We start from the raw sequence: 57,671 nt of genomic DNA on the forward strand, positions 1-57,671 counted from the left end.
ACTTCCCACGGTGGCTGAGGCTCTCGAAGCCACACCCTCCGCCTCCGGGAACCTCAGGCATCGGACAACTTTCACAACCATAACCACAACTGCAACTTCCCGCGGTGGCTGAGGCTCTCGAAGCCACATCCTCCGCCTTCGGGAGCCTCAGGCATCGGACCTTTACAACCATAACACCAGCCACAACCCTACGGTGGCTGAGGCTCTCGAAGCCACATCCTCCGCCTCCGGGAACCTCAGGCATCGGACCTTTACAACAATAACCACAACTTCCCACGGTGGCTGAGGCTCTCGAAGCCACACCCTCCGCCTCCGGGAACCTCAGGCATCGGACAACTTTCACAACCATAACCACAACTGCAACTTCCCGCGGTGGCTGAGGCTCTCGAAGCCACCTGATCTGAGAATTTCCAGAAATCATCATTCCGGTTTGTGGTATTGCCGGTTTTGGATTAATTTAAGCCTTTCTAAAACGAGTGATCCGATATGAGCAGACTTTATGCTATTTTAAGTGTTTTTTTCCTGTGCGGGGGAGGATTTTTTTCTTTTGCCCAGCAGCCCGCCCGCCATACCTTTACCCTTGGCGAATCCGACTTCCTGCTGGACGGAAAGCCGCTGCAGATGATTTCCGGCGAAATGCATTATCCCCGCATTCCGCGGGAGTCGTGGCGCGAGCGGATGAAGATGGCCAAAGCCATGGGGCTGAATACCATCGGAACCTATGTATTCTGGAATGTGCACGAAGAAACCCCGCGGGTGTATGATTTCAGCGGGAACAACGATATTGCGGAATTTATAAGAACCGCTCATGAAGAGGGCCTGTGGGTGGTGTTGCGGCCCAGCCCTTACGTGTGTGCGGAATGGGAATTCGGCGGTTACCCGTGGTGGCTGCTGAAAGACCGGCAGATGCAGGTAAGAAGCACCGATCCGAAATTTATGTCCGTATACAGCCGCTACATCAAGGCCCTCGCCAAGCAGCTGATTCCGCTTCAGATCACCCACGGCGGCAATATCCTGATGATCCAGATCGAAAACGAATACGGATCCTACAGCAACGATAAAACGTATCTGGACCTCAACCGGAAAATCTTCAGGGAAGCCGGTTTCGACGGCATCCTTTTCACCTGCGACGGTGCCGACAGAATGCCGGACGGTTACCTGCCGGGTTACCTTCCGGCCGTCAACGGACTGGAAGACCCGGCACAGGTAAAAACCCTGATCAACAGATACCACAACGGCAAAGGCCCGTATTATGTAGCGGAATGGTATCCCGGATGGTTCGACGACTGGGGGAAAAAGCATGCGGACGTATCCGCCGAACAGTCGGCGAAAACCCTGGACCAGCTGCTGGCTGCCGGAATCTCCGTGAATATGTATATGTTTCACGGCGGGACGACCCGCGGATTCATGAACGGCGCCAATATGAATAAAGATAATCCTTATTCGCCCCAGGTTTCCAGCTACGACTACGATGCCCCGCTGGATGAAGCCGGCCACCCGACGGAGAAATTCTATGCATTCCGGAAAGTGATTGCCGCCCACCTTCCGGCAGGGGAAACTTTACCACCGGTTCCTGCGGCAAAGCCGGCCATAAAAATCCCGGATATTGCCCTGGAGCAGTACGCCGGTCTTTTCAGTCAGCTCCCGAAACCGGAAACGGCCGGACAACCATTACCCTTTGAGGATCTGGACCAGGCCTACGGTTTTGTTTTATACCGGACTACCATCAAAAAAGGAGGCATGCTGAAGCTGAAAGAGCTCAGGGATTACGCGCAGGTGTATGTCGACGGAAAATACCAGGGAAGCCTCGACCGCAGGCTGAAGCAGGACTCAATGAACCTGACCGGAATTTCCTCGGATGCCGTTCTCGATCTTTGGGTGGAAAACAACGGCCGGATCAATTACGGTCCGTTTCTGAACGACAACCGGCATGGCATTACCGGATCGGTTTCCGTTGACGGCCGGGAGATTTACGGTTGGAACATGTACCGTTTCCCTTTTAAAACGGCAGGAACATTTTCTTTCAGCAAAAATACGGATCAGAAAACCGGCCATCCGGCCTTGTACAAAGGCCGCTTTACCCTCCAGCAGCTGGGGGATACCTATCTGGATATGCGCACCTTCGGGAAAGGGTTTGTCTTCCTGAATGGCCATCACCTCGGCAAGTACTGGAACATCGGCCCGCAGCAGACCCTTTACGTACCGGCTTCCTGGCTAAGGAAAGGAAAAAATGAGATCGTGGTGTTTGATGAACTGGAAAGCAACCACCGGCAGCTTCCTTCTCTGGATCATCCGGTTCTGGACCAAAACAGCAAGAAATGAAAAATCGGATACTGACCTTCGGAATTGTTTTAACCGCGTTATTCAGCCATGCCCAACAGCCGCTGAAGCCTTACGGAGCCCTGCCTTCCGAAGCACAGCTGAAGTGGCATGAAATGGAAATGTACTGCATCATCCATTTCAGTACCGGAACATATACCGACAAGGAATGGGGCTACGGGGATGAAGACCCTGCGCTGATCAATCCGTCGGATTTCGATGCGGAGCAGATTGTTTCGGCAGCGAAAGCCGGCGGATTCAAGGGCATCATCGTGGTGGCCAAGCACCATGACGGGCTCTGCCTGTGGCCTACCAGGACCACGGATTACAGCGTCAGAAAAAGCCCGTGGAAAAACGGGAAAGGCGACATCGTAAAAGAATACCGGAAAGCCTGTGAAAAGCTGGGCATGAAAATGGGCATTTACTGTTCGCCGTGGGACCGCAACAGTCCGCTCTACGGTACTCCCGGGTATGTTGAGATGTACCGGAAACAGCTTCAGGAGCTGTATCGTGATTACGGGGACCTGTTTATCTCATGGCATGACGGGGCCAACGGCGGAGACGGCTATTACGGAAATGCCCGCGGGACCCGGAAAATCGACCGGGCAACGTATTACGACTGGCCTGCGACCTGGGCCATTACCCGAAAGATGCAGCCGGAAGCCGTGATTTTCGGAGATGCGGGGCCGGATGTCCGCTGGGTAGGCAACGAAGACGGCCATGCCGGGGAAACCTCCTGGGCCACTTATGAACCGCAGGCTCCTGAAGAAGGGAAGAAGCCGTCCAACGGTTTTACCCGATATGAACTGGGCATTGAAGGTACCCGGAACGGAAAATACTGGATGCCTGCGGAATGCGATGTTTCCCTCCGGCCGGGCTGGTTTTACCATGCCCGCGAAGACAGCCAGGTAAAAACACCGGCCGAACTGCTGGACCTCTACTATAAAAGCGTGGGCCGGGGGGCCAACCTGGATCTGGGCCTCTCCCCTAACCCTCACGGCCAGCTGAACCCCGAAGACGTAAGTTCGCTCCAGCAGTTCGGGAAACTGCTGAAACAGACTTTTGCCGTGAACCTTGCGGAAGGCGCCGTTTTAAAAGCCGGTAATGTCCGCGGGAACAACCTTTCCCAATACGGCCCGCAGCACCTGCTCGATCAGGACCGGTATACCTGTTGGGCCACCGATGATGAAATCACGACGCCTGAGCTGACCGTTACCCTTCCTGCTGAAAAGACCTTTAACATCATCCGTTTACGGGAAAATATAAAGCTGGGCCAGCGGATCGAAGCTTTTGAAGCGGAAGCCTTTCTCAACGGAAGATGGGAGAAGATCGCCTCGGCAACCAGCATCGGTCCGAACCGTCTCATCCGTCTCCCTGAAAGGATCACCACGGATCAGATACGCCTGACCATTACCCAGTCGCCGGCAGCCATAGCTTTAAGTGACTTCGGCCTGTACAACGAACCGGTGATCACAGAAAAGCCACGCATCCGGAGAAATCCGGGCGGAAAGATCACGATTTTTTCCGGATATTCCCCTTCCGCCATTTACTATACCCTTGACGGGAGCATGCCTACCCCGAACTCCTTAAGATACCATCAGCCTTTTATACTGCCTGATGGCGGAATGGTCAAAGCCATATCGGTGGATAACGGCCAGCAAAGCGAAGCCGCGGTCCTCCGGTTTGGCCCTGTAAAATCCGGGTGGAAAATCACCGGTCCCGAAGGTACGGATGCTGCCCATCCGGCAGCGTATGCCATCGATGACAACCCGGAAACGTTCTGGCAAAGCCCGACGATCACATCATCTTCTCCAACAGGATTTGTGATTGATACGGGAAAACGGCAAAACCTGAGCGGATGTACGTACCTGCCCCGCCAGGACGGAAAACCAGACGGCACCGTCAGCCATTACCGCATCGAAACCGGCACTGACGGTACCCATTGGCAGTCTGCTGCGGAAGGCGAATTTTCCAACATCAAAGCCAACCCGGTAGAACAGCAGGTTATTTTTAAGCAACCGGTCTCCGCACGGTACATCCGTTTTACTGCAGTAAAGCTGATCTCGGGAAATGCCTGTACCGTGGCTGAAATCGGGGTGATCCCGGGGCTTCGGCTCCGCTCAGCCACACCTCCGCCTTCGGGAACATCAGGTATCGTACCTTTACAACCCTGACAACAATTCAATCGACACCCGGTGGCTGAGGTTCTCGAAGCCACACCTCTGCCTTCGAGAGCCTCAGGCATCGGACCCTTACAACCATAACACCAGCTACAACCCTACGGTGGCTGAGGCTCTCGAAGCCACACCCTCCGCCTTCGGGAACCCCAAGCATCGGACCCTTACAACCATAACACCAGCTACAACCCTACGGTGGCTGAGGCTCTCGAAGCCACACCTCTGCCTTCGAGAGCCTCAGGCATCGGACCTTTACAACCCTGACAACAATTCAATCAACACCCGGTGGCTGAGCGGAGCTGAAGCCACACCTCCGCCTTCGAGAGCCTCAGGCATCGGACCCTTACAACCATAACACCAGCTACAACCCTACGGTGGCTGAGGCTCTCGAAGCCACACCTCCACCTTCGGGAACCTCAGGCATCGGAGTTTCTCAGGTCCCGGTATGCTATGGCCAGTGCGGGCAGAAGTTCCGGTGCACCATTAATCAACGCCTCCTTTTTTCTCCGGCTCCAGCCCTGGATCTGCTTTTCGCGGTAAAAAGCCAGATCAATGCGGTCATATTCTTCATAATAGACCAGCCGGACCGGAAGACGCTTCCGGGTATGGTTGGCTCCTTCCCCGGACTGATGCTGGGCCAGCCTCCGTTCGAGGTCGTTGGTACTCCCGGTGTAATAACTGCCGTCGGAGCAGAGGAGAATATAAAGATATCCTTTCGTCATAAATGTTTTTTTCAGCAATAAAAATAATGATTTTTCTGAAGCAAAATCCACCTTTCTCCACCTTCGAGAGCCTCAGGCATCGGACCTTCACCACACTGGCAACAACTCAATCAACACCCGGTGGCTGAGGCTCTCGAAGCCACACTCCTCCGCCTCCGGGAACCCCAGGCATCGCACTTTTACAACACCATAACACCTGCTACAACTCAACGGTGGCTGAGGCTCTCGAAGCCACACTCCTCCGCCTCCGGGAACCCCAGGCATCGTACCTTTACAACACCATAACACCTGCTACAACTCAACGGTGGCTGAGGCTCTCGAAGCCACACCTCCACCTCCGGGAGCTTCAGGCATCGGACAACTTTCACAACCTTAACCACAACTACAACTTCCCACGGTGGCTGAGGCTCTCGAAGCCACACTCCTCTGCCTTCGAGAGCCTCAGGCATCGGACCTTTACAACACCATAACACCTGCTACAACTCAACGGTGGCTGAGCGGAGTCGAAGCCACACCCTCTGCCTTCGAGAGCCTCAGGCATCGGACTTTTACAACCATAACACCAGCTACAACTTCCCACGGTGGCTGAGGCTCTCGAAGCCACATCCTCCGCCTCCGGGAATCCCAGGCATCGCATTGCTGCTGCGGTGAAAGGGCCCTGCCGTTTTATAACAAGCCACCTGATCCGAATACTTTCACCGGCTTCATCCCTGACGGGGAATGATCGATTTAACGGGCTCCGGCCGTCTGTAAATCCCATGCAAAAAACCCCTTCATGCGAAGGGGTTTACTGAGAATATGTATAACACCGGTTAAATGTTCAAATCCGTAAAAGACCGGTTATTTCCAGTAGCTCCACTGGGCACCGTCATAGACGGCCAGTGCGGAAGACACGGTATCGTACACCATGGTTCCTGCAATGGCTCCCCGGATGTTCAGGTGCGGGTTGGCGACCTTGGGAAGAACCATCGCTTTCGTGGCGGACTCCATGACCAGCACGCCCGGCTTTGCAGAGGAAGTGGCTCCGATGATGGTGCCTGCACCGGTTTCGGTTCCCGAATTGGTATAGGAGTGAACCACTCCCTGACTGCTGTCGGTAAGCAGCGTCCAGCCGGTATTCTGGAATACCTGGACGGACCGGTCTGCCGTATTGAATACGAATGTGCCTCCTGCGGCACCCGGTGCAGATGCTACCGACGGCAATATGATTCCTTTGGCTTCGTTGTTGAATTCCAGAAGGACACTTGAATTTGTAAGGGCCTGTTTTCCAATAGCCACCTGTGCACAGACAGCAGCCGGCAACAGAAAAACAGGCAGGGAAACTAGAGCTTTGATGATGATATTCATTTTTATTTTTTTTGTGATTTAACGGTTTTCATTACATCCCCTGCTGATGCAGTTCCATCCTGTCCGGGCAGCGTCGATGGCGGGCGCACTGCCCCTGTAAAGCTGCACGCACTTAAGATCGGTATTGTAAATCAGCATTCCTTCTACAGGGACGAGGGCATTCCTCTGGGCGGTGGTCATATGGCTGATCACCATTCCTTTGTCGGAGGCATCCAGCACGATGTGGCCGTTCGGTACGCTTTCCGGCCAGTTGGTTACGGTTTTGCTTCCTTTCGTCAGGATTCCCATTTTTGTAAAACCGGCAGGGGTGCCCGCTGCGCCCGGCTGTGTACAATGGCAGGGAACGGTATTTTTTCCGCTTCCGTAGCCGGAGATCCTTGTAGGCCCCACTACATTCTGGGTGACGGTTACCGAATTGTTTCCGGTGGTATTCCAGCTGATGGTATTGAAGGCATTCCCGTTGGTAAGAACCAGCGGTAAAAGGGGGCCGCCCGAGCTTTTGCTGCCGAACATGGTAATACCGCCCGTAGGGCTGATGACCACGCGTACCGCCGGTGTCGTGGAAGCGCTTCCGGAAATGCTCCATACGGCCGGCACATTGCCGTCCTGCCATTTTGCGCCGTCGGCAAACTGTATATTCTGGGTAAGCCCCGCACCGGTGGCAAACTCAATTTCCTGGGTAGCCAGCAGGGTACCGTTGATGTTCATGTTGAATGAATTATCAAGGCTGTAGATATCGAGCGTGAATCCGTAGTTGGTCGCGGGCTGGGTAAAGGTGTGCGGCGTTCCGGCCGGAATGGATGAGCCGTCCCCCATCGCAAAGGTCTGTCCGTTGACGTCCACCGTACAGACCTGCGACTTCAGGCTGAGGAGCAATCCCGGCAGCAGCAGGGATAAGGTCAGAAATAATTTCATGTGATTTCTCATTGGGTATTTTTTTAATTAAAAAATGATTGGATTAAGGGAAAATTTTGATCATTGTTTTTTAGAACCGTCTGAATGGAACGGTGGCAAAACTACGCTGAATTCTAACGGCATACACCTGTTTGCCCTATCAGATTCGCGAATCTGACAGATACACTCCGGGAATACCGCAGCCTGCGGCGCTGTGCCCTGATCCGGAGAACGGTATCCGGGAAGCATGTCGGCCCGCCGCATGCTAAAGGAGATTTTATATCCCGCAATCCCGGCAGGAACGGAGCTGCCCGATGCAGAAATAATGATGGAACAGGCGGAAAAGCACCAGATCCGAAATCCGGTACGGTGTTTTTTTAAATAAAAAATACAAAACAGGAAGATGATATTAAGCCGGGAAAACCTGCTTTAAAATAACGTGCACCCAAACAGAAATCGGGTTAAACAGGCCGGAAGTGTTTTTAACATCACAGAAGAACCTTTATAGGGAACACTGCCAGAATACACCGGATAAGGCAGCCTCCGGAGGAAGCAGCGTATTTCTGTAAACAGGAAAGGGGTATTTCATTTTCCCCCGGCTGCCTTACCCTTCACCGATGGCCAGTTCCCGGATATGCCTGATAAAAACGGAAGGCGGGACGTCGGTAACCTTTTTGAAAACCGTGGTAAATTTATTGGCGGACGAAAAGCCGGATTCCTCGGCCAGCGCTGCGATCTTGTATTTCCTGAATTCGGGGTTTTCCCGAAGCTGCCGGATGATATAATTGACTCTCAGCTCATTGATGTAATTGTTAAAATCCTTTTCCTTGTACCGGTTGATGATATGGGAAAGGTATTTGATGTTGGTTCCCAGGTGGGCGGCAAGAAAAGGCAGGGACATGTTCCGGTCTGTAAACAGCACCGATTCCTCAAACTCCCTGAGCTGCCGGAGGAGCTTCTGCTCGGTTTCCGATGTCATTACGGTACTTTCCCCGTTTTCGGCACCTGCCGCCTCCGGCCCTGGGGGTGCCGGTTCCGGCATTTCATCCGCCGGGGTTTTCCTGCTCTCATATTCCTGCAGCAGCCGGCTGATCCTGTCGGTATTCCTGATCTGGCGTTTCCGGTACCTGAAAAATGCAACGGAACAGCCCGTGAGCAGAAAAGTCCCGGCCAGAAGGAGGTGGTTTTTATGGCCGCTGTCCTTTTCAGCTTCCTCCGCCCGGTGTTCCATCTTCATATAAGAATCATCGATAAAGGCACTTTCCTTTTCGGCAAGGGCGGTGTTCAGGGTATCGGTTTTCTGCTGTATTTCGGCGGATTTTTTATTGTCGTCCAGTTTTGCGTAGTATTCCCGGGAAGTGGCATTCACTTCTATTTTCAGCCGGGGATAATTGGAGCTTTCCGCAATCTTCTGGGCCTTTTCGAGGTAAGCTTCGGTATTTTTAAGGTCGCCCTGCTTCAGGTAAACGGCCGCCATCCCGTTGCAGATAAGCCCGGTGAGGAAGTTTTCCGGGGACTTTCCTGCGAGCGCCAGGGCTTTCCGGTAATGGTCCATTGCTTTTTCATACGATCCGGCATAGAAATAATTGAGGCCCGTCAGCTGTTCGTTGTTGGCGGTAAAGAAATCCAGGTTTTCTTTGGTCCTGTTAAAGTGCGACTGGGCCGTTTCAATGTACCGGATGGATTTTTTATAATTCTTCCGCTCGCTTTCGTAATAGGCCATTTCCTGATACATCAGGCCCTGGATGCTGTTGCGGGCCGGTTCTTCCTTTATGGCCTGCCCCACTTCCAGTGCTTTGTCGATGTACTTTTTCGATTTTTTATACAGCTTCAGGATCCGGTATTGCGTGGCAAGGAACCCGTAGACCCGGGCTTCCCAGGCAGGGTTCCCTGCCTCCCCGATAATATCGGCTGACCGCCCGGCATATGCCACCGCCTTTTCCACGTCCCCCGCCTGCTGGTACAGCGACGCCGACAGCATCAGGCTCTTGGTTTTGAAATAAGGGGTCTCCGAGATTTCATACAGGGAATCGGCAACCTTCAAAGCCTGGCCGAAGTCCTTCTGAGAAGTCTCCAGATAGGTTTTTGCATAGACCGCCTGATAACGGGCCGGATCCTGTGCCCGAAGCGCAAGGAACATCAAAAAAAACGGAATCAGGAGAATTTTATGCATCATGGCCGCTGACCTAAACTAACAACCTGCAAAACTATCACTAATAATTGAATTGTTGAACGGATGAAACGGAATATTTCGGGGAACAGGGTGAAATTTGATACAAATTCCCTGATTTAACTTTTATGCAGATCATCTTTGGACTATTTCATTTGATTGTATCTTTGGGGTACAACACAACGGGTTCGAATCCCGTATTCTCCACAAGGTGGTTGTAAATTGCTTTCATTTATTCGTATCTTCGTGATACAACACAACCCAGAATTCGCCATTTACAAGCGCATGAGGGTTGTGAATTGCTTTCATTTATTCGTATCTTCGTGATACAACACAACAAAGAAAGAGCTCCGGCAATCATCCCTTCAGTTGTGAATTGCTTTCATTTATTCGTATCTTCGTGATACAACACAACAGGATGTTTATGGTGAATTGCAGCCAATGAGTTGTGAATTGCTTTCATTTATTCGTATCTTCGTGATACAACACAACCATCGTTTTCTTTTTTAATCTCCCCCGGCAGTTGTGAATTGCTTTCATTTATTCGTATCTTCGTGATACAACACAACGAACCTTGTCTTTGACACCGACGATTATTTGTTGTGAATTGCTTTCATTTATTCGTATCTTCGTGATACAACACAACTAACCCAAGAGAGGATATATTCCAGGTGGAGTTGTGAATTGCTTTCATTTATTCGTATCTTCGTGATACAACACAACCAATCTGTGGAAGAAAACACTATCCGGACGGTTGTGAATTGCTTTCATTTATTCGTATCTTCGTGATACAACACAACAAGCCGCTGCGCTATTTATACGGGCCTATTGTTGTGAATTGCTTTCATTTATTCGTATCTTCGTGATACAACACAACAAGTGGGGATTAATTCCGGCTGCCTTTAATGTTGTGAATTGCTTTCATTTATTCGTATCTTCGTGATACAACACAACGAAAAGACGCTATTCCGCTTTCATCCTAAAGTTGTGAATTGCTTTCATTTATTCGTATCTTCGTGATACAACACAACTGAGCCCGCAATGCTTCCGCTTCGCCCAAAGTTGTGAATTGCTTTCATTTATTCGTATCTTCGTGATACAACACAACTACGCGAATATTAACCCCTGGTTCGTCAACGTTGTGAATTGCTTTCATTTATTCGTATCTTCGTGATACAACACAACAGTAGTATTTCTTTCCATCTTTAAGGTATAGTTGTGAATTGCTTTTATTTATTCGTATCTTCGTGATACAACACAACAATCGGCATTTGGTACCGGTAATGTAAGTTGTTGTGAATTGCTTTCATTTATTCGTATCTTCGTGATACAACACAACGTTACGGCCACTACGCAAAACATCGACGGAGTTGTGAATTGCTTTCATTTATTCGTATCTTCGTGATACAACACAACAAATAATACCAACTTGATTTTCATAAAAGAGTTGTGAATTGCTTTCATTTATTCGTATCTTCGTGATACAACACAACCTGTTTTGTAATGTGAATATCGGGGTACGAGTTGTGAATTGCTTTCATTTATTCGTATCTTCGTGATACAACACAACGTCTTTGTATAATTCTTTCAGGTATGTTTTGTTGTGAATTGCTTTCATTTATTCGTATCTTCGTGATACAACACAACCTCAACATTTAACCCACTGAATTGCAGTGGGTTTATTTATTGATTAGGATTGAAAAAATCAGAAGAGTTCGAGCTGTTGGAAGGTTGGAGGCGGTTCTTCTTTATTCCTGGCAAAGAAAATCTCGATATCGCCGAACTGTTTGTCCGTAATGCACATAATCGCTACTTTTCCTGCTTTAGGCAGCATAAATTTTACACGCTTGATATGCACTTCCGCATTTTCACGGCTTGGGCAGTGGCGTACGTACATGGAAAACTGGAACAGCATAAAGCCGTCATCGATCAGCGCTTTTCGGAAACGGTTAGCATCCTTCATATTCGCTTTCGTTTCGGTTGGGAGATCATACAATACTATTACCCACATAATCCGGTATGCATTAAACCTTTCGGCGTTCATATTTTTATTTGTAAAATGTACAATGTAAAAAAGTAATTCAATTCATCAGATTAGTTCGGGATAAGAGATCAGCCGCTTTTCTCCCGTGTAACATTTATAAAGCGAAGAAGCAGTTGATTTTACAGCCACCAGCAAAGGTCTTGTTTTACCGTCAATCAGCACATCCCTGGTCGCAATCTGAAGAATATGCGCTTTGAATTCTTTCGTCAGTTCCTCAGATTCCGGGTAGGCTTTCAGCCACTGCATCACCAGCAAATCGATAAATGGACGGTAAGGTTCCATCAGATCATCCGCGAGACAGTAAGGATTGTATTTGTTTTTGTGAAAGATGCCGAGAACCGGAAGCAGTCCCGTTTCAACGATAGCCCGGGCAACAATGCTCCGGAGCACCGCATAGCCGAAATTGAAAAATGGGTTGGGCGAATCCCCGAAACGCTGTCTTAAGAAATCCAGGCTGATCAGGTATTTCCAGTAATGCTGGGCGGCAATTCCCTCCATATTAGTACTGTCACCTGACTTTACATTTCTTTGGTATTCAACCATAGGTTCATGATACTTGCCTAATTTTACAAGGACATTTTTCTGGTTTTCAATCTTGCACTCCACCGTCTGTTTCCACAGCTGCTTCTTTAGTGGCTCGCTGACTTCCAGCTGGTCTTTTACTCGGTCCGAATGCTCGGTATGTCCGTACAGCGGCAACATGATTCCATGCGGGAGGTGGTGCGCATCACAGCTGATCACTACCACATTGTTTCCCATCATTTTCTGGATCAGGTTATGGGAAATGGTGATTTGATAATGGTCCAGCATCAGCAATCCCAGATCTTCCACAGGGACACTCCCCTTTTCCGTCTTGGTTTCCGTACAAAGGATTTTCAGCTGCTCGTCTTTGAGTTTAAGGTATGCGGGGTTGCCGATGTAAATGGAGCGGGTGATCATATTAGAAATTCCATTTTATTGTTCCATCAATATACATCTCAAAATCTTTTCCTTCTATTGCAAAATTCCATTGTCCTTGACTTAATCTTAAGAAAACTTGTTTTTCCTCAAAACTAAACGACGAATACTCTTGGTTATCTTTTTTTAATTCAGTATCAATTCCTGCTACTAGATGATGACGAAATTTCATTCTATTTGAATCTCCTTCAAATTGATAAACCTTATACATCCGTTCTGAGAGTTCTTCAGTATTTAAATAAGTTAACTCATTAATTGAATCTTTGTAAAATAAAACCTTGTCTCCTTTTTTTAAAATTGAATATAATGGCAACTGAAATTTATTCTTACCTCTGCCCGTTTTTATAAAAGAAAACTCCGGCTCGGTAAAAAGGTTTTGAACATTTTTTAATTTAAGTTCCGCTAAGTCTACAATAGAAAGAATTCTCATTGCTTTACCGGCATCACTTTTATAAAACAGACAATACGTGTTCTCACCGTTGGTTGCTAATGTGGACTTTTTGTATTCTTTGTCTGAAACAAAACTGTGATGATGAACTTTAATTGCTGTTGCATATTTTAATCCATTTTCGAAACAGCGTATTGTTCTTATTTTATTTACTTTATTGCCACTTTTATCAAGCATATAAACACCTTCAGTCAGAGCTGTTTTAAAATCTGTTTCTTCAACTTGTCTTTTAATTATTTTAAACAAATCCTTATCAACAATTGCTTTCTCAACTTCTTCAAGGCTTTTGAATCCTTGAGAATTAGCATCCTTTTTATATAACAAGGGTTTTCTGACAGCTAAATAAATTTCATCTTTAAGAATCATTTTTCTGTTATCATCAAACAAAATCTTATTATCCTCGTCTCTTACAGGCTGTTTTATGGCTCCATAAAAAGTTTCTCCGTGCAACTGGCCACGAATTGTATCACCTTTTGATATCTTAGGAATTCTATTTCCGTTTTCATCTAATTTGTATACTTGTTCCCCTTTTTCATTTTTTATTTTAACAAAATCTATTTTTCCTCTTTTTCTTACTGTTTTAGATGTCTGTGTAATGGTTCGGCTATCTGTAAGATTATTAATCAAAACCTTATCTTTTAACTCCAAGATATAATTTTCAGAAAAATTATCCCAATCCATTGGAAGTTCATGATAGGTTTTGCCTGTCCTATTATCAATTTCGTTTTGATAAGCTTTAATAATCCTTTCTCTATGAAAAGCATTTGGAATCAACGTAAGAATTGCGGCATCCTGAGCGTGATGACTATGTACGCTTCTGTCTTTTTTAGAATCTTTTGACTGTACTTTATAAACTTTCTTAAAGATATCTGTAACTCCACCTTTTTCCACAGAAACTCTTTTGAATAGGGTTTTAAAATATGGCAAAGCATACTTGGTGATAATCTGAGTATCTCTCAACTGATTATTTCTCCATCCTGCTTTATATTCTGTAATGGTAAAAGTAGCTAATTTAGCTTTTAAATAATCCAAATCCATTTTTATGGTGTGATACTTTACAATACAAAAATCTTTGTACTCTTTTGTACTTGCATAAGAAGCTTTCTTTTTCCATTCATCAAATAGTTTTTCAAGCTCCTCAATCTTCTTCCAGGTAATTATTTTCTCTGTTTTACCTTTTAATTCCTTTTCTTTTATTTTTTTTTCTCCAAAAAGAAATTCTATGTTTCTGATTATTGGATTATAGAATTCACCATTAATAACCTGTTCATTATCATAATTGACTAATTGCGTTGGAAATTTCTTTCCTTTTTGTAAACGGTTATATCCCGAGTCGGCAATGGTGAGATTTTTCAATTCATTATCAAAACTTATACTTGCAGGAATTGTATGCTCAAAATCATATTTGTAACCACTAATTAAGTCAGAAAAGGAAATTGGTTTACCTGTATAAAGGCAAATTTTATTTTGTTCATGCCACAATCTGATTTTACGGACTAATGTATTTTCATCGATAAGCTTAACATTAGAAAACTGCTCCCGATAAACTGCCAGTTCTTTCCTGTAAGCTTCATTCTCTTTTTCCCTTTCTTTCTGCCAAATCTCAATTGCTTTCCTTTTATTCTTATCATTAAGCTCTCTTGCAATTTCAATCACCACTTTTGTTTCTTCATCTATCTTGCCTTCCTGTAAAAGATAGTTCACCAAATTTTTGAGTTTATGCAGAGACTTCAATGCCATAGGATTTTTAAATCCTTTACTTAATGGCTCAGGATTACCTAATAATTTAATTTCCCGACCTTCAAACTCTGCATCTGGATTTTTTGTTAGAAAACCGCTTCTGTTTTTTTCTTTAACGTAATATTTTTTCCTTCCTACCGAAAATTCTAAATAATTTTCAGCCTCAGCATAATTTTCCTGTTCAGACGGATGCCAAAGATATTTCTTCATATCTTCTGAAACGTGATAAGTATCTTTTAAAAAATTGAATATCTTTTCGTCAATTCTTTCGGACTGTACAAAAAGATTCTTCTTATCGAAAAATGATTTCTTTAAAAATTCAAGATATTTTGCTGAAACATAATCGATAATATTAGCTTTACTTTCTTCTTCAAGTTTATCCCAGCTTTCCTGTCCGTAATTGTCAATAACACTTTTTAAAACAAGTTTGTTTTCAGCACTATCCAAATCTCTGTCATCAGTAATATAATAACGGTTTTCATCATTGATCATTTCTGATATTAAGCTATTGACAATCGCTGCATTTTTTCTGTTTACTGAATCCCATTTTAAAATATTAGAAATCTCTTCAGAAAGATGATTAATCAATGTTTCGGAAATTTCATTTTCTCCAAGCATTTTATACAGATTAGCCATATATACAGCGTGGCTATATAAAAACCCTTTTTGTAAATAGGGAAGAATTTTCTTAATCGCAGAAAGGCTTAAAGTCGCAAAACCTTGTTGTAATTTGATTTTAGAAAATTTATTCGCTTTTTCTTCATCTAAATTTAGTTTTTCTAAAGCAAATTTCTTAAGATTTTCCTGTCCGTCAAAAGTCATTAGAATGTGCCAAACGTCTTCAAAAGTATATTCGGTGTGAGATTTTTTGACAGGCTGTGAGCTTCTTTCTCCATTAATATCCCATTTCAGTATGTCTTTCCAGTTTTCTCCAAAAACATCCTGAAATTGTTTAAGTAATTTTAGAGAAAGTACTTTTGTTTTTTCGTGATGCTTTGATGTTCTTTTGGCACCGTCCTTCCTTAGCTGTTTATCAATTTCGCTTAGTTCGAAATCAGGTTTTGATTTATAGAATAACGGATAAATTTTAGCTTGGATATATTCCTGTTTATTTTCATCTAAAGGTGGAATGATATTTAAGTTATTAATAAAAACCCAAGTTCTATATTCCTCATAGAGAGGATGACTTACAGCCACTCTCTTTTTCCCTTTTTCATAAATACAGTTTCCAATTAATCCTTTCTGTGTTCGTAAAGGACGTTGCCAAATGATGGCTTTCCATAGTTTAGAATAGTCATCCTTAGAAATATCGTGTAAATCACAAATCCATTTTAATTCTGCTTCACTGTCTTTTCTTAAGTTATATCTTTGCCTTATTCTGCCTCCGAAGTCTTTTTGATAATAATACAGTGCAGCGCCTAAAGTTTTATGTTTATCTAAGTATTCCTCAATATCATTTCTTCCTTTTGTTCCGTTCTTATCACTTCCGGTTAACATCGTCTTAGCTTCTTCCTCATCTCTTCCTTTGAAACCTCTTCTTTGAACAAGCTGATAAAAAACTCTTCCTAAAATTTGAGGATTATTTCCAAATACATCTTTATATTGTGGATTGCCTGTAAAGGCTCTAAAAATGTAATAACTCTCGTTTTTGTCTTTTCCAAACAAATGAAAGTCCGGTAAACCGTCACCATCAAAATCGAATCTTATCCAATTTAGAAATTCTTCGGATTGAGGATACTCTCTTCTCTTTCCTTTTCTGTAAGTTTTCCAATTATTAAAATCTTCAATAGACAGAGGACACATCTTTCTTTCGATAAGAAATTGCAAAATTCCAAACTTCCTGTATTTTTCAGCTTGGTAATTTCTTCTTTTACCTCTACTCTCTGTTCTTTTCTGAACTTTAGGGAATTCATTACCTTTTTCTGCAGCAACACCTTTCTCAAAAGTAATCACTCCAAAATCTTCTATCTGATTGCCTTCTAAATCTAAATTTCTAATTGCCCAACCAGTACTATTACTACCAAGATCGATTCCTAAAACTTTTTTCATTATTACTTAGTTTTTGATATCGTATAAAAATAAAGAGAAAAAAAAATATCACATTACGGTTTTCCATATTTGCAATAAAAAAATTGTTTTTATATTTGTAAAAAGCAATTCACAATAAGGCTAAAAGCCGAAGAAAATCTTTAATCCTGCGTACTCCGTGGGATTTTTTAGTTTTTAAACACAAAAAAAGCCACCCCTAAAAGAAGCAGCTCTACAAGATTAGATCTAACAATATTATTTTTTTGCTTTTACGTCGACTGCAATTTCGATGTCTTTGCTGATCATCCATTCTGCAGGATCGGTTTCGGAAGTTCCGAACTTGATGCCCCAGTCGGCTCTGTTTACGGTGAATTTAGCCTGTACGGAGGCGGCGTTTTCCATAACGTCTACTTTAGCCGGGAAGGTCACGTTCATTGTTTTTCCGGATAGGGTAAGGTTTCCGCTTACGGTTTTGTTGGCTCCGGCTACGGCGTCTTTAGACGGTTCTTTAAGATCGGTTACGCTGGTGATTTTGAAATCGGCTGTCGGGTTTTTAGCCGTATCGAAGAAATCAGGGTTCTTTAAGTGGGCTTCAAGATCCGTGTATTTTTTGTCTTTTTCGGTTACGGAAGCCGGATCTACTTTCAGGGAGTTCATGTCGATCACGAAGTTTCCGGCCGTTACGTTTCCGTTTTCAACGCTAAGATCTCCTGATTTTACCATTAAAGTTCCCCAACGCGGAGCCATCCCCCCTTTGTGGAAAGCTTTCCAGTTTACCACAGAACCTGCGGCATCTACCGGCAATACTTCGCCTTTGCTTTCCGCTACGGTTTTCTCGGTAGATGTCGCTGCATTTTCAGCGGATTTGTCCTTGTTACAAGATGCGGCAAGCATTCCTACAGCCACCAATGCAATAACACTAAGTTTTTTCATATTATTTATTTTATTAAAAAGTTTATAGGTTTAAATATAAGCAAAATGAAACATCCCACAAGAATTTTCATTGAAAAGCCAAAGATAAATACTTCCCTGCCCTGATTTCTTGACCTACATCAATAAATGAGGTATTCGTTAAAAAAATCCGGAATACGAATACACTTTATAAGGATGCCTGAATTTCTCCTGAATATAATCTCTGGCAGATTTTTATTAAAACTTTTGACCTCATCCGGAATAACGATTTAAGATCAATGATCACTTTGAAAGCATTACTGTTAATCCGATAATTTAATTGGTTATTGTTAAAAAGTTTAACTTATTGGTTAGGATTAGATGTAGCTTTATCCTTGACAAAGGAAGAAACCATACTTATTCGATGGTCAAAGTTTCCTGTTGTGATATTGCGACAAAACTTCCGGCTTTCAGCTCCCCTCTTCCAGCCTTTTGATTCCATTATTCATAAATGTTTAAACTCACCGGCTTGTAGCATAACAACAAATCATGTATTTTTACACCACAATTTAAAACACAAGTATTTCGATTTATGCTAAAAAAACTAATACCCGCGCTGTTGCTCATAGCAGCCTGCAGCAATCTCGCAGCCCAAAAGAAAGCCGAAGAGGCTATGGAAATATATACCGGCAAATACCCACAGGAAAAAGTACATCTGCTGTTCAATAAAAACAGCTATATCGCCGGGGAAAAGCTCTGGTTCAAAGCTTTTGTCTTCGAAGGCTACAATCCGTCCGATATTTCCACTTCCCTGTTCGTCGAACTCTACGACAGTAATAAGACATTGATCACAAAAAAGATGCTTCCGATTATCCAGGGGGAAGCCGACGGAAATTTTCTGCTTCCTGAAAGTTTAAAGGAGGGAATCTATTACGTCAGGGCTTATACGACGTGGATGGCGAATTTCAGTGAAGATTTTCAGTTGGTCAGACAGATTGCCGTATACAATCCTTCTTCCGCAGATAAAATCCAGCCCCTTACGGATGCGCCGTGGACTGCCGCTGTATTTCCCGAAAGCGGAAATCTGGTAGACGGCATCGAAACAAAAGTAGCCGTCCGGCTGCAGTCACCGGGTACATCACCTGCCGACTGGAGCGGATACATTGTGGACACCCGCAGTCCTGAAGTGAAACTCGCTTCCTTTAAAGGTTTTGACGGTAATGTAGGCTCATTTTCATTCATCCCGAAATACGGGGTTCAATATCGCCTGACGGCCGAAGATACCAAAGGTAACCGGCAAAACGTTGATCTTCCCCAGGTACAGGATTCTGGAGTCAGCCTGCAGGTAAAAACCGGTAACGATGCGGTAAGGTTTTCATTAAGATCAAAAAATACAGCTCCGGGAACCCTCTATAAAATCATAGGGACCGTCAGCAACCAGATTGTTTTCAAAGCCCGTTCTGCTAAAATGCCGGGACAGACTTACACCATTCCCGCTGAACAGCTGATCAACGGGATCCTCCAGCTTACGGTTTTCGATGAACAGGAAAACGTAGTGGCGCAGAGGCTCTGCTTCGTGCAGCCCGATCTCCTGAAAGTAAAGCAGCCGGTACTCTCCGGTCTGGCCCTGAATGAAAACCCGAGGGCTTCAAATACGTTCAATATCACCCAACCATCGGAAAGCAGCCCTTATACGGTTTTGGTGATGGATGGAAAAGCCGAAAGCTCGGAAGATCAGAACAGCCTGCTGAGTACGCTTTGGCTGACCGGTGATATTCCTTCAAAAATAGACCGCCCTTCACAGTATTTTACCAAAAACCACAATTCAGATGCATTGGATGCCCTTCTCATTTCCGAAAAATGGAAAAGATTCGACTGGAAAATGATCATGTCGGGGACCTATCCGATCATCCGTTACCAGCCACAGCCTTATATTTCTTACAAAGGAAAGGTTACCATCCAGGGAAAACCCGCTGCCGATACAGATATGAACCTCCTGTTCAATACGCCCGGCAACGGTATAAAATTCTACAGTATAAAAACGGATGCGGCGGGATTTTTTACCCTGAAAGGACTGTATTTTGAAGATGCCATTAAGTTTTCCTATCAGCTGAATGACCCGAAAATACCCAAGGAGCAGGTTCAGGTGATCTTTCAGCCCGATTATACATTTGTCCCTTTTAAAAACAGCCTTCCCAAAAGCAATTACATCCTGGTTCCGCGCACGGAAGACCATAAATCCGACCCGCAGATACAAAGATATGCTGCAGAGAAAAACATCTACAACTTCATGGGCGAAAAAGCAACCCTTATCGAGGAAGTAAAACTGAAAGCCGTAAAAAAGAACAGGACAAAAGAACTTAACGACAAACTCAGCAGTCCCATGTTCAGAAGCGCCAGCGAAACGGTATTTGATCTGGTAAACGACAACAACAGTGCAACAGGCTCTATGAATATTCTGCAATGGCTGCAGGGAAGAGTAGCCGGACTCACAATTGAATCCAGCATGGGCAATTATATTCCACGGTTAAGAGGACAAACCGCGAGTATTTACCTGGATGAAATGAGGGTAGACCCATCCACGATCAACTCTATCTCAACGGCAGACATTGCGATGGTAAAAGTAATGAAAGACGCGTATGCCATCGGATCCGGCAGTAGCGGTGCCATTGCCATCTATACCAAACGCGGCGGAATTACCGGTTCTCCATCGGATTCTACGGCTCCGAGCAAACTGAAACAGATTTCTTTAAAAGGATTTGACAAGCAGGAACCGTTTACCGTTCCCACTTACAGTGACGAAACCTTCAAAACCATTCCACAGGATTTCCGTTCCACCCTTTACTGGAGCACCAATTTGCAGGCCAAGCCCGATGAAGCGTCGACCGTACAGTTCTTCAATAATGATGATGCCAAAGACTTTAAGGTCATCATCATTGGATATGATGAAAAAAACGGCATGCCGGTTTATTACAACGAAGTGATTCACTAACGTATGCCGACATCTTCTGACTGTCTCGTTTATTCAGACGGCAAAAGCCTGAGCGGATTATACATTTGATTTTTCAGCTAAATGATCCTGATTTCTTAAAGAGAAACGCTAAATTCAAACGGACATTAAGAATATATTGAAAAAACAGGATCGCAGCATCCTGTTTTTTTTATTTGCCGGACTTATTTTTTAAAAAGAAATGTATTTTAGCCGTTTAAAATTTCAGATGAATACCACCAGCTATATCCGACAATCCCTCAATATACCCGAAAAAAGCATCAATGCCACGCTGAACCTGCTGGCCGAAGACTGCACGATTCCTTTTATTTCCCGTTACCGGAAAGACCGGACCGGCAATCTTGATGAAACGCAAATCGAACAGATTTCCAGGCTGAATAAGCAGTTTGAGGATATGGTAAAAAGAAAGGAAAGCATTCTCAAATCCATCGGCGAGCAGGATGCCCTGACCCCCGAACTGCATCAGCGGCTACAGGAAAGCTTCGATCTCCAGGAACTGGAAGACCTCTACCTGCCTTTTAAGAAAAGGAAAAAGACCAGGGCGGATTCGGCCAAGGAAAAAGGCCTGGAACCTTTGGCGAAAATCATCATGAGCCAGAAAGCGCAGGATCTAAAGTTTCTGGCTTCAAAATACCTGAACGACCGGGTTTCTTCGGAAGAGGAAGCCTTGCAGGGCGCGAGGGATATCATGGCAGAATGGATCAACGAAAATATGTACGTGCGGAAAAACCTCCGCCGCCTGTTCCAGCGCAAAGCAGTGATTACTTCCAAAGCCGTAAAAGCGAAAAAAGAGGAAGAAGAAGCCCAGAAATTCTCCCAGTATTTCGAATGGGAGGAAAACCTCAGCCGCGCGCCTTCCCACCGGCTTCTGGCCATGCTGAGGGCAGAGGCGGAAGGTTTCGTAAAAACCAATGTGGGAATCGACAAAGAGGAAGCCCTCGAATTTATTGAAAAAGCGGTGATCAAATCCAACAACGAATCTTCGGATCAGGTTGCCTCAGCGATTAAAGACAGTTACAAAAGGCTGCTGGAACCTGCCATTTCCAACGAAACCCTGCAGGAAGCCAAAGAAAAAGCGGATAAAAAAGCCATTGAGATTTTTTCTGAAAACCTGACCCAGCTCCTGCTGGCTCCGCCGTTGGGCGAAAAAAGGATCCTGGCCATCGATCCGGGATACCGAAGCGGCTGTAAAGTCGTCTGCCTGGATGAAAAGGGCGACCTTCTCCACAACGAGACCATCTATCCCCACGCTCCGCAGAACGAGAGCGGAATGGCGATGAAAAAGATCCGGTCGATGGTGAATGCCTATCAGATTGAAGCGATTTCCATCGGGAACGGAACGGCCAGCCGCGAGACCGAATTTTTCATTAAAAAGATTGCCTTCGACAAGCCTCTGCAGGTTTTCGTGGTTTCGGAAGCCGGGGCTTCGGTGTATTCGGCCAGTAAAATTGCCCGGGATGAGTTTCCGAGCTATGATGTAACGGTCCGCGGTGCGGTTTCCATCGGGAGAAGGCTGGCGGATCCGCTGGCGGAACTCGTAAAGATCGATCCGAAATCCATCGGCGTCGGGCAGTACCAGCACGATGTCGACCAGGCCCGGCTGAAAAACGAACTGGATTCTACGGTAATGAAATGCGTCAATGCGGTCGGGATCAACCTCAATACCGCCAGCAAATCCCTGCTGAGCTACGTTTCGGGAATCGGCGAAAAGATGGCGGAAAATATTGTAAACTACCGCACGGAAAACGGGGCTTTTGAAGACCGGAAGCAGCTGAAAAAGGTCCCGCGATTAGGCGAAAAGGCTTTCCAGCAGGCGGCGGCATTCGTGAGGATCCATCAGGCGAAAAACCCGCTGGACAATTCTGCCGTCCACCCGGAAGCCTACGGAATTGTGGAAAAAATGGCGAAAGGCCTCGGCATTAAAACCGATGAACTGATTGCCAATAAAGAAAAGATTGCTTTGATCCAGCCTGAAAAGTACATCACCGAAGACATCGGGATCTTAAGCATCAGAGATATTCTGAAAGAGCTGGAAAAACCCGGCCTCGACCCGAGGAAAGCGGCTAAAGTGTTCGAGTTTGACCCGAAGGTGAAAAGCATCAGAGACCTCAAAACAGGAATGATCCTTCCGGGGATCGTGAACAACATCACGGCTTTCGGATGCTTTGTGGACCTGGGCATCAAAGAAAGCGGGCTCGTACACATCTCCCAGCTGAAAGAAGGTTTTGTTTCGGATGTGAATGAAGTGGTGAAGCTGCACCAGCACGTACAGGTAAAGGTAACGGATGTGGATGAAGCGAGGAAAAGGGTCCAGCTGAGCATGATCCTTTAAAGTGAATGGTCATGAGAATTTCAGAGCTTAAGGAAAAGAAAATCACTCGCAGGGCTACCCGGGATTTTGATGCAGACGGAAACCGTATTTACGATTTTTTCGAATACGATTTGCCTTATAAAAACAGTTTGTCTGACCTCGATAAACAAAGGGAAGTGGCTAAAATAATCGACATGCTTATTTTTTTCCTGATTTTCCTTTTTCTGTTTAAAAAGGATCCCGCACTCTCGTTCCTTTATTCGATACCCGGTGTTATCATTACGGGCAGTATTACCGAAGTTATCTGGGGAAATACACTGGGCAAAAAATTATTCAGAATGAAGGTAATTGATGATTTTGGAAATTATCCCGATTTTTTTACATCGCTGAAAAGAAACTTTTTGTGTCTGGCCAATTTTTATCCTTCCTTTTCAGAACATACCTCCACAACGGTTGCGATGGGTACCCAAACCAGAATGAGAACAAACATGAGTATGTACATGAATAATGAAATCTGCAAAACCTATATCGTAAAAGAAAAGAAAATGATAGAAATCAGAAGCATGCTGGCTTTAAAATCTGCCGAAAACAACGGACGGCTAATCGGTAAATTATAAATGGTCAATCCGATGCGCTCGTCAATTAAAAGGGAAAGGACTAATGGCGAATGGTGAATTTTAAAATTCATCATTTACCGGCAAAGCAAAATTCACTGGCGGCAGGCAGGGAAGAATGGTTTCATAAGCTGCGCTTGTCAGTTTTATGGTGATTTTAAAATGGATGATGACCAATTTTTTAATTGGAAATTATTAATTTTCTGTTCATACATATAAATACGGACGGCTCAATCATCAAACCCGGACAATAGCCTTAATCTCAGTTCCCCTCCGGCGTTGGAGGGGTGTCGAAAATTCAAGGAATTTTTGACGGGGTGGTTTACAAAGTGAATGGTCCATGGTCAATCCGCTGCGCTTTCCAATTCTTTTAAATTCACTATTGACTTGGGTAAGCAAAATTCACCGTTCACAACTGACTATAAAAAAACCGGCTCAGAAAGCCGGTTTTTTCAGAACAACTATTTTTTTGCTTCTTCTACAGAAACTTTTCTGAAATCTTTGAACAGTTTGCTTAGTTCCAAAGCTGATTTACGAGCTCTTGTTCCCGCTGCCTTGTTTCCTTTTTCTACCTGTTGGTTGGCTTCCGTTGTGAAAGCTTCAAATTCCGCGTTGATTTTTTCAATTAGTTCTTTCATTATTTCAAAAATTTAGGCTGCAAATATAGGTTTTATGGTAATTCCAGCCTAATTGTGAAGAAAAAATTTATATGAATTCGTACAGAAAACAGGCTTTTATTGGAAATGTGCCCTATTTCGGGGCCTGTAAAAACCAATACCGCCAAAAAACCGGGCAAAACGGATCATTGTCTCAAAGGAAGGGTCTTACATCAGGGAAATCGTATTTCCGGCTTTAAATTTAAAACAGTTAACCCTAAAGGTAAGCAGGACCTTTATCCTAATCCGGTTAAAGAAACACGACCGCTCCGTTTATGACGGAATAAAAGAGATCATTAAATCCGCGACAGCCTGCTTCCGTCCGTCCCAGACTTTTCCCATCAGGCCGTACGAAATTAAACCGGTTTAATTTTTACCTCCTGCCACTGCCCTGCCCTTGCTAAAGAAATAAACAGGCGTAAAAGCTTTTTCCGAAACGGGTTTTACAGACGATCTGAAAGCGGTGGAGATCCCGGTGCCGGTCCTGCACGGCGAAGACGACCAGATCGTCCCTTACGGGAATCCCGGCCTGAATCGGCAAAACTGCTGACAAAGGGCAATCTGACCAGCTACCCGGGATTCCCTCGCGGAATGCTGGCCACGGGAAGCAGACACCATCAATAAAGACATCCTGGAATTTATGGAAGCATACATGCTTTTTTAGCATATCCAAAATGCGGATCCTGTGGATCGGCATTTTTTTATACCACGTTAATCACTTTCAGGCCTGTTCAGGCGGTTCTGTTCATTTTGTGGCTCTGTTTTTGTGTTGCTTTTTACAGGGCTGCCTGACAAGGGTCCATTGATTTTTAAACACCAAAAAAATAGAGATATGCAATTCATTGAATTTAAAAAAGAACATTTTACCCACGACGAAGAACAGAACAGCTACTTCCTTGAAATATCGAAAGATGAGGTGGGATTTGACAACATTAAAATACAGAAGAAAAGCGGTGATCATCTGTCGGATGACCTCGACTATGAGATTATGGACCATCCTACACGCATCCGGGTTGTAGTGAAAGAACCTGAAGACATCCGGGTAAATTTTTAGATCCGCTTGTAATGGCGCCAAATGCCGGTTTAACCCCATAAAGACTAATTAATGAATAAGAACCATCACTTTGCGGCCCTGATATACAGCATGCTGCTTCTCCCTTCGGCGTACAGAGGGCAGGAAAATAAGGAGCAGCATTATTCCCTTTTTCATCCTGTCCCGGAATCATTAATGCGGGAAATGGAGACCGACCGACCGGACGTAACCGAATCGGCCTATACGATAGATGCGGGACATTTTCAGTATGAAACCGACCTGTTAAGGCTGACTAAAGAAAGATCGGATTCCAAAGAGGTTTCCACGGTACTGGTTAACCACGGCAACCTGAAACTCGGCCTTACCGGTTCTACGGCCATCCAGATCGGCTTTGAAACGTACGGCGTACAGCGCGAAAGGGATCTGTCTTCAGGAAGCATCCTGAGAACCGGTGGTTTTGGAGACATCAATGTAAGGATTAAACAAAACCTGATCGGAAATGACCACGGGAATTTCGTAATGGCCGTTTTGCCGTATGTTAAATTTCCGACGTCCGGATATGATGAAGAGAGCCGTTTTGAAGGAGGACTGATTGTTCCGATGCTGTATAAGCTTCCCGGCGAATGGAAACTGGGTTTCCAGGTAGAAGTCGACCGCCTGAAAGATCTCGATCAGCCTGCCATGCATACGGAACTGCTGCAGACCCTGACGGTCAGCCATTCGATCACCAAAGGGATCGACGGGATTGCGGAAACCTATTACACCTATGATTTTAAAGCCCATCAGCTGGCCAATTACATTAATGCCGCGGTTGAAATCGATATAGCCAAAGATTTCAAGGTCGATGCAGGACTTAATTACGGGATCCAGCATCAGGCCCAGAAACATTATTTTATCGGTGCTTCTTACCGGCATTAATGAGCTAACTTAAGCAGATGGTAAGAAGAATGCTGGAAGTTATTCTAACTGTGTCAAACCAATACCGGATTACAGCAACTTTATAAATTTCTGAAATAAAAACAGGCAGTCTTACGGACTGCCTGTTTTTATTTCAGGTAATTAGAACTATTTCTTATTGTACGCTACCCTCCAGACGATACCGCTTACATCATCGGCTACCAATAAGGATCCGTCTGCAAGCTGAAGCACGCCGACCGGCCTGCCGTATACATCGCCTTTCGGTTCGTTGGCAATGAAACCGGTAAGGAACGGCTGATAGGAACCGGAAGCCTTTCCGTCTTTAAAAGGAACGAAAGCGACCTGATATCCGACCAGTGACGATCGGTTCCAAGACCCGTGCTGGCCGATAAATGCTCCGTTCTTATATTTTTCCGGAAACTGTGACCCGGTGTAAAAGGTTAATCCCAGTGATGCCGTGTGGCTACCCAGCGGAACATCCGGTACGATGGTTTTCGCTACCAGATCCGGCTTTTCGCCTTTTCTTCTCGGGTCTTCATTCTTTCCGAAATACGCATACGGCCAGCCGTAAAAAGCCCCCTGTTTCACACCCGTAAGGTAATCCGGCACCAGCTCGTCACCCAGTTCGTCCCTTTCGTTTACTACGGTCCAGAGTTCCCCGGTTACGGGGTTCCAGCTCATGCCTACAGGATTTCTGAGACCCGATGCATAAATCTTCTCCCCTCTTCCGTCCGGGCCTACTTCCAGGATATCCGCCCTTCTCAGTTCGTTTTCCATCCCGTTTTCACCCACGTTGCTGCCGGATCCTACGGAAATATATATTTTTGACTGGTCTTTATTGGCGATCAGGTTCCGGGTCCAGTGGTTGTTGTAGCCGCCTGCAGGAAGGCTTACAATCTTTTTACCCGGCTGGGTAATCTTCGTATCTCCGGGCTTATAAGGATAAACCCACACGCCGTCGGTGTTGGCTACATAGAACTGATTGCCGATGATCAGCATTCCGTACGGCTGGTTCAGGTTGCTCAGAAACACCGACGAAGATTCCGGAATGCCGTCTTTGTTGGCATCGCGGTACATCAGGATCCTGTTGGCCGATTTTCCGCCGACTTCCGCATCGCTTTTCCCGCTGATGTCGTTCTCGATTTTCTCGGAAACCGAACGTTCGGAATTGGACAGCACCACAAAGATGTCGCCGTTCTCAGCCTGGATCATGTTTCTCGGGCTTTTGATATTTTCCGCAAAACGGGTAACGGTGAACCCTTCAGGAGCCGTGGGTGTTTTGCCTGCAGGCCAGCCGATTACGTTGCTGAACTTATTTTTGGCGCTTTTTTCATCAGGCGGCGGAAGCTTTAAAGTATCGTTTTGGGTAACGGCAGTATCGGCCTGCCCGGTTCCGTTGGATTTGTTTTTTTCCTTGCAGCTGAACAACAATAAAGCAGTCACCGGTAGTAGATAGATTTTCATAATATTTCGATTGTATATGTTTCAATGATCTGCCAAAAAGTTACAAAAACCATTCCTTAAAATGTCGAAATCATTACTTCAAATAAAAAACGGTTAACTGACCGTTAACCGCTTTTGTTACTTCATGTATGTTTTCAACTCCTTTAAAAAATCAGCTTCCTGGGGTGTTGCCAAGTTAGGATGTACGACATTAAAATCTTTATCCAGTAAAATATACCGGGGAAGCTCGTTTAAATTAATTTTCCTGATTATATTTTTATTATTTTGAGTCTCAGCAAATAAATAAGAATTGAAAAGATCCATATTCCGGGCTTTTCCAGACCATTTTTCTTTATCCTTTGTCCTGTCCATACTAATATAAAAGATTTCAAGCTCTTTGGGTAAATCCATCTGATGCATCGCTTCTATATTTTGTAAGCACGGGATACACCAGGTTGCCCAGAAATCCAGCAGATAATATCCGGACTTATGTGCTGAAAGCACATTTTTTAATTTCACGACCCGATCTCCATCATGGACATCAAATGATAAGATTTGATTTTTTACAGACTCTGGTTTTTTATCGGTTTCCAGTAACTTCTTCAGTGAATCCTTATGATTTTTATAATACTCTGTATCCTCAAACCATTCTAAATTCCTGGCATAGTCCGGATATTTACCTTCTTTATACTGCACCAGATGATTGGCAATTCCGATTTCTATTAAGCCGTTATATACGCTGTTTTTACTTTTATTTAAATTCAGCAGATAAATGCTGTCTTTTTTTGCCTGCAGGTACTGATATATAACACCTAATAAATCCGTACTCCAAACCGGCTTTTCCAGACTTAACAAATAATTCTGTATTCTTTTATCTTCCGGCGATAGTAAAGATAACTGCTTATAAAAAACCAGATCATTCAGTGACAGGAGATTATTATCTGTAAAATTCTTCTTATTATCAGCATGTAAATTTTCTATCTGCCGTACTTTCTGTAAAGCGGTAATTTTATTGGTTTTCCTGGTTATTTCCTGATAAGCATTGGTGATGTTGTCATAGTTTATGACAGTTCCGTTATTATTCTCCAGTTTTATGTCACCGTTTTTTTCATTAAACACAAATTCTATCCGATCAACAGGCTGGCCAATGAAATAATTATGATAATGAGGAACAAACTTATTATCCGTCATGGTAAAAGTTCTGTACAAAAGAGTATAATCAGAATTTACCGGCTTCAAGATTTTTTGACTGACCGTTCGGGAAATACCGGATGTATTCTCAAAATAAATATTCTTACTGCTTAAATCGAAATCATTATACATTAAGGAAGCCGCAGTCTGAGGTGGTATGTTTTTGATTATTATTTCTAAAGAATCACCCGATACGGATTGCGGTAAAATATTTTCGCCGGCAGGAGCAGGAATAACTTTATTTTCCGATTTATTACTGCAATTAAATAGGATAAACAAAAAAAGCAGGCATAAAAACCTGCTTACATTAGCGTTTAAAAGCTTAATTGCCAAATCCGTCATATGCACAGTCGTATTTACATCTTGTAGCACCATGTCCGCCATTCAGTATTTCTACACATGCAGCATTTGCACCGGAAGATGCCTGTTGATTCGTACCTGCGAAATATTGAGTGTGAACTTCAGTGGTCCCATTAATTGAGATCGTAAGTTTACAGGCTGAACCTTTTCCGCCATTAACGCTTTTTAAAGCGTTTCTAGAAAGTTTTTCGAAATTTTTCATATGAATTAATATTTAATGTGGTGTAAATATATAAAATATAATTCAAAAAGAAGAGATAAATTAATTAAATAAAAAACATTGTTAATCAGTCAATTAAAATCCATTAAGGTTTATCATTTTTAAAATTCCCCACATACGACATCCGGCGCAAATATTAAACGGGCAGGCTGTCTAAATGTTTTGGTATAATATTATGTAGATAGTAAAAGATCCGGTACTAGAGGAATAGAATAACGGCGATCATAGGTTGTAAATTCGGATGGAGGCTGCCAATAATATCAGAAAAAAATGATCGGTCTTTAACTGCAAGATTAATTTATGAGAAAAATACTAACGGCATTCGCATTGGGAACTTCAGCAGCAGCAGCAGTCATCTGTCTTGCAGGATACGGCTATATTTTCAAAGCAGCCGCCCTGAATCTGAAAAAGGGAGCCGTTACCCCATCCATTGATGATGAAGGGAAATTTCCTTCCCGGCCGGTTCCGAATATGACCGCTGAACCCTGGGAAAAAGATCCCCTGTACAACCGCAATATGCTTTCAGAAGAGATTTTAGATGAACTGAAAAAAACCCGGGCTTCCTCTCTTTTGGTGGTACAGGACGGTAAGCTGCTTCACGAACAATACTGGAAGGACCATGATTTCTCCTCCCTGATGAATTCTTTTTCCATGGCCAAAGGAATTCTGTCTATCCTTGTCGGATGTGCTGTTGATGACGGTTACCTGGAATCCGAGGACCAACTGGTTTCAACCCTGTTTCCAAAATATGGGGAAAGTTTTTACGGAAGACACCTTACCGTCAGGCACCTGATGACCATGCAGGCCGGATTCGACTGGATCGAGGAATACCGCCACCCTTTTGCCGAAAATTCGAAACAGTATTTCGTGGAAGACCTGGCAGAACAGGTTTTTGATATTGATTTTATAGAAATGCCCGGTACGAGATATGAATACCAGAGCGTTGCCGCCCAGCTGCTGGGGCTGGTGCTTCGAAAAGCCGTTAACCGGGATCTCGCAACGTACCTTTCCGAGAAAATATGGAAACGTTTAAACATGGAATTTCCGGCAAAATGGAGCACCGATGAAAAAGGAACGGAAAAAGCTTTCTGCTGCATCCACGCTACCGCCAGGGATTTTGCAAGGCTCGGGCAACTGATCATGCAGAACGGCCGGTGGAAAGACCGGCAGCTGATCAGTGAAGATTACTGCCGACGGATGCTCACCCCGACTCCGGAAAACGATGCATTCTGCTTCACCATCTGGGCCGATGATGAGAACGAAATAAAATGCCGGTTCTTTTACGGTTTTCTCGGCCAGTTCATCATTATGATCCCGGACCAGAACATGGTGATTGTAAAAACCGGATTTTATAACCGGCTGGAGGTCGACAAAAAAATGAGACCGCTGCAGGTAAAATCACTCATCAGTGCCCTCTGCCCCGGTAAACAGCCAACAGCAATATAAACCGTAAACAACCGTAAATTATCCGTCCGGAAACCGTTTTATACGGTTCCGTAACTTTTAGGTACCACACGGCGAATTACAGGCATACTTATTGTAAATTATGACGGAGATCATAAAAGGATAAGCAGTAATTTTGTAATCATAGTGTTCCCGACCGATTTTTATAAAGATGTAAAACAACAGCAATACCGAAAAACATACTGCTGTTCGCTATTGCTGATTCCCGCTTTTATGATCTGAGAATAACCGCAAAATATCAGCATCATGAAAAAACCCGACCGCATTGCGATCATCGGAGGGGGACCTGCCGCTCTGTTCACCGTCAAACATCTTATCTCCGAACAGGTATTGCCCGACCAGTTATATATCTTTGAAAAGAGCAGCCGCCTTGGAGCAGGAATGCCTTACAGCGAACGCGGTGCCTGCCCCGAGCATATAGCCAACGTATCAGCCAATGAACTCCCCCATTTACCGGAAAGCCTCACCGGATACCTCATGCGTAAACCTTATCCTGAAGATCAGGATTTCAGTGATTACAGAAAGATTAATGAATATCAGGTAATCCCCAGGTTGCTGCTTGGTAATTATATGGAAGAGCAATTCAGGCTTCTTTTGAACCAGGCCCGGAAAACGGGCACCGAGGTAAATGTTCATAAAGAAACCGCAGTAACGGATATGTATAAAAAAGATGATGCGTTTCATATTAAGACGGACCAAGGCGATGAATTTATCTGTTCCCGTGTCATTCTCTGCACCGGACACCATTGGCCGAAAAAGAACGAGGGAAAAGTACAGGGATGGTATGACTCTCCTTACCCACCATCCAAATTTACAGGGATTACCAACCATGCGGTAGCTATCCGGGGAACTTCGCTTACTGCTGTGGATGCCGTAAAAACCCTGGCCCGCCTCAACGGTACGTTTACAAAAAAAGATAATGAATATACTTATACCCCGCATGAAGAGAGCCGGAATTTTTCGATGACCCTTTTTTCAAAAAGAGGCTATCTGCCGGCATTGCGGTTCCATTCCGAAGGCAGCCCGTATTCGGAAGGCTGGATCATGTCGCAGGAGGAAATTTATGAATACAAACAGAAAAACGGCGGTTTTGTAGGCCTGGATTATGTTTTTGAAAGGAATTTCAAAAAGCCGCTGCAAAAAAAGAATGAGAAATTCTATAACGAGATCAGAGATCTGAGCATTGAGGAATTTGTAGAAAAGATGCTGGGCCTGCGGGATGAGCTGGACAGCTTCGAGCTTTTTAAAGCAGAATACCGCGAAGCACAGAAATCCATCGAAAGACATCAGACGATTGCCTGGAAAGAAATGCTTGCGGCATTCAGCTATGCCATCAATTATCCGGCAAAACATTTTTCGGCAGAGGATATGATGCGGATGCGCAAGTCTCTCCTACCGCTGATTTCGGTAATTATCGCCTCTCTTCCACAGTCTTCCTATCAGGAAATTATCGCCCTGTACAACGCAGGGATTATCAACCTTATCAGCGTGGACGACAAAAGCCATGTGGAACCGGACGGAAATGAAGGTGCGGTTTACCATTACAGGGACGATGCAGGAAACCGGAAAGCGGAGCACTACCGATTGTATATCGATGCCATCGGCCAGCAGCCGGTACAGTTCAATGATATTCCTTTTGAGGGACTGCGTAACGGCGGAAGCATCAGTTCGGGCTATCTTAAATTTAAAGACAAAAACAATGGTGCGGAAGCTTTTGAAGAAGACCCTTCCCGCATCCTGAAAATAGAACCGGATTATTTTTACCTGCGGGTAGACGGACTGAATATCAATGATCATTTCCAGGCCCTGGACTATTACGGTGAAGCAACAGAAAATCTATACATCATGGCGGTGCCCTATATTGCGGGACTGAATCCGGACTACTCCGGACTCGATTTCTGTGATACCGCCGGAAAAAGAGTGGCCCGTGCTATTAAACAGATTTGTGGTACCAACCAACTGGTATCGTAAATTATATAATATTAAACCTATTGCAAAGGCAGGCAAATAATTTTTTGCCTGTTTTGTAGTTTAAAAAATAACATTCAAATCAGCTGTTTACAAATCTCAAAGCCCGTCTGCAACTGGAAAAAACAGAGAAAAAAAACAAAGGAACAACAATCTGCCATTCCTTTTAAATACACTCGAAATACAATTTATAAAATTTCAGGGATAAAAATAGAGGATATTTCAGTTGTATCATATGACTGAAATCATGAGCAGCTGTTAAAAAGATTCCTGTTGCTGATAACCAGGCTTTATGGCAGAAACATATCCTCCGGCTGGGGCAAATACAATTGCGGCCGTTATAATGGCCGAGGAAGGATTACCGGCCAGCATATTGCCGGACGCAGATCCGAAGGACAGGCCCGGATGAGCATGGGGATCAGAATCATCATGCTGATTGTCCCTTATAAATCTTTTGCTGTGTGGAATCGACGGGGAAGCATAGAATACGGCAGTACCATGATCGGGACTCGGCCGATGCCTGATGCCACAGTCGGCAGGAAAATAAGGCATGTGTCTTAAGAAACGGAACCGTCATCAATCCGGCCTGAGCTACGGCAACTTCAACCTGGTGGAAAATCGCTTTTGCCCGGGTGAGATCGGAAGCTGCAGCGGAAATGGCTTTAGTATTTCCGGTGATGCTGTTCGCTTTCATTTCATCGTCTTCGGAAGTCCCGTATAAGACCATCTAAGCATTGGTGACAAACTGCCCGCAGATAAAAAGGGCGCACCCTGAAAAAGGTAAACCCGGGCCAGCTGCCCAAAAATTTCAGGCATCCCCCGGATGGCCACGGCAATTCCTGTGAAATGGGTAAAGAAGAAATCCTAAAGTTCGGTCAAGCTTACTTTTTTTGACTCTCGGCTGATCATATTAACCGATAAACTTCCAGCCTCCAGCTTCCATTCTGTTAATATGCAGCCTGCTTCGGACCAGGTATTTTAACCTGCACCTAAAAAAATTAGCCTGGCAAATAAAGATTGGCTCTGTTTTTGCCAGCCAACCGTATATGAAAACAATTTTTATCGTTGAAGATGAGACAGGCATCAGAGATGCATTACAGCTGCTCCTGTCATTTGAGAATTATGATGTACGTTCCTTTTCCACTGCGGATGCATTTAATAAAAGAGACAAATCCGTAGTTCCTGATATTTTTATTCTTGATGTACGGTTACCGGACGGTTTAGGTACTGATCTATGCAATGAGCTGAAGCAGGATCCTTTAACTTCCAATACGCCGGTAATGATCATCAGCGCTCATGCAAAAGAAGCGACCGTCATCAATTCCTGTGAGGCGGATGTATTTGTATCGAAGCCTTTTGACATTGATGATGTGATCGTTAAAATTGAGCATCTGATCGGCAATTTACAGAAGAATTAATTCGCCTGAAAACCATATAAAACCTCCGGAACCCATTGATCCGGAGGTTATTTAATTACAGAAAGGGAAATACGAAAATATGATCTATTTCCAGTAGCTCCATTTATTTCCGTCGAACACGGCCACGGACCTGCTTACGGTATCAAAACACATCATTCCCGGATACGGACTTTTAACCGTTAAATGCGGGTTTTTGATATGCGGAAGGATCAGTGCCTTATTGGATGCCTCCAAGACCAGCGCTCCTTTGGCACTGCTTGACGACGCTCCGATAATAACGCCGCTGCCGATTTCGATTCCCGTAACAGGAATTGCAGCTGAAGAATTTCCCGAATCCGTCATATCGATCCAGTTTCCGTTTTCAAACATCCGTACTGTGGAGATCTGTTTATCAAACAGAAAGGTCCCGTTTTGCGGATGATTTGTAGAGGGGGTAACCGAAGTAAAAACAGGGGTAACGACCACTGCAGGAAGCATAATGCCCTTTACATTAGCCGTTTCCGTATCTTCAGGAGCAAAGGTCTGCGTCATGCCTGAAAATTCCAGGATCGAGCTGCTTCCCGAAAGCGACTTTTTACCGATGGAAACCTGGGCACTTACGAGATTTCCGGCCACTAAAAACAACAGTATATATTTTTTCATCATCAGTTTCATGTACATATTAGTCATTACAGCTTCTTTTAATACAGTTCCACACCGATCCGTTGTATAATTTTATACACTGGGCACTGCGGTCATAGACGATCATTCCTTTTACGGGAGCCGCGATCACGGAAGTATCGGCAACTCTGGTAATAACCATCCCCTTGTCCGATGATTCCAGAGCCAAAGCACCGTTGGGGATCCCTCCGCTGCTGATGCCCGGACCGGCAGGCCAGCTTTTGTACCGTAATGAAAGCGTAGATATTCCCAGATCCGTATATGCATCCGGCGTACCGGCTAATCCGGGTTTCGTACAGTAATCAACTGCTGTAGTAACGGTTGCCTGGTTGCTCGTTAAATCGGCCATATCTTTAATGGTATAGCCGAAAGGACTCGTGGTGCTGAAGAAATTGCTTACCGGAGAAAAAGTCAGTAATCCCGCATTATCCACCAGCCAGGTTCCCTGCCCGCTCATGGTAAAGCCTTTTACCAGCCCGTTGCTGTAGACAAGACTGCCTGCACCGGAAGGCGGTACGAGATTAATTGAAGAAGGCACCAGGGTCCCGGAGTTGGGGTCCGAATCATTGCCTGTGATCAGTAAACTTTTTGAACTGTTCTTTTCTACGGACAGATGATCGTTGTTTGCGACCGGCGGCTGATGAATCCCGAAATTATTACCGGTAGAGGTACTGTTGCTTAACTGTACCGCGAGGCTGGCAGACGTGGTGCCGACTCTGTTTCCGACTACCTGAAAACCGGATGGAGTAATGACATCGACCCGGTATGGCCCCTGATTGACATTGGTATTGATGTTATCGAAAAAATAGAATCCCAGGGAATTGGTAACCGCAGTGCGAATTTCAACATTATTGCTGAACAGCTTAAGCGTTACCCCTCCGGCCCCGTTGCCGTCAGGAGTTCCTGCGTTATTGTCATTAAAAACGCTTCCTGCAATGCTGGCTGCAAAAGTGATGGATTCTTTATTATAAGCCCCGATAAAAGCAAGATCCGAAGTGCCTGAAAAAGACTGGATCAGCTTTACGGCCTGCGGATAATTGGCAGAGGTAATCCCGAATTCCGACCAGTCGGCAGCCAGTACCCTGATATCCCTTTCGCAACCGGAGGAAGTACCGGCATTGTAAGCAGGCGGATTTACATTGGCGTTATAGAATTTCCAGCATGCCCTGCCGATACTCGGGACATTGCTGAAAGCAACCGAATAGGTAGTCCCAACAATATTTCCGTTAATGTCTTCAAAGTGATAGGTATCATTTGCAGAAGATGGATTTCCCATCTGGGTAAAAATGAGGTCCGGAACACCGTCTCCTATTGAAGCAGGCACAATGCCCATCGTGTTTAAGCTGATGCTTGAACCCTGGGGAATATTAAATATCGCTGAACCCAGACCGAGGCCGTTGGCGCCGTCGGAAAGATATTCCACCATATTGTTGTTTACCGGAACCGGTGAAACATTCCCGTTTCCTCCGTACATTTTTCCCACTCCGATAAATGTGCTGCTTCCCGGTGCAGGAATATTATAAATGGGCAGGGATATAAAGGTCCCGGCCTGGAAAGCCACCCCGCCCGTGGTAAGCGCAGCATCATTTACCCCGGTACTGTATGTCACCGGTGCGTAGGCGGTACCGCTTCCGTCTGCATCCCATCTGAAAGCAAGGAGGTTGTGGCTGTTGTCGGGCAACAGGGTACTGGAACTGTCCCAAAAGCCACCGAAATCTGAATAAATTCTGGAAACTGCCCGTTGGGCACCGAGAGATAAGGGCATAGAGAATACCCCTAATAGTATTAGTTTTTTTAAAGTCACTTAACAGTTTTATAAGGCCGCAAAGATATGAATCTTTAATGAGTTTTACGTTTAATCATCCCTGAATATTCATTTTTGTGGTATCTGTATTTTTTGATTATAAAAAAGTAAACTTCTGTGAACGTATCAGATAATGGATTTTTTTAATCTGCCGTACAAAGGATCAACCGTTCTGTAAATCCCGGAGAATCCCCTGTTCATAAGTATTGATCACTGAATTAAGCCGCTTCTCAGTTCAAGTCATTTAACCCCCTTTTTATTAAATAAAAAAAAGGAAATTTATATTTTTCAATTCATTGAGAAACCAGGAATTTTGAATTTTTGCAAGCTTATCCGGCCCGGCCGCTGGTAAAGCAATCATTATGACCTTGGCGAGCCTTCCATTTTTTCTGAATAAAAGCTGGGACGGGCTCAATATAAAAAATGATTTTTCCCTGAGAATTATTGCTGTTTTTTAAAAGCAGTACCAATGTCCGGAGGGATAATGGCTGATGTTTTGCATGACTGAAATCATGAATTGGATATCTGTACAATTGGATTTTAGAAAAATTTTCATTGGAGACCTGAGTTTCGATTTTGCTGCTGAAATTATGATCAGGACCCTGCTGATGTTCAGCATGGTGCTTCTGGTTTTGCGCCTTACAGGAAAAAAAGGGGTGCGGCAGCTTTCTATTTTCGAAGTGGCGATTATTATCGCCATGGGTTCTGCAGCCGGTGATCCTATGTTTACGCAAGATGCTTCCATTTTTGTTTCACTGATCGTTTTTGCGGCCATCATTATCCTCTACCGGCTGATTACTTTTTGGGCGAGCAAAAGCGAACAGTTCGAGAAAGTGATTGAAGGCGAACCGCTTTACGTTATCGAAGAAGGCCGGTTTACTCTGCTGGATGACCACAGCCATACTTTCGCCAAAGATGAGTTCTTCGCCGAAATGCGGCAGGCAAGCATCGAACATCTGGGACAGATCAAAACCGCCATCCTGGAAACCAACGGCAATATCAGCTTTTATTACTATACCGACGACGAAGTAAGATACGGCCTGCCCGTACAGCCGAAAGTCTACGGCAAAAAATCGGTACAGATCCCTTTACCCGGAATGTATGCCTGCACTTACTGCGGCCGGACGGAAAAACTGGAAAAGGGCCCGGCACACTGCCCGTCGTGCAAAAAAAACGAATGGGTAACAGCCATTAATCCGGTAAGAATTACCTGATCCATGATTCTGTGATTTTATTTACTTATAAAGAATAGCAGTGGAGTCCGTCTACCGTTGCGGCATCTAAATATGATTGGATAAGATTTAACATAAAAATTTGTAAATTTGCTGTGTTGATTGAATCATATAAAAACACCTTTCACTTAATGACTCATTTTTTTTATGCTTTGGGGATAGACCCGCTTCTTGAACTTTTACAACAATCCGGTGATGCAATGGCCATCTATACGGGTCCTGAACTTTCCATTCAGTTCGCTAATGATACCATGCTTACATTTTGGGGAAAGGATCAGTCGGTGATCGGCAAGAGATTCGAGGATGCGCTGCCTGAAATGGAAGGTCAACCTTTTACAGAAATCCTGAAGCAGGTATGGGAATCAAACGAAGCCTATACCGGAAAGGAAATGCCTGCAACATTGGAAATACAGGGTCAGCGGGTTACTTCTTATTTCGATTTCACCTTTAAACCTGTAGTGAACAACGAAGGAGCGGTCTACTGCATTCTTCATACAGCAAAAGATGTAGGGGAAATAATAAGAACACGGGAAGAATATACCATCAACAACGAGAAGCTTGGCGATTCGAATAGGATATTCCACGATCAGAACCAGCAGATCAGGAAGGAAAACAGCGAACTCTTGTCCGGCAATCAAAAGTTTCAGGCTGATATTACCCACTTGGGTTATCTTAACAAAAACCTGACCTCCAGAAACCAGGAACTGAAAGACCTGAACGATACGATTACCGAGCTTAACAATAAATTATCAGAAAGCGACATCAGTTTCAGCAACCTGATCGATCAGGCGCCCGTGGCCATCATGCTCTTAAAAGGAGATCGGTTTGTTATTACCATGATTAATGATGCCATGCTGAAACTCATTGAAAAAGATCATTCCGTTATCGGGAAACCTCTGTTTGAAGTGCTTCCTGAACTGGAAGGTCAACCGGCTGCAAAAATGCTGATCGAAACCTTTAAATCCGGAAAACCGAATTCCGACCATTCAAATCCGGTACTTTTAAACCGGAGCGGCCAGCTGGAACACGGATATTTTACCTTTAATTATACCCCCTTCACTGAAAACGGAAAAATAACGGGCGTTATTGATATGGCGGTGGAAGTTACCCCGCAGGTTATGGCCATCCGGGAGCGTGAAGAAATTATTATTGAAAAAAGCGTGCTGGAAGAGACTTTATTAAAGAGCGAACAGCGCCTCCAGGGAATTCTTGAAACCATGGCAGAGGGTGTGGGCGTGATTGACGCCAAAGGGCAACTGGTGTATGCCAATCCTATGGCCCAGCATATCCTGGGTCTTTCCGAAAGTAAGATAAAGGAAAGGACCTATGATGATCCCCAGTGGCAGAACTTAAGGCTGGACGGAACGCCACTGCCTTCAGAAGAGCATCCGATGACTATTATGATGTCTACCGGAAAACCGGTATATGACCATGAAATCGGCGTTCAGGCTCCGGAAGGGGAAATCAGGTATATTTCCATCAATGCCGCTCCCCTCTTCGATGCCGAGGGAAATCTTACCGGCGGGATCGGCACTTTCATGGACGTTACCGCAAGAAGAATGATCACCCGGGGCAAAGAAGATTTTATAAGCATTGCCAGCCATGAGCTGAAAACGCCGGTTACTGCATTAAAAGCTTCTCTGCAGCTGCTGCAGCGGTCGCACGACAGGCTGCCGCCGGAATCACGGGATAAGCTCCTGAATCAATCGATCACCAGTCTTGATAAATTATCCGGATTAATCAACAGCCTCCTGGATACCAGCAGGATCGAACAGGGCCAGCTCAAACTCGAAAAGCGGCCGTTTACCATTTCCGAGCTTTTTGACGACTGCTGTTCGAACTTTTCGCAGATTACCGACCAGGAGATTATTTTCAAAGGAGACATCGATCAACCTGTGGTTGCTGATAATCAGCAAATCGGACAGGTAATGATTAATTTTATTTCCAACGCCATCAAATACGCGCCGGAATCGAAACAGATCATCATCACCGCCCAAAAAACGGACGATCACGAAATCAAAATAAGCGTGAAAGATCAGGGGCCCGGCATTCCGAAAGAAAAACTGGAACATCTCTTTAAACGCTATTACCGGACCAATTATCACGGACAGAAATTTACCGGTCTGGGACTGGGTTTATTCATCAGCGGCGATATCATTAAAGAACATGGTGGTAAAGTAGGTGTGGAAAGCGAAGAAGGACAGGGATCCGAATTCTGGTTTACACTGCCAGTCTAATTCCCGAAATTAACAAAATGCGGGATTTCCGTACCGAACCCGTTGAGCGGCAGCACATTATTCCGGTTGCTGTTGAAATCGTACACCTGATTATTATCGAAAGGTACCCGCGGGTAGTAGGTGAATGATACCTGTATCCTGTTGAAGACCAGAAACGGATTATTAATCAGAACCCCGATTCCTATCTTGGTATTGGTATGGGTTTTCAAAAGCCTTTCATCGGGCATGGCAAGCCATCCTGCCGCCGCTGTAAGATACGGGCTGAAGTGAAAATTCTTCCAGGATTTATTGATAAAAAGCTGCAGCTGATACCTCAGCACCATTTTTTTGGTTCCGATATAATCGCCGTTGAATACAGGGAATTCGTCCCCTACGGAAAGATTGAGGCGGTCCCGGTACGAATAGTTGTGCTGTGGATTCCCCAAGGCTAAAGTCGGGGAAAAGAAATGCCTGGCCTTAGCAAACTTCCAGTCGGTAAGATTGGTAAAATACGTCCCGTCGAGCCGGAAAGACTCACGGTTCTGACGGTCCTTGCTAAAGAACCTTCCGAATTGGGCTTTTACGGTAAAGTAACCGAGTTTTGTAAAATCGCCGCAGGAAACGGAAATTCCGGCATACGGTATTATTCTGTTGCTTCTGGAAAGAAATCCCGATGTCACATTCAGCGAATAGCCATAGGAGATATCTTCCGGCAACTCATACTGAAAAATATTTTTTTCAATGGAAAATTTCCGCTGGATGAGTCCTGCCGATGCCAGGAAACTGCTGTACGAACTGAAATAATCGTACTGATCTATTCCCGGGCTGTCTTTGTACTGGTAATTCTGAAATCTTCCGGTCAGGGCGATATTGCTGGAAATTTTAGTCTCCGGATCGGAAGAAACGGGAATCTGATAACCGCCCCAGAGATCCTGACTGTATACTTTAATCTGCACTTCCGGAAAACCGGCACCGTCTTCAAGCGGCAGCAGGACGTGGCGCATAAAGTACTCAAGACTGAAACCGCCTGCCCACTTGGTTAACGGCGAGAAAAAATCACGTCTTATATTGAGGTGGATTCTTTCATTCTTATAGAAATCCCGCTCACCTAAGATCCGGGCGCTGATATAAGATCCCCACAGGTTGTAAGCGGTATAGCTTCCCAGAAGATAATCCCGCTTTTCTTTAGAATCGTTCCGGTACAGGAAATCCAGATCATGCCCTAACCCCAAAAGGTTTTCTTCATTAATCCCCACCCCGATCTTGCTTCCGGAATAACTTGCCCTGGGTTTCAGGCTCCATGAATCCAGTACTTTTACCACCACATCAATTGAATCCCGGCCCGAAGTGCTGTCGGATACACTGATATTTACCCGGTTGATAAACGGCATGGCCCGTAAAAGACGTTCGGATTCATAAAGCTTCTGGGCATTGTACTCCTCCCCTTTTTTAAAAAGCAGATAATGGTTAACCGTAGAAACCCTGGTGTTGGAATGAAGATGGTTGGTAAACCAGTCGTACCATCTGGATTTTTCTTTTCTATCTATGGAACTGTAACCGAACGGGTCAGTAGTTTCTATACGGATATTCCTGATGTGCTTTCCGTCATATGTCTGCTGAGTCTGTTTTTCGGTTGTTGTTTTCACGGAAACCGAATCGGGCTCCCTGCGGAATATAAGCCGGTGAAGGAACTTGGTAAATTTCCTTTTATCTGAAAACCGTTCTATTTTATAATATAGTGAATCCCTCTTTTCCTGAGCATGGGAAAAGGAAAAACAGATCAGAAGAAAGAATAACACAATTTTTTTCACCAACATCATGATTGATTCCATTTTCTCTTATCAATTAACAAGCCAATGGCCGGGGGTTAAACAGAAAATCAAGAAGTATTTTTTAAGATCGAATATAAGGTCTTCCACTATAAAATATACCACATTTTATTTTTTATAAACCTGCGGCTTAATTGTTGAATATTCTACCGCACACCAATAAAATATTAATTTATGTCAACTAGAAGAAATTCAGGTTCAGGAAGATCCAGCTCTTCCAACAATGCTTCAGGAAGAAGCTCAAATTACAACAATTCAAGAGGCGGTTCTTACGACCGTGAAGACGATCGTTACGATGATGAGGACGACCGTTATGATTACGATGACCAGTATGACGACGAGGATTACGATGACGAGGATGATGACTATTCTGACGGATATCGTAATAATTATGATGATGATGACGATTACGATGATGAGTATGACGATGATGACGATGATTATGATGATGACGATGATTATGATGAGGAAGAAGATCATGACGACGATGATTACGATCACCGACATGATAACCCGGGCAGACCGAGAGGCAGCAGAAACGGTGACGGCAGAAGCTCCAACGGCTCTTCTTCCAGACGTTCCTCCAATTCAGACAGCGGTAATTACGACCGAAGACACGACAATCCGGGCAGACCGAAAGGAAGCAGAAACGGTGACGGCAGAAGCTCCAACGGCTCTTCTTCCAGACGTTCCTCCAATTCAGACAACAGTAATTACGACCGAAGACACGATAATCCGGGCAGACCGAGAGGAAGCAGAAACGGTGACGGCAGAAGCTCCAACGGCTCTTCTTCCAGACGTTCTTCCAATTCAGACAACGGTAATTACGACCGAAGACACGATAATCCGGGCAGACCGAAAGGCAGCGGAAACAGCGGTGGCAGAAGTTCCAACGGCTCTTCTTCCAGACGTTCCTCCAATTCAGACAACGGTAATTACGACCGAAGACATGATAATCCGGGCAGACCGAGAGGAAGCAGAAACGGTGACGGCAGAAGCTCCAACGGCTCTTCTTCCAGACGTTCCTCCAATTCAGACAACGGTAATTACGACCGAAGACATGATAATCCGGGCAGACCAAAAGGCAGCAGAAACGGTGACGGCAGAAGCTCCAACGGCTCTTCTTCCAGACGTTCTTCCAATTCAGACAACGGTAATTACGACCGAAGACACGATAATCCGGGCAGACCGAAAGGCAGCAGAAACGGTGACGGCAGAAGCTCCAACGGCTCTTCTTCAAGACGTTCTTCCAATTCAGACAGCGGTAATTACGACCGAAGACATGATAATCCGGGCAGACCGAAAGGCAGCAGAAACGGTGACGGCAGAAGCTCCAACAGCTCTTCTTCCAGATCTGGTTCAGGCAGAAATTCCGGAGGAAACGGCAATCAGCAGAGAGATGAAAACGGAAGATTTACATCTTCAAAAAGAGGCGGTTTCGGAAGCAGAAGCAACGGAAGAGGCAGAAACTCTTAATACCCTATTATACAGGCCGGCTGCCTAGGCCGGCTTTTTTACTTAACCTTTATACATCAAATCATGGATACCAACAACTTAACAAATACAACAAAAGCAACAGATAATACAGAAAAAATAGCTTCAGATCTTCTTAATGCAGGTCCTGAAACCATGGCTGAAGAACAACCGCCTCTTCCAAAGAAAAGGGCAACCGCCAAATCTTCGGCTGCTACACCTAAAGGAACAGTTGCTAAAAAAGCACCTGCTACAAAGGCAAAAGCGGATACCAAAACATCTGCTGATAAAAAGCAGACCCCCAATAAAACAGAAGAAAACAAGCAGGATGAAAAAACAGCAACACAGCCTGCTGAAAAAGTTTCCGTTTCCGAAACTTCAAAAGAAGGACCGCTGTATAAATTTTTCACGGATGCCCTAAAAGACATTTATTTCGCAGAAAAACATATCCTGGAAGCTCTGCCCAAGATGCAGAGAGCAGCTACGACAGAAGAGCTTCAGGAAGCCTTTGAAGATCATCATCTGATGACCCAGAAGCAGATTTCAAGACTGGAAAAAGTTTTCAAATCCATTGATGAAAGTCCGGAAGCCAAAAAATGCGATGCCATTATCGGAATCGTAAAGGAAAGCGAAAACATTATCAAGGAAACCGAAGAAGGCACTATGACAAGAGATGCAGCCCTTATCATCGCAGCACAGAAAGTGGAGCATTACGAAATAGCGACATACGGCGGACTGGTTGCCCTGGCAGAAACCCTGGAATTGTATAAGGCGGCAGATCTTTTACAGACTACCCTGGATGAGGAAGAACAAACCGACCGTGATCTGACTGACATTGCTGAGACATCGATTAATTTCAACGCTTCCGAAGAAGATGAAGAAGGAGAAAATGATGAGGATTACGATGATGAAGACTATGACGATGAAGATGAAGACTACGAAGAAGATGAAGATTACGAGGAGAATGAGGATGAGGATGAGGATTACAGACATTAATTATTAATCAAATCATCATATGCAGAGCAGGCCTGAAGCCTGCTCTTTTTTTGGCTGTTGCTCGCCATACCTTTACTTGCGCAATAAACCTGAAGATAATATGACTATCCGTTTCCTATCTGTTTATAAACAGTGAAAATTGGTTTTACAGGGCCGTGATGAATGCAAACAGTCCGAAGAAGACGCCCGGCGAATTGGCAACAACGATCGGCCAGTCTTTTTTCGGTTTCTGAATAAATCCATAAGTGACCCATAAACTGCAGTTGACGGCTGCCACCAGGGGCTGCAGCCAGTCTCCTTTATGGCCGCTTAAATTTCCGGAAATCTGGGGAATATAAGAGAAATACATGGCCATTGCCGTTACTGTTGCCACCCATCCCAGGATTTTAATAAATTTTCCACTCATTGTATTTTCTTTAATTTAACCTGAACCCTGAAATTATTATGCCATCTTGTGGTATCACGCTTTTTATGATAAGCTGAACAGCTTATCTGAATATGGCTTTATTTTTGAGATCTGTACCATAGTTGGCGCTTTTAGTAAAGTGTAAAGTCTCCCGGACCGGGAATACTACCATTATTAATTCTTGCGACAATCCTTAACCTTAAGCTCATTCCTATGAAAAAAGATACGCCCAGCTACTTACATTTTAATGCTGAAAAATATGAATGGAAGCCTGAAATTGACTATCATAAGCACCCGGAACTGTACAGGGTAGGAAAAGGTGAACAGGGCGTACTGATCTGCGAGCCGTACAAAAGTGAGATCGGGCAATACTGGCGCTTTAAAAATGAGGAAATTGCATTGGAAAGCTCAGAAAAAATCTTCGGGCTGTTTCTTCGCTATGTAAAAGAAAATGATTTTGTAGGAGCAGATATGTCCAGGAAATATCTGCAGATGGGTTTTACCCGGGCCAGGCGGTATTTTAACTACAAAGGCGGAAAGAAATATGACGCTTCCGACAACTACAAACTGCTGGAACGCGGATCAGGAGACCCTGAAAAAGCGAAGTCCGCCGATGTATTTTATAAAAAATGGAAAGAAGCCGAAGAACTTCCGGAATATAAGAAAATGAAAAACGAATGGAAAGAAAAATATGGATGATTAATTACATTCAGATATTCAGCAATACGGTTACTTTCTGTTCGAAATGATCAAGATCAAAAGGTTTTCTGATGTAATCGTCGGCATAGGAATAGGAAGCCAGTTTTTCAATATCCAGATTGGCACTGATAAACAGGACAGGAATCTTTGAGTATTTAATATTATTTTTTAAAAGAAGTGTAGCCTCCACCCCGCCCCGGTCCGGGATCCAGTTATCCATGACGATGAGATCAGGTTTAAACTGATCTACAATTCCCAGAATATTAAAGGTAGTTTCAGAAACTGAAACCTCATATCCCTTTTCGCTGAAAATTAAAGAAATGATTTCCAGTGTCATGACGTCATCATCAAAAACAAGAATTTTCCTTTTTTTTTCTTTCCGTATTAACATGCTGATGAACAGTAACAATAGGATTCGACAATATACAATACAATAAGACCGGCTTTTTTTAGCCGATCAGTTCCTCAACCTTTGATACAAAAGCACCGATATCGAAAGGTTTTGAAATAAACCGGTCTGCTCCGGCTTCAAAAGCAATCCCTTCCCCATCGCGGCTGGCGGACATTACCATGATAGGCAGGGACCTGACCTCTTTATCTCCCCTGATCTTCCGGATAACTTCGTCGCCGGACATCACAGGCATCCAGAGGTCGACGATAAGCAAATCCGGAGCATGTTCTCTGATACGGCTGAGTACATGGGCGCTTTCAAGTTCAGTATATACTGTAAAACCTTCTGCATCCAGCATCATTTCGACCACATCGAGTATTCCCTCTTCATCGTCGCACACTAATATTGTTTTATTTTTCACTTTTCTTCATTTTTAAAATAGGCAATGTAAAGCTGAAAACAGATCCGCTTCCAAGTTCACTTTCTACCCAGATGGTACCGCCGTGCATCTTGATGATTTCCTGGCTTACATATAAGCCGATGCCCAGTCCGGAAAATTTTTGCTGTACATCCTTTACCCTGAAAAATCTTTCAAAGATTTTGGATCTGTCATCATAATCAATTCCCACGCCAAAATCCTTTACTGACACTTTTACAAAGTTTCCTACGTTGCCAAGCATGATTTCTATTCTGTCGGCTCCCGGAGAATATTTAACGGCATTGGATACAATATTATTCAATACCTGGGATATTTTTATTTCATCCCCTTCCACAATAGCATTGGTGCCGCCTTTGATCTCGATACGATGTGAAGACGATACATTATATAAGCTGTTGTCCACCGTCTCGCGGATTAGAACATTGATATCAAACGGCCTGCGAGTGATTTCAATGTTTCCCGAGTGGATTTTTGAAGTATCCAGCAATTCGTTAATCAGATTATTCAGCCTTTCGATATTTGCAGATACTTTGTGAAGGGTCGATGTGAATTTGTCATCAGCTCCTTTATCAATCATCCGTTCGAGCAACTGTACCAGCGTTTTTATCGTGGTTAAAGGTGTTTTCAGCTCATGACTGGCGATAGAAAGAAAATCATCCTTACGGCGGTCGATATCCCTCTTATCGGTAATGTCTTCTATAGCCAGAAGGATTTTGTCTTTATACTGCCCGTCAAATTCGATCCTGTATGCATTAAGCAGCATTAATTTCCGGCCGATATAAGGAAAATCATGATCCACTTCAAAATCAATTACGGGATTATTGGTCGGCAACAAATTAATCAGCAGTTCCCTCAAGGATTCGATATCCCACTGATGGTTTCCCAGTTCATATAATACTTTGCCAATGGTTTCCTCTTCGGTTACCTTAAAAGTTTTGAGGAAATAAGAATTGACGCTGATCACTCTGAAATCAGGATCCAGGACCAGCAGGCTTTCCCTTACCGTCTGAATAATGCTGGAAAGGAAAGCTTCATTTTCCTGAAGTTCTCTGGTACGTTCACTGACTTTCTTTTCTACGCTTGCTTTTTCTTCCCTTAAGTCCTGTTCCGCCTTTTTGCGGTCGGTAACATCATTCTGAACTCCGATAAAATGGGTAGTGGTTCCGTTTTCATCTTTCACAGGAGAAATATAAAGTTCGTTCCAGAACAGGTCTCCGTTTTTCTTATAGTTTCTGATTTCAACCCGGCACTCTTTCCCTTCTTCTATATGTTCCTTTAAAATAGCACGTTCAGGCTGGCTGCGGTCTTTCATCTGCAGAAAACGGCAGTTGTGGCCGATAATTTCTTCATGGCTGTATCCTGTAATTTTTTCAAATGCCTTGTTACAGTAAATAATAGGATTATCCGGCAGACTGTTGTCTGTTATGATAATTCCTGAATTTGCAGAGTCCAATGCTTTTAAATAAAGTCCGAGATTATTTTCATCCATAAAGTATAAAATTACTTGCACATTTAATGTTCGAAATATCCGTGAAATTGTTGTTCAACGGTTTATCGATTACCGTTATCTACCAGACCAAATATTATGCCCATATATTTTACAAACGGGGTCTTCCCGGACAAATATTGACCAATGCTTAAAAAAAGGTCCTGAAATTTCGTCAATAACCGTCTGATAATACAATACCATACAGCGGAATGCACGAACCAACTGCTTCAACATTTTAAGAACATGACCAAAATCATAAACTCTTCCAGCCTGGTAAAGTTTTAATTTGATTGCAGATCAGAATTCGGCATTCTGAAAAAATGCATGTTTAGATATCATGATTATTTTACCAAAAGATTTCCAAAGATTTCAACCGGTGACTCCTTAACTTTAAATGCGTTTAACCACCGGGCTGCTTAAATTACTGAGTACAAAACCAAATCTGAATGTAACCGTGTTTAAGATTAAAATATCTGTCTTATTATATCCTGTATCTCATATTTAGGCTGCTCCGTAATCATTATTGATAAAATCATCGGAAAATCTTCAGAAATTTAAACCATTCCTTCACCTGCGTTTCTGGATTGTAATGCGGGATAACAAACGTTAAACTTTGGATTCCTTGTTTAAATGCTCATTGACAAACAGAAACAGCCGGCAGCCCCTTCCGGTATCCAGGATGAGAAATCCGGCTTCCGTTATAACATTGCCTGCCCAATGTCTGTCATTCAGTCTTCCGCAGATTCCCGCTGAAACTTATCTGAAGATCATATCCGAACCGGTTCATGCGGTTACAATTAATGATTTGAATTCTGACAGCAGTTTAACCTGGTTAAACATCCGTTAAAATCTAAATGCTATAGTTCCTGCTGTTAAGACCATCCTGCAAATTATTAATATGACCAAGATCATATTGGAATACTTTTTGGCAGGGTTAAAAAATCAGCATTACAGATAAATTAAAAACCGGTGAATCAGTAAATCTCAGCATTTTCCGAAAATAATTTTCTATTACACCAAACAAGTTAATACTGAAGTATCTATGAAAAGAATGGCTTCTGCCGGGCAGCGTACACTTAGCACCCTGAAGGCACTTAATTTCTTCATGGCCGATATGCAGGCTGGTATCGGTCCTTTTTTAGGGATCTTTCTTTTATCCAAAGGATGGCAGAGCGGGCCCATCGGTACGGTAATGTCGCTGGGCGGGGTTGCCGGAATGCTGATGACGACGCCTGCCGGTGCCGTGATCGATTCCACGAACCATAAACGGAGATTCGTTATTATTCCCGGGATTTTTACGGTTATCGCTTCCGCCCTCATCCTTCTTTCCCAGAACTTCTGGGTGGTCAGTCTTTCTCAGGTAGCCACGGCAATTGCAGGAGCGGCCATCGGGCCTGCCGTTGTGGGTATTACCCTGGGTATTGTAAAACAGAAGGGTTTTAACAGACAGAACGGACTTAACCAGGCTTTCAATCATGCCGGAAATGTGGCCGGTGCAGCCCTATCCGGCTATCTCGGACTGAAATGGGGAATGGCTGCCGTTGTTCTGCTTGCTGCCCTTTTCGGTATTTTAACCATCATCAGCGTATTGATGATCCCGGCCGACAGCATAGACAATAAAGCCGCCCGGGGAATGAAACCGGATGCCGAACAGAATGAAAAAGCCAGCGGGCTCAATGTCCTGCTGAAATCCAAACCCCTGCTGATTCTCGCAGGCGCACTGGCCTGCTTCCATCTCGGTAACGGCGCCCTTCTTCCCCTTTACGGAATGGCCGCAGCCTCAAAAATGCAGGAGAATGCCTATATGTTTGTCGCCTTAACAGTGATAATTGCCCAGCTTGTCATGATTCCTGTCTCCATTGCCGGAATGAAAATCGCTGAAAAAAACGGGTACTGGATGATTATGCTGATTTCTTTCCTGTCCCTTCCGCTCAGAGGATTGATTGCTTCCCGGATGATCAGTGAGGCCGGGTTATATCCCGTGCAAATCCTGGATGGTATCGGAGCCGGATTGCAGAGTGTGGCCGTACCGGGGCTGGTAGCCCATATCCTGAATGGAACCGGACGGATCAATATCGGACAGGGTGCGGTCATGACGGTTCAGGGAGTGGGTGCCGCCCTGAGTCCGGCTATCGGCGGATGGATCGCCCAACAGATGGGATACAGCCCAGCATTTCTTATTTTGGGAAGCATTGCCGTGATTTCCATTGCCCTGTGGATCATTAATGCCAAAACCATGAAGAAAGAATGCGCACCCTCCGAAGCCTGTTCAGAACCCTCTTAAATTTAAATTCTGTAGTCAGTTCTGATCTAGATCCTGTTTAGATTTGGAGTTTATTTTGTACCCTTAAGTAACTAAGATGTCTGGCTTTAAAAGTAAGTTTATCGAGTACGGTTTTATTCATTGAATTAAGCAAAAGCTCCACAGTAGTAAAAATTAAGATCAAGAGCGATGACAGAAATTTTCTGAATTAATATTTAAACATGATCTTATTTTGAATAATATAATCTGAGGCAGATTCAGCAGATTTTATTTGAATTTATATTTTTGCGATCACCATGCTTCGCAGAGAAATTCCATCTTCAAATACATTTAAAAAAACTTAAATCATTTACCGTTTAACCATTATCAAATAAAGATTATTTCCCCTTCCTCATGAACCGTGAATTTTTCATCTGCTTTATCGCTTCTGTTACCATTGCCGGCGTAATTATCCGCCCTTATAAAATCCAGGAAGCAGTTTGGGCCGTTGCCGGAGCTTTACTGCTGCTTGTGTTTGGATTGATTTCCTTAAAAGATGCCTGGACGGGTATAGGGAAAGGCCTTGATGTTTATCTTTTCCTGATCGGGATGATGACCCTGGCTGAAACCGCACGCCGGGAAGGACTTTTTGACTGGCTCGCCGGTTATGCCATCCGGTTTTCCAGAGGGTCTTCTTTCAGGCTTTTTGTGCTGATTTATCTGGTTGGCCTTATTGTAACGGCTTTTATGTCGAACGATGCCACCGCCGTTGTCCTGACTCCGGCAGTTGCCGTTGCGGTAAGCCGGGCAAAAGTAAAAAATGCCCTTCCCTATCTTTTAATCTGTGCTTTTATTGCGAATGCCGCTTCTTTTATTTTACCGATTTCCAATCCTGCCAATCTGGTGATATATGGAAAGGAAATGCCGTCACTGGGTGTATGGTTCGGCACTTACCTGCTGCCGTCGCTGTTTTCAGTAGGCATTACTTTCTTAATGCTTTTCGTGACTCAGAAAAAGCTGCTGCAAGAAACCATTGATTATGATATTGAGGTTGAACCTTTACTTCCCGGAGGAAAGATGGCGCTTGCCGGGATTATCCTTACGACGCTGCTCCTGCTTTCAGCTTCCGCCATGAACCGGGATCTCGGATTGCCGACTGCCGTTGCAGGAGTAAGTACAACCATTCTGGTTCTGATAGCCGGACGAAGAAATCCTGTGGAATTTGCCCGTCATATTTCATGGTCTGTCATGCCGCTGGTCGCCGGTCTGTTTGTTCTGGCAGAAGCGGTTCAGCAGGCAGGAATTATCGATTCATTGTCACAAAAACTGGCAGAGGAAGCGCTCCATGCCACGGAAACGGCTTCATGGCTGGCCGGACTGGCGGTAGCATTCGGAAGCAACCTCATCAATAATCTGCCTGCCGGGCTTATTGCCGGCTCAGCGGTTTCCGCCATTCACCTGCCCGAAGCCGTAAGAAGCACCATTCTCGTCGGGATCGATCTCGGCCCGAATCTTTCCATTACAGGTTCACTGGCCACGATTTTATGGCTGAAAGAACTGAGAAAAAACGGTTATGATATGAACGGATGGGCATTTCTGAAACTCGGAACGGTTGTGATGATCCCTGCGCTGATCGGAGCTTTACTGGCGCTGAGGCTGTAGGTTTCACCGATTCATGCAGGTAAACCCTTATCCAAAGAAGCGTTTTTTGTGATGGCCTGAAAATATTTCAGAAGACTTGAGATTGAGTATCGAAAATTTTTAACCCACGGATGGGCACGGATTAGCACAGATGACTGCATTTATCTGCCGGGCAGTCAAAAATCTCTGGATGCTGATTTCTCTGATAGGACCGTGTGCCTCCTGTCGCTTTTTACATGATGTATGGTCTCACCTGAGGTTATTGTCTATCGGCATTGAATATATTGTTGCAGCAGCCTCACCGGTTGTTACCGATCTGGCATTTTATTTCTCTGCCGCTATCCTCTTTTTAAATCCTATTATTTAAAGAACCCCATCCGGTGGCTGAGCGGAGTCGAAGCCACCAGTAATCTGTGAAAATCTCCAGATCTGTGGAAGATTTTATAATACCCAGATGTGTCGGCTCCAATTGCGTCCATCCATCAGATTCTCTGTAAAAATCAAATAAAAAAGCAGTGGTTTGAAACCACTGCTTTTTTATCTATTTCTTATTTCTAGAATCCTAACAGCTTTAATTTAAACTGGATGGCAAAATTATCTTTGAAGTTTCCGGTATTGTAATGGCCTACCCGGTAGAAGAACCCGAGGTTAAACTGGGAGGACAGGAAGTTGTTCCACTCCAGGCCGACTTCATTATACAGGTGGTTCAGGGTCTCAAATTTGAACTGGTGGTCCTGAGGATTTTTCATATCACCGGTAATCCCGCGGTAGATGACATCAAAGCTGGAGACATTCTTCCCAAAGCTTTTGAAATACCAGGGCAGCCTGTGGGTAAGATAGACGCCGGCAAATTTATCATTGTAATATTTACCCCCTTCCATGGTGGCAAACCCCAGATAGGACGTCAGGTTGAAGTTTAAGCCTTCTCTTCCGTTGGCCAGTCCGTTCATGGTAAAATTTTCCCAGATGGGCGCATCACCAACCATAAGCCCTCCATAAGCCCGGATTCCGGTAACGCCTAATTTTGTTTTAAGGTTATGGCTGATCAATACATCAAACCTGCTGAAATTAAAATCGCCGTCCCATGCTTTCAGGCCCTGCTCATAATTGAAATAGAATTCCGGGTAATTCTGTTCGTAGGTATATTTACCTTCAGGGGTCATTACATTTTTGGAATTCGGAGAATATTTGAGGGTAAAGGTCGCTGATGTGATGTCGAAACGGTTCCCCAGACCTTTATAACTGTAATCGAACAGGGCTTCTTCCTGTGATCTCCTGGCTGCTACATTCAAGGTCAGTCCATTGGTGATATCGTTTTCGTAGCTTACCTTAAAGCCTTCATAGCCATAAAAAATATTATTATTGATCGCTACTCCCGAATTCATAATCTGCATCCTGAAATTCCACAGGTTTTCGGAAAAACGTCCTGCTGCATTTACATCATTAAAATATTCAATTCTGAAAAATGAGTTTTTTTCCAACGTTGTTTTTATATCTACTCCACCGCCGAACTTGAATTTTTTATCATAGATGCCGTAAGCAAAATAGGCATCCGGTGAAATATATTTGTTAAATCTTTCGTTAAGCTTAACTCCCAAACCAAGACGGACGTGCTCGTATTTATTATAACCGAATACTCTTGCCAGATCGAAGTCCACCATTCCAAGACGGAGCCTTCCTTTTAAAAGTCCGGTCAGTCCTTTGGCTTTCCGGTCCAGTTTGTAGGCACTGCCCAGGCTGTCTATTTTTACATAGGTATTCTCTTCCCTTTCGTTAAGCTTTTCGGTACGGTATTCGTCCATCAGTTTTCCATCGGAATTTTTTACGGCAATGGTATACCCTTTAAAGTCCTTGGGATTTTCTTCAATCGGTGTTTTAATATCAAAATAATCGGCAGTTGCATAAGCATAGGTTCCGAATTTTTTACCCTTGTCTTTTTTCTTTTCCCGTTTCTCCCCTCTCAGGCTGATGTTCATATCCAGGACATTGCTGTTTACCTTCAGCTTGTAATCTTCTTTCAGCAGGAACCATTTGTCATTTACAGGTGTCCAGATGCTGGTGATCGTCCCTTCATTGGCTTCGCTGCTTTCGCTTTCGATTTTTTTCAGCGCATAGGTAGCTTTGTCAATATAAAGGTAGCCGTTGAATTTTTTACGGTCCCTCGCTTCCCTGTTGCTTACCTGCCTGAATCTGATGATATAATTTTCACGGCCGTCGATCCCAATAGAATCGGTAAGGAAAAACCGGTACAGGTTTCTGTTTTCTTCTTTTACTTCTTTAGGGATTTTGTTGCGGTTTGACCGGAAGGCCATCAGCTCATACAAAGGCTGCTTTAGGCCGGAAACACGATTGTCCAGAATGTTGATTCTTTCACCGTATTTTTGTGAATACATTACTTCAGAAGCCCTTTCCCAAAGAAACATCTTGCTTTGGCCGGCTAACTGAGCCAATTGCACAGACTGCAACGAGTCTTTTTTATCTTTGGGCTTCATTGCTCTCTGCGGAAGCTTTTCCAGTGAGTCGATTCTTTTTCTTATGTAATTGTTATAGCTTTCAATACTGTCCTGGTCCAGGTCCATGGCTATTTTTTCGTACGATTTATAAGCATACGAATCCAGGCTCTGCGGAGCGTTCTGATTGTAATTGTCGTTTACTTTCTGTAAAATTTCCAGTGCCCTCGGATCACTTTTATCTGATAAGACCACGCCTTCTATGGATTTCGTTTTCGGCTCTTTTCTTACCAGAAATACTTCCATCACCTGATCGGTAAGGTAGCTTGCTTCTTTGTATTCAGGCGCAGCAACGGCTACTTTTTTACAGTCTGAAGTAAAATAGAGGATTCCCGAACTGTTGCTTTTACCCAGCATGGCCTGGTCACAACTTACGGTAGCACTGGTGATCGGCAGATGGGTTTCGGAGTCTTTGACGATGATTTTCGACTGGGAAAAAAGAAAATTTGAAAACAGCAGCAAAAATAACGGATAATATTTGTTCATAAAAAGCGGTGTATTAATTAAAATGAGGATAAGCACCATTCGTCGTCCTTATCCTCATCAATGCTTAGTAGGCTGGCAAAAAGAATGCCGATTACTCTGTTTTAAATAATGTATTTCTTGAGACCTTCCATAATTCCCTGCCAAAGCATATTGAAGAAGCTTCTCTCGGGATCCCTTTTCTTTTCAATCAATACATGCTCCGGTTCTCCTTTTGAATCGTCCTTTACAAACCAGTTGGCAATTTTGGTCAGGAGCTTCCGTTCTTTTCCTTTTTTATTGAGGAGGTTGACGTACATATCATTGTATTTAAAATAGAACTTCCCGTTAATGCCTCCGGAATTCCCGTAATAATCGAACTTCAGGTAATCGATCTGGCCATCGAGCGTTACATTCAGATAAGGCCGGACGAAAAGGTTTACATTTTCAGCAGAAAGATTCCGGATATCGCCTTTGATGGTAAAATTATCCGCACGGTCTTTTACATTGAACCTCCAGTTCACTTTCGTATCTGCCGTGCCGAAAAAATCAAACTGCGCATCGGTATTGATCACCGTAGGTCTCCCTTTGATTTTGGCATTGTTGACGTTGGCAATCTGCGCATTGAATTTATTAAAGGTAATTTTTCCCGGGATATTGCTGTTCTCCGCATTTTCTTCGTACGTCAGCTCGGAGTTTCTGAGGTTAATGTTTTTGATAAAAAGCGGCACCTTCACCTCCCTGAGCTTCTTGCTGAAAAAATAACGGATGGCGTTATCATCAGGCGGCGCGAGATCATGGTAAATGTTGCAGTCCAGGCGGTCGATATCAATTCTGCTCAGGTCGATAACGGTATTTTTTTCAAAAGACGACCGGTGGTCTTCTACCCGTACTTTTCCGACTGCAATGGTATAAAGATCGGTTTCTGTGGCAATGACCCGGCTGAATGCTGTACGGGAATATTTCGGGGTAAAACGCAGATCCGTCATTTCCGTGGTCATCCCTGAATTCGTTATTCCGGCTGCTGAAAAAGTATAATATTTTCCGGCATCGAGATGTATCTTCTTTGCTTTGATATCCCTTTTCCGAACGGTAAACGGAATGGTGTGCTCCAAAACCTTCTGGTCCGAATAGATGCCGTCCAGTTTAACATCAAATGACCCAACCGACATTTTATTTTTATTCCGGATGGCTTGCGAAAATTTACCGTTCGTGAGGTGAATAAAACCTATCTTCGCAGCAAAGTCAGGGGGCGTTGTATTTTTCTTCTTGGACAATGCCTTTTTTGCAGGGGAACTGACGGTAATGTCCGGACGGTCAATAACGATGCCGGCAAAATCAATGTTCAGCTTCTGACCCATATAACGGCTTTTATTTTTCAGCAACCTGATCTGACTGGCGGACGCAGTGAATACATCTTTTGAAATGTTCTTTTGCAAGGCCAGCATCCTGAAACCGTTGATGATGATATCCGAATTTTTGGAAGTAATCTTTTCCACCCTGACGGCTTGCGCCGGATTTGCTTTAAAATAAATGTTGTCGGCTTCGATATCGTGATTCGTGAAACGGAAGGGAATTTTTTCCTTCACGGTATTTTTATCAAAAACAATATCATTCAGCCTGAAGTTAAAATGCTCGACCGAAGCCGTCTTTTCCCGGTCCTGCTGAAGGACGGTAATTTTCCCGTTCTGAAAGAAAATATTTTTCATCCCGATCTTCATTTCAATCTCTTTCGGATTTTTATTTTTTTCAACGGCTTGTTTTCCTGTAGAGGTCACTTTCAGATCCGGTTCTGAAAAGAATACTTTGGAAACAATCAGCGAATCCTGGCTGATGTTGAAATCATCAGCGGTAAATTCTTTGGCGGAAAAGTCAAAAATATTTTTTGAATTGTAGTTTTGGGGATTCTGAATGGGCTTCAGCCTGAAAACCGTCAGCCTTAATGAATTTTTCGATGCTTTTACCTCCTCCGAATGGATTTCGTAAAACGCATTCACCCCGATCTTAATACGTGAACCTTTAATTTCAGGATTTTTAAAAGCAATCGGTATCTTGGCATCGTTGCTGCTCTGGGTGATGTTTTTAAGGCTGATCATGATATTTTCGCCCTTAAAAACCGGTTTACCACCGGCATCTTCCACATCGGCCGTTACATTTTTAATGGCCAGGTTATTTAAAGTAAGATCGATTTTTTTCTTTTCCTTTTTGTCTTTCTTATCGGGAACCGCTGTCCTGATTTTGATATTCCCGTCCGAAACCAAGAGCTGGTCGGCATGGTATGATTTGCTGAACAAAGCTTTTATAATCCCGAAATCCGTGATTGTCACCTGCCCTACACTTCCCTGAATCAGGGTATTTTTTTTATTTTTCGGGTCTTTGGTGGTAATTTTCAATTGGTTTACCGTAATATCCCCCGACATCAGGCTGAGCTTAAACCCTGAGATCTTAACGGTGTACGGGGTTTTATCATTCACCAGATCCGGCAGTTTCCGCTGCAGGTAAAATTCCAGGGCGAAGGGAAAAGCAACCGCCAGCACGACAATAACGGCAATTGTGTAAATCAGCCATTTACGGCGTCGGGGTTGAGGAGGTAAAGATTTATCATTCATCAGTAAAAGTTCTACTTCGGGATAAACAAAACATATTCCAAGTTGTGAAATAGAACTTTATGTATCAGAATTAAAATTCAGGAATTTTATAAAAGAGCAAAGCTGCCCGAGCGGGCAGCCTTATCAGATTGTTCTGGCTAAATACAATATAATTAATATATGATGTATTTATATGTATGCATAAATACGGAATTCTCCGGATTACAGTTTAAAAAAGAAAAAAGCCACGG

40 protein-coding genes and 1 CRISPR repeat array (1 of these 41 only partly in view) are annotated in these 57,671 nt (G+C 44.1%); of the genes, 17 read left to right on the forward strand and 23 right to left on the reverse strand.

Going from position 1 to position 57,671, the window contains the following annotated elements:
* The first annotated feature begins 486 nt into the window (after positions 1-486).
* Positions 487-2,322: a glycoside hydrolase family 35 protein gene (locus FY557_RS13820; protein WP_149247826.1), complete on the forward strand. Its 1,836-nt coding sequence runs from the start codon at positions 487-489 to the stop codon at positions 2,320-2,322.
* On the forward strand, positions 2,319-4,493 hold the full coding sequence (locus FY557_RS13825) for an alpha-L-fucosidase (RefSeq protein ID WP_149247827.1): 2,175 nt from the start codon (positions 2,319-2,321) through the stop codon (positions 4,491-4,493). The genes FY557_RS13820 and FY557_RS13825 overlap by 4 nt, the downstream gene beginning before the upstream one ends.
* A 419-nt stretch (positions 4,494-4,912) precedes the next feature.
* Here FY557_RS13825 and FY557_RS13830 read toward each other — a convergent pair whose 3' ends face one another.
* From FY557_RS13830 to FY557_RS13865, 8 genes are all read right to left on the reverse strand, one after another.
* Positions 4,913-5,218, reverse strand: a complete 306-nt coding sequence (locus tag FY557_RS13830) for a GIY-YIG nuclease family protein (protein WP_149247828.1) — start codon at positions 5,216-5,218, stop codon at positions 4,913-4,915.
* 840 nt (positions 5,219-6,058) lie between these two features.
* Positions 6,059-6,565: a hypothetical protein gene (locus FY557_RS13835; protein ID WP_149247829.1), complete on the reverse strand. Its 507-nt coding sequence runs from the start codon at positions 6,563-6,565 to the stop codon at positions 6,059-6,061.
* An 18-nt stretch (positions 6,566-6,583) separates the two neighbouring features.
* Positions 6,584-7,492, reverse strand: a complete 909-nt coding sequence (locus FY557_RS13840; RefSeq protein ID WP_149247830.1) for a hypothetical protein — start codon at positions 7,490-7,492, stop codon at positions 6,584-6,586.
* A 571-nt stretch (positions 7,493-8,063) separates the two neighbouring features.
* On the reverse strand, positions 8,064-9,635 hold the full coding sequence (locus tag FY557_RS13845) for an AraC family transcriptional regulator (protein WP_149247831.1): 1,572 nt from the start codon (positions 9,633-9,635) through the stop codon (positions 8,064-8,066).
* 208 nt (positions 9,636-9,843) lie between these two features.
* Positions 9,844-11,276: direct repeats of the CRISPR family, unit length 47 nt; unit sequence GTTGTGAATTGCTTTCATTTATTCGTATCTTCGTGATACAACACAAC.
* A gap of 58 nt (positions 11,277-11,334) precedes the next feature.
* Positions 11,335-11,673 (reverse strand): CRISPR-associated endonuclease Cas2, encoded by a 339-nt coding sequence (cas2, locus tag FY557_RS13850; RefSeq protein WP_149247832.1) that lies wholly within the window; start codon positions 11,671-11,673, stop codon positions 11,335-11,337.
* 45 nt (positions 11,674-11,718) lie between these two features.
* Positions 11,719-12,612: a type II CRISPR-associated endonuclease Cas1 gene (gene cas1, locus FY557_RS13855; protein WP_149247833.1), complete on the reverse strand. Its 894-nt coding sequence runs from the start codon at positions 12,610-12,612 to the stop codon at positions 11,719-11,721.
* A gap of 1 nt (position 12,613) precedes the next feature.
* Positions 12,614-16,867: a type II CRISPR RNA-guided endonuclease Cas9 gene (cas9, locus tag FY557_RS13860; RefSeq protein ID WP_149247834.1), complete on the reverse strand. Its 4,254-nt coding sequence runs from the start codon at positions 16,865-16,867 to the stop codon at positions 12,614-12,616.
* Positions 16,868-17,101: 234 nt separating this feature from the next.
* A complete protein-coding gene (locus FY557_RS13865; protein ID WP_149247835.1) occupies positions 17,102-17,779 on the reverse strand; it encodes a YceI family protein in 678 nt (225 codons plus the stop codon).
* A 550-nt stretch (positions 17,780-18,329) separates the two neighbouring features.
* On the opposite strand from FY557_RS13865, the gene FY557_RS13870 reads away from it, so the two are divergent.
* The 3 genes from FY557_RS13870 to FY557_RS13880 all read left to right on the forward strand — a co-directional run bounded on the left by FY557_RS13870 (position 18,330) and on the right by FY557_RS13880 (position 23,675).
* Entirely contained in the window at positions 18,330-20,729 is a 2,400-nt protein-coding gene (locus tag FY557_RS13870) for a hypothetical protein (RefSeq protein WP_149247836.1), read from the forward strand.
* 226 nt (positions 20,730-20,955) lie between these two features.
* A complete protein-coding gene (locus FY557_RS13875) occupies positions 20,956-23,079 on the forward strand; it encodes a Tex family protein (RefSeq protein WP_149247837.1) in 2,124 nt (707 codons plus the stop codon).
* Positions 23,080-23,090: 11 nt separating this feature from the next.
* A complete protein-coding gene (locus FY557_RS13880; RefSeq protein ID WP_185151732.1) occupies positions 23,091-23,675 on the forward strand; it encodes an RDD family protein in 585 nt (194 codons plus the stop codon).
* A gap of 458 nt (positions 23,676-24,133) precedes the next feature.
* Here FY557_RS13880 and FY557_RS13885 read toward each other — a convergent pair whose 3' ends face one another.
* Complete coding sequence (locus FY557_RS13885; RefSeq protein ID WP_149247839.1) at positions 24,134-24,310, reverse strand: histone H1; 177 nt, start codon at positions 24,308-24,310, stop codon at positions 24,134-24,136.
* 850 nt (positions 24,311-25,160) lie between these two features.
* Between FY557_RS13885 and FY557_RS13890 the strand changes: the two genes are divergently transcribed.
* Both FY557_RS13890 and FY557_RS13895 read left to right on the forward strand, forming a co-directional pair.
* Positions 25,161-25,382 (forward strand): hypothetical protein, encoded by a 222-nt coding sequence (locus FY557_RS13890; protein ID WP_149247840.1) that lies wholly within the window; start codon positions 25,161-25,163, stop codon positions 25,380-25,382.
* Positions 25,383-25,433: 51 nt separating this feature from the next.
* Entirely contained in the window at positions 25,434-26,279 is an 846-nt protein-coding gene (locus tag FY557_RS13895) for a transporter (RefSeq protein WP_149247841.1), read from the forward strand.
* Between the two features lie 147 nt (positions 26,280-26,426).
* Here FY557_RS13895 and FY557_RS13900 read toward each other — a convergent pair whose 3' ends face one another.
* The 3 genes from FY557_RS13900 to FY557_RS20150 all read right to left on the reverse strand — a co-directional run bounded on the left by FY557_RS13900 (position 26,427) and on the right by FY557_RS20150 (position 29,475).
* Positions 26,427-27,743: a PQQ-dependent sugar dehydrogenase gene (locus FY557_RS13900; RefSeq protein ID WP_149247842.1), complete on the reverse strand. Its 1,317-nt coding sequence runs from the start codon at positions 27,741-27,743 to the stop codon at positions 26,427-26,429.
* A gap of 117 nt (positions 27,744-27,860) precedes the next feature.
* Entirely contained in the window at positions 27,861-28,931 is a 1,071-nt protein-coding gene (locus tag FY557_RS13905; RefSeq protein ID WP_185151733.1) for a TlpA family protein disulfide reductase, read from the reverse strand.
* A 304-nt stretch (positions 28,932-29,235) separates the two neighbouring features.
* Positions 29,236-29,475, reverse strand: coding sequence for a bacteriocin-like protein (locus FY557_RS20150; RefSeq protein WP_185151734.1), 240 nt, complete (start codon positions 29,473-29,475; stop codon positions 29,236-29,238).
* Positions 29,476-29,793: 318 nt separating this feature from the next.
* On the opposite strand from FY557_RS20150, the gene FY557_RS13910 reads away from it, so the two are divergent.
* Together FY557_RS13910 and FY557_RS13915 are read left to right on the forward strand one after the other, a co-directional pair.
* On the forward strand, positions 29,794-30,939 hold the full coding sequence (locus tag FY557_RS13910) for a serine hydrolase domain-containing protein (RefSeq protein WP_149247844.1): 1,146 nt from the start codon (positions 29,794-29,796) through the stop codon (positions 30,937-30,939).
* A gap of 264 nt (positions 30,940-31,203) precedes the next feature.
* Entirely contained in the window at positions 31,204-32,928 is a 1,725-nt protein-coding gene (locus FY557_RS13915; protein WP_149247845.1) for an FAD/NAD(P)-binding protein, read from the forward strand.
* A 424-nt stretch (positions 32,929-33,352) separates the two neighbouring features.
* On the opposite strand, the gene FY557_RS13920 is transcribed toward FY557_RS13915, so the two are convergent.
* Complete coding sequence (locus FY557_RS13920; protein WP_149247846.1) at positions 33,353-33,652, reverse strand: hypothetical protein; 300 nt, start codon at positions 33,650-33,652, stop codon at positions 33,353-33,355.
* Positions 33,653-33,971: 319 nt separating this feature from the next.
* Between FY557_RS13920 and FY557_RS13925 the strand changes: the two genes are divergently transcribed.
* Positions 33,972-34,343, forward strand: a complete 372-nt coding sequence (locus tag FY557_RS13925) for a response regulator (protein WP_149247847.1) — start codon at positions 33,972-33,974, stop codon at positions 34,341-34,343.
* An 84-nt stretch (positions 34,344-34,427) separates the two neighbouring features.
* On the opposite strand, the gene FY557_RS13930 is transcribed toward FY557_RS13925, so the two are convergent.
* On the reverse strand, positions 34,428-35,012 hold the full coding sequence (locus tag FY557_RS13930) for a hypothetical protein (RefSeq protein ID WP_228451791.1): 585 nt from the start codon (positions 35,010-35,012) through the stop codon (positions 34,428-34,430).
* The gene (locus FY557_RS13935) at positions 35,005-36,807 is read right to left on the reverse strand and encodes an Ig-like domain-containing protein (RefSeq protein WP_149247848.1); all 1,803 of its coding nucleotides are present in this window, start codon (positions 36,805-36,807) and stop codon (positions 35,005-35,007) included. Before FY557_RS13935 ends, FY557_RS13930 begins: the two co-directional genes overlap by 8 nt.
* 512 nt (positions 36,808-37,319) lie before the next feature.
* Between FY557_RS13935 and FY557_RS13940 the strand changes: the two genes are divergently transcribed.
* Positions 37,320-38,021 carry a DUF421 domain-containing protein gene (locus FY557_RS13940; protein WP_149247849.1) on the forward strand — a complete coding sequence of 234 codons (702 nt, stop codon included), beginning with the start codon at positions 37,320-37,322 and terminating at the stop codon, positions 38,019-38,021.
* Between the two features lie 149 nt (positions 38,022-38,170).
* Entirely contained in the window at positions 38,171-40,276 is a 2,106-nt protein-coding gene (locus tag FY557_RS13945) for an ATP-binding protein (RefSeq protein WP_149247850.1), read from the forward strand.
* Here the strand turns inward: FY557_RS13945 and FY557_RS13950 are convergent.
* Complete coding sequence (locus FY557_RS13950) at positions 40,273-42,054, reverse strand: hypothetical protein (RefSeq protein WP_228451792.1); 1,782 nt, start codon at positions 42,052-42,054, stop codon at positions 40,273-40,275. The genes FY557_RS13945 and FY557_RS13950 overlap by 4 nt on opposite strands.
* Positions 42,055-42,258: 204 nt before the next feature.
* On the opposite strand from FY557_RS13950, the gene FY557_RS13955 reads away from it, so the two are divergent.
* Together FY557_RS13955 and FY557_RS13960 are read left to right on the forward strand one after the other, a co-directional pair.
* The gene (locus FY557_RS13955; protein WP_149247851.1) at positions 42,259-43,560 is read left to right on the forward strand and encodes a hypothetical protein; all 1,302 of its coding nucleotides are present in this window, start codon (positions 42,259-42,261) and stop codon (positions 43,558-43,560) included.
* A gap of 63 nt (positions 43,561-43,623) precedes the next feature.
* Complete coding sequence (locus tag FY557_RS13960; RefSeq protein ID WP_228451793.1) at positions 43,624-44,553, forward strand: ferritin-like domain-containing protein; 930 nt, start codon at positions 43,624-43,626, stop codon at positions 44,551-44,553.
* A 145-nt stretch (positions 44,554-44,698) separates the two neighbouring features.
* On the opposite strand, the gene FY557_RS13965 is transcribed toward FY557_RS13960, so the two are convergent.
* Complete coding sequence (locus tag FY557_RS13965; protein WP_149247852.1) at positions 44,699-44,959, reverse strand: SemiSWEET family transporter; 261 nt, start codon at positions 44,957-44,959, stop codon at positions 44,699-44,701.
* A gap of 213 nt (positions 44,960-45,172) precedes the next feature.
* On the opposite strand from FY557_RS13965, the gene FY557_RS13970 reads away from it, so the two are divergent.
* Positions 45,173-45,658 (forward strand): DUF4385 domain-containing protein, encoded by a 486-nt coding sequence (locus FY557_RS13970; RefSeq protein WP_149247853.1) that lies wholly within the window; start codon positions 45,173-45,175, stop codon positions 45,656-45,658.
* Between the two features lie 10 nt (positions 45,659-45,668).
* Here FY557_RS13970 and FY557_RS13975 read toward each other — a convergent pair whose 3' ends face one another.
* Genes FY557_RS13975 through FY557_RS13985 form a run of 3 tightly spaced genes read right to left on the reverse strand, consistent with a single transcriptional unit; the run spans position 45,669 to position 47,977 of the window.
* Positions 45,669-46,049 (reverse strand): PleD family two-component system response regulator, encoded by a 381-nt coding sequence (locus tag FY557_RS13975; protein ID WP_149247854.1) that lies wholly within the window; start codon positions 46,047-46,049, stop codon positions 45,669-45,671.
* Between the two features lie 58 nt (positions 46,050-46,107).
* Positions 46,108-46,470, reverse strand: a complete 363-nt coding sequence (locus FY557_RS13980; protein ID WP_149247855.1) for a PleD family two-component system response regulator — start codon at positions 46,468-46,470, stop codon at positions 46,108-46,110.
* Positions 46,460-47,977 carry a PAS domain-containing protein gene (locus FY557_RS13985; protein ID WP_149247856.1) on the reverse strand — a complete coding sequence of 506 codons (1,518 nt, stop codon included), beginning with the start codon at positions 47,975-47,977 and terminating at the stop codon, positions 46,460-46,462. The genes FY557_RS13980 and FY557_RS13985 overlap by 11 nt, the downstream gene beginning before the upstream one ends.
* Before the next feature lie 1,042 nt (positions 47,978-49,019).
* On the opposite strand from FY557_RS13985, the gene FY557_RS13990 reads away from it, so the two are divergent.
* Both FY557_RS13990 and FY557_RS13995 read left to right on the forward strand, forming a co-directional pair.
* Positions 49,020-50,261 carry an MFS transporter gene (locus FY557_RS13990; protein WP_149247857.1) on the forward strand — a complete coding sequence of 414 codons (1,242 nt, stop codon included), beginning with the start codon at positions 49,020-49,022 and terminating at the stop codon, positions 50,259-50,261.
* A gap of 372 nt (positions 50,262-50,633) precedes the next feature.
* Complete coding sequence (locus FY557_RS13995; RefSeq protein WP_149247858.1) at positions 50,634-51,881, forward strand: arsenic transporter; 1,248 nt, start codon at positions 50,634-50,636, stop codon at positions 51,879-51,881.
* A gap of 533 nt (positions 51,882-52,414) precedes the next feature.
* On the opposite strand, the gene FY557_RS14000 is transcribed toward FY557_RS13995, so the two are convergent.
* The 3 genes from FY557_RS14000 to FY557_RS14010 form a co-directional block, all read right to left on the reverse strand.
* Positions 52,415-54,856, reverse strand: a complete 2,442-nt coding sequence (locus FY557_RS14000; RefSeq protein WP_149247859.1) for a DUF5686 family protein — start codon at positions 54,854-54,856, stop codon at positions 52,415-52,417.
* A 101-nt stretch (positions 54,857-54,957) separates the two neighbouring features.
* Positions 54,958-57,441 carry a hypothetical protein gene (locus FY557_RS14005; RefSeq protein ID WP_149247860.1) on the reverse strand — a complete coding sequence of 828 codons (2,484 nt, stop codon included), beginning with the start codon at positions 57,439-57,441 and terminating at the stop codon, positions 54,958-54,960.
* A 201-nt stretch (positions 57,442-57,642) separates the two neighbouring features.
* A protein-coding gene (locus FY557_RS14010; protein ID WP_149247861.1) for a 5-fold beta-flower protein crosses the window boundary here: on the reverse strand, positions 57,643-57,671 show its end. 379 nt of this gene lie beyond the right edge of the window; 29 of the gene's 408 nt are visible here — the last part of the coding sequence; its start codon lies off the right edge, out of view; its stop codon occupies positions 57,643-57,645.

The organism is Chryseobacterium sp. SN22, assembly GCF_008329705.1.
Taxonomy (GTDB): domain Bacteria; phylum Bacteroidota; class Bacteroidia; order Flavobacteriales; family Weeksellaceae; genus Chryseobacterium.

Bases quoted from the DNA above. Each gene is read 5' to 3' on its own strand.
- FY557_RS13960 (WP_228451793.1), top strand. From the start codon at position 43,624: ATGGATACCAACAACTTAACAAATACAACAAAAGCAACAGATAATACA.
- FY557_RS13820 (WP_149247826.1), top strand. From the start codon at position 487: ATGAGCAGACTTTATGCTATTTTAAGTGTTTTTTTCCTGTGCGGGGGA.
- FY557_RS13840 (WP_149247830.1), bottom strand. From the start codon at position 7,492: ATGAGAAATCACATGAAATTATTTCTGACCTTATCCCTGCTGCTGCCG.
- FY557_RS13910 (WP_149247844.1), top strand. From the start codon at position 29,794: ATGAGAAAAATACTAACGGCATTCGCATTGGGAACTTCAGCAGCAGCA.
- FY557_RS13900 (WP_149247842.1), bottom strand. From the start codon at position 27,743: ATGAAAATCTATCTACTACCGGTGACTGCTTTATTGTTGTTCAGCTGC.
- FY557_RS13985 (WP_149247856.1), bottom strand. From the start codon at position 47,977: ATGGATGAAAATAATCTCGGACTTTATTTAAAAGCATTGGACTCTGCA.
- FY557_RS13930 (WP_228451791.1), bottom strand. From the start codon at position 35,012: ATGACTAATATGTACATGAAACTGATGATGAAAAAATATATACTGTTG.
- FY557_RS13920 (WP_149247846.1), bottom strand. From the start codon at position 33,652: ATGGTCTTATACGGGACTTCCGAAGACGATGAAATGAAAGCGAACAGC.
- FY557_RS13835 (WP_149247829.1), bottom strand. From the start codon at position 6,565: ATGAATATCATCATCAAAGCTCTAGTTTCCCTGCCTGTTTTTCTGTTG.
- FY557_RS13865 (WP_149247835.1), bottom strand. From the start codon at position 17,779: ATGAAAAAACTTAGTGTTATTGCATTGGTGGCTGTAGGAATGCTTGCC.
- cas1 (WP_149247833.1), bottom strand. From the start codon at position 12,612: ATGATCACCCGCTCCATTTACATCGGCAACCCCGCATACCTTAAACTC.
- FY557_RS13830 (WP_149247828.1), bottom strand. From the start codon at position 5,218: ATGACGAAAGGATATCTTTATATTCTCCTCTGCTCCGACGGCAGTTAT.
- cas2 (WP_149247832.1), bottom strand. From the start codon at position 11,673: ATGAACGCCGAAAGGTTTAATGCATACCGGATTATGTGGGTAATAGTA.
- FY557_RS13885 (WP_149247839.1), bottom strand. From the start codon at position 24,310: ATGAAAGAACTAATTGAAAAAATCAACGCGGAATTTGAAGCTTTCACA.
- FY557_RS13945 (WP_149247850.1), top strand. From the start codon at position 38,171: ATGACTCATTTTTTTTATGCTTTGGGGATAGACCCGCTTCTTGAACTT.
- FY557_RS13895 (WP_149247841.1), top strand. From the start codon at position 25,434: ATGAATAAGAACCATCACTTTGCGGCCCTGATATACAGCATGCTGCTT.
- FY557_RS13845 (WP_149247831.1), bottom strand. From the start codon at position 9,635: ATGATGCATAAAATTCTCCTGATTCCGTTTTTTTTGATGTTCCTTGCG.
- FY557_RS13965 (WP_149247852.1), bottom strand. From the start codon at position 44,959: ATGAGTGGAAAATTTATTAAAATCCTGGGATGGGTGGCAACAGTAACG.
- FY557_RS13880 (WP_185151732.1), top strand. From the start codon at position 23,091: ATGAGAATTTCAGAGCTTAAGGAAAAGAAAATCACTCGCAGGGCTACC.
- FY557_RS13915 (WP_149247845.1), top strand. From the start codon at position 31,204: ATGAAAAAACCCGACCGCATTGCGATCATCGGAGGGGGACCTGCCGCT.
- FY557_RS14000 (WP_149247859.1), bottom strand. From the start codon at position 54,856: ATGAACAAATATTATCCGTTATTTTTGCTGCTGTTTTCAAATTTTCTT.
- FY557_RS20150 (WP_185151734.1), bottom strand. From the start codon at position 29,475: ATGAAAAATTTCGAAAAACTTTCTAGAAACGCTTTAAAAAGCGTTAAT.
- FY557_RS13875 (WP_149247837.1), top strand. From the start codon at position 20,956: ATGAATACCACCAGCTATATCCGACAATCCCTCAATATACCCGAAAAA.
- FY557_RS13990 (WP_149247857.1), top strand. From the start codon at position 49,020: ATGAAAAGAATGGCTTCTGCCGGGCAGCGTACACTTAGCACCCTGAAG.
- FY557_RS13940 (WP_149247849.1), top strand. From the start codon at position 37,320: ATGAATTGGATATCTGTACAATTGGATTTTAGAAAAATTTTCATTGGA.
- FY557_RS13925 (WP_149247847.1), top strand. From the start codon at position 33,972: ATGAAAACAATTTTTATCGTTGAAGATGAGACAGGCATCAGAGATGCA.
- FY557_RS13970 (WP_149247853.1), top strand. From the start codon at position 45,173: ATGAAAAAAGATACGCCCAGCTACTTACATTTTAATGCTGAAAAATAT.
- FY557_RS14005 (WP_149247860.1), bottom strand. From the start codon at position 57,441: ATGAATGATAAATCTTTACCTCCTCAACCCCGACGCCGTAAATGGCTG.
- FY557_RS13995 (WP_149247858.1), top strand. From the start codon at position 50,634: ATGAACCGTGAATTTTTCATCTGCTTTATCGCTTCTGTTACCATTGCC.
- cas9 (WP_149247834.1), bottom strand. From the start codon at position 16,867: ATGAAAAAAGTTTTAGGAATCGATCTTGGTAGTAATAGTACTGGTTGG.
- FY557_RS13825 (WP_149247827.1), top strand. From the start codon at position 2,319: ATGAAAAATCGGATACTGACCTTCGGAATTGTTTTAACCGCGTTATTC.
- FY557_RS13955 (WP_149247851.1), top strand. From the start codon at position 42,259: ATGTCAACTAGAAGAAATTCAGGTTCAGGAAGATCCAGCTCTTCCAAC.
- FY557_RS13870 (WP_149247836.1), top strand. From the start codon at position 18,330: ATGCTAAAAAAACTAATACCCGCGCTGTTGCTCATAGCAGCCTGCAGC.
- FY557_RS13890 (WP_149247840.1), top strand. From the start codon at position 25,161: ATGCAATTCATTGAATTTAAAAAAGAACATTTTACCCACGACGAAGAA.
- FY557_RS13975 (WP_149247854.1), bottom strand. From the start codon at position 46,049: ATGTTAATACGGAAAGAAAAAAAAAGGAAAATTCTTGTTTTTGATGAT.